55 protein-coding genes (2 of these 55 only partly in view) are annotated in these 56,637 nt (G+C 55.2%); 30 read left to right on the top strand and 25 right to left on the bottom strand.

Annotation, left to right across the window (positions count from 1 at the left end; genetic code table 11):
• The 7 genes from sspA to BMW97_RS13090 form a co-directional block, all read left to right on the top strand.
• Nucleotides 1-235: the final stretch of a stringent starvation protein SspA gene (gene sspA, locus BMW97_RS13120; protein ID WP_025756674.1), read on the top strand. It extends 404 nt beyond the left edge of the window; the window shows 235 of its 639 coding nt (coding positions 405-639); the start codon falls outside the window, past its left edge; it ends in the stop codon at nucleotides 233-235.
• Nucleotides 236-240: 5 nt separating this feature from the next.
• A complete protein-coding gene (sspB, locus tag BMW97_RS13115) occupies nucleotides 241-738 on the top strand; it encodes a ClpXP protease specificity-enhancing factor (RefSeq protein WP_045355426.1) in 498 nt (165 codons plus the stop codon).
• A gap of 447 nt (nucleotides 739-1,185) precedes the next feature.
• Nucleotides 1,186-1,866, top strand: coding sequence for a DUF1120 domain-containing protein (locus BMW97_RS13110; RefSeq protein ID WP_090392894.1), 681 nt, complete (start codon nucleotides 1,186-1,188; stop codon nucleotides 1,864-1,866).
• 120 nt (nucleotides 1,867-1,986) lie between these two features.
• Nucleotides 1,987-2,691 (top strand): fimbria/pilus chaperone family protein, encoded by a 705-nt coding sequence (locus BMW97_RS13105; RefSeq protein ID WP_045910125.1) that lies wholly within the window; start codon nucleotides 1,987-1,989, stop codon nucleotides 2,689-2,691.
• Between the two features lie 15 nt (nucleotides 2,692-2,706).
• A complete protein-coding gene (locus tag BMW97_RS13100; protein ID WP_045910124.1) occupies nucleotides 2,707-5,121 on the top strand; it encodes a fimbrial biogenesis outer membrane usher protein in 2,415 nt (804 codons plus the stop codon).
• A complete protein-coding gene (locus BMW97_RS13095; RefSeq protein ID WP_045910123.1) occupies nucleotides 5,118-5,678 on the top strand; it encodes a DUF1120 domain-containing protein in 561 nt (186 codons plus the stop codon). Before BMW97_RS13100 ends, BMW97_RS13095 begins: the two co-directional genes overlap by 4 nt.
• Nucleotides 5,679-5,863: 185 nt before the next feature.
• A complete protein-coding gene (locus BMW97_RS13090) occupies nucleotides 5,864-6,538 on the top strand; it encodes a DUF1120 domain-containing protein (RefSeq protein ID WP_045910122.1) in 675 nt (224 codons plus the stop codon).
• A 65-nt stretch (nucleotides 6,539-6,603) separates the two neighbouring features.
• On the opposite strand, the gene gltD is transcribed toward BMW97_RS13090, so the two are convergent.
• Both gltD and gltB read right to left on the bottom strand, forming a co-directional pair.
• Complete coding sequence (gltD, locus tag BMW97_RS13085; RefSeq protein WP_014833470.1) at nucleotides 6,604-8,022, bottom strand: glutamate synthase subunit GltD; 1,419 nt, start codon at nucleotides 8,020-8,022, stop codon at nucleotides 6,604-6,606.
• 9 nt (nucleotides 8,023-8,031) lie between these two features.
• Nucleotides 8,032-12,492 carry a glutamate synthase large subunit gene (gene gltB / locus BMW97_RS13080; protein ID WP_045910121.1) on the bottom strand — a complete coding sequence of 1,487 codons (4,461 nt, stop codon included), beginning with the start codon at nucleotides 12,490-12,492 and terminating at the stop codon, nucleotides 8,032-8,034.
• Nucleotides 12,493-13,179: 687 nt separating this feature from the next.
• On the opposite strand from gltB, the gene BMW97_RS13070 reads away from it, so the two are divergent.
• Complete coding sequence (locus tag BMW97_RS13070) at nucleotides 13,180-14,121, top strand: tRNA modification radical SAM protein MnmL/YtqA (protein WP_100249760.1); 942 nt, start codon at nucleotides 13,180-13,182, stop codon at nucleotides 14,119-14,121.
• Here the strand turns inward: BMW97_RS13070 and BMW97_RS13065 are convergent.
• Nucleotides 14,101-15,603: a helicase HerA-like C-terminal domain-containing protein gene (locus BMW97_RS13065; RefSeq protein WP_045910119.1), complete on the bottom strand. Its 1,503-nt coding sequence runs from the start codon at nucleotides 15,601-15,603 to the stop codon at nucleotides 14,101-14,103. The two genes, BMW97_RS13070 and BMW97_RS13065, sit on opposite strands and share 21 nt — an antisense overlap.
• 137 nt (nucleotides 15,604-15,740) lie before the next feature.
• On the opposite strand from BMW97_RS13065, the gene BMW97_RS13060 reads away from it, so the two are divergent.
• Nucleotides 15,741-17,381, top strand: a complete 1,641-nt coding sequence (locus tag BMW97_RS13060) for a dihydroxyacetone kinase subunit DhaK (protein WP_045910118.1) — start codon at nucleotides 15,741-15,743, stop codon at nucleotides 17,379-17,381.
• Nucleotides 17,382-17,424: 43 nt separating this feature from the next.
• Here BMW97_RS13060 and BMW97_RS13055 read toward each other — a convergent pair whose 3' ends face one another.
• The 5 genes from BMW97_RS13055 to pepA form a co-directional block, all read right to left on the bottom strand.
• Nucleotides 17,425-18,444 carry an NADPH-dependent aldehyde reductase Ahr gene (locus BMW97_RS13055; protein ID WP_045910117.1) on the bottom strand — a complete coding sequence of 340 codons (1,020 nt, stop codon included), beginning with the start codon at nucleotides 18,442-18,444 and terminating at the stop codon, nucleotides 17,425-17,427.
• Between the two features lie 83 nt (nucleotides 18,445-18,527).
• Nucleotides 18,528-19,031, bottom strand: a complete 504-nt coding sequence (locus BMW97_RS13050; RefSeq protein ID WP_008502817.1) for a GNAT family N-acetyltransferase — start codon at nucleotides 19,029-19,031, stop codon at nucleotides 18,528-18,530.
• A 123-nt stretch (nucleotides 19,032-19,154) separates the two neighbouring features.
• A complete protein-coding gene (locus tag BMW97_RS13045; protein WP_045910116.1) occupies nucleotides 19,155-22,010 on the bottom strand; it encodes a valine--tRNA ligase in 2,856 nt (951 codons plus the stop codon).
• A complete protein-coding gene (holC, locus tag BMW97_RS13040; protein ID WP_025912557.1) occupies nucleotides 22,010-22,453 on the bottom strand; it encodes a DNA polymerase III subunit chi in 444 nt (147 codons plus the stop codon). The genes BMW97_RS13045 and holC overlap by 1 nt, the downstream gene beginning before the upstream one ends.
• A gap of 119 nt (nucleotides 22,454-22,572) precedes the next feature.
• Entirely contained in the window at nucleotides 22,573-24,084 is a 1,512-nt protein-coding gene (gene pepA, locus BMW97_RS13035; protein WP_024906344.1) for a leucyl aminopeptidase, read from the bottom strand.
• 266 nt (nucleotides 24,085-24,350) lie between these two features.
• Between pepA and lptF the strand changes: the two genes are divergently transcribed.
• From lptF to mtgA, 5 genes are all read left to right on the top strand, one after another.
• Nucleotides 24,351-25,451, top strand: coding sequence for an LPS export ABC transporter permease LptF (gene lptF / locus BMW97_RS13025; RefSeq protein WP_045910115.1), 1,101 nt, complete (start codon nucleotides 24,351-24,353; stop codon nucleotides 25,449-25,451).
• Nucleotides 25,451-26,533: an LPS export ABC transporter permease LptG gene (lptG, locus tag BMW97_RS13020; RefSeq protein ID WP_045910114.1), complete on the top strand. Its 1,083-nt coding sequence runs from the start codon at nucleotides 25,451-25,453 to the stop codon at nucleotides 26,531-26,533. The genes lptF and lptG overlap by 1 nt, the downstream gene beginning before the upstream one ends.
• Nucleotides 26,534-26,668: 135 nt before the next feature.
• On the top strand, nucleotides 26,669-29,002 hold the full coding sequence (gene arcB / locus BMW97_RS13015) for an aerobic respiration two-component sensor histidine kinase ArcB (RefSeq protein ID WP_045910113.1): 2,334 nt from the start codon (nucleotides 26,669-26,671) through the stop codon (nucleotides 29,000-29,002).
• A 232-nt stretch (nucleotides 29,003-29,234) separates the two neighbouring features.
• A complete protein-coding gene (gene elbB / locus BMW97_RS13010) occupies nucleotides 29,235-29,888 on the top strand; it encodes an isoprenoid biosynthesis glyoxalase ElbB (protein WP_045910112.1) in 654 nt (217 codons plus the stop codon).
• Entirely contained in the window at nucleotides 29,885-30,610 is a 726-nt protein-coding gene (gene mtgA / locus BMW97_RS13005; RefSeq protein ID WP_063622540.1) for a monofunctional biosynthetic peptidoglycan transglycosylase, read from the top strand. The genes elbB and mtgA overlap by 4 nt, the downstream gene beginning before the upstream one ends.
• 41 nt (nucleotides 30,611-30,651) lie before the next feature.
• Here mtgA and npr read toward each other — a convergent pair whose 3' ends face one another.
• The 11 genes from npr to BMW97_RS12950 all read right to left on the bottom strand — a co-directional run bounded on the left by npr (nucleotide 30,652) and on the right by BMW97_RS12950 (nucleotide 38,571).
• Nucleotides 30,652-30,924 carry a PTS phosphocarrier protein NPr gene (npr, locus tag BMW97_RS13000; RefSeq protein ID WP_003861872.1) on the bottom strand — a complete coding sequence of 91 codons (273 nt, stop codon included), beginning with the start codon at nucleotides 30,922-30,924 and terminating at the stop codon, nucleotides 30,652-30,654.
• Complete coding sequence (gene rapZ / locus BMW97_RS12995) at nucleotides 30,921-31,775, bottom strand: RNase adapter RapZ (RefSeq protein WP_045910110.1); 855 nt, start codon at nucleotides 31,773-31,775, stop codon at nucleotides 30,921-30,923. Before rapZ ends, npr begins: the two co-directional genes overlap by 4 nt.
• A 45-nt stretch (nucleotides 31,776-31,820) precedes the next feature.
• Nucleotides 31,821-32,312: a PTS IIA-like nitrogen regulatory protein PtsN gene (gene ptsN / locus BMW97_RS12990; protein WP_008501443.1), complete on the bottom strand. Its 492-nt coding sequence runs from the start codon at nucleotides 32,310-32,312 to the stop codon at nucleotides 31,821-31,823.
• A gap of 82 nt (nucleotides 32,313-32,394) precedes the next feature.
• The gene (gene hpf / locus BMW97_RS12985) at nucleotides 32,395-32,682 is read right to left on the bottom strand and encodes a ribosome hibernation promoting factor (protein ID WP_013098943.1); all 288 of its coding nucleotides are present in this window, start codon (nucleotides 32,680-32,682) and stop codon (nucleotides 32,395-32,397) included.
• A 22-nt stretch (nucleotides 32,683-32,704) separates the two neighbouring features.
• Entirely contained in the window at nucleotides 32,705-34,138 is a 1,434-nt protein-coding gene (gene rpoN / locus BMW97_RS12980; RefSeq protein WP_045910109.1) for an RNA polymerase factor sigma-54, read from the bottom strand.
• Nucleotides 34,139-34,185: 47 nt separating this feature from the next.
• Nucleotides 34,186-34,911, bottom strand: coding sequence for an LPS export ABC transporter ATP-binding protein (gene lptB / locus BMW97_RS12975; RefSeq protein ID WP_008501446.1), 726 nt, complete (start codon nucleotides 34,909-34,911; stop codon nucleotides 34,186-34,188).
• 6 nt (nucleotides 34,912-34,917) lie between these two features.
• On the bottom strand, nucleotides 34,918-35,472 hold the full coding sequence (lptA, locus tag BMW97_RS12970; protein ID WP_020883526.1) for a lipopolysaccharide ABC transporter substrate-binding protein LptA: 555 nt from the start codon (nucleotides 35,470-35,472) through the stop codon (nucleotides 34,918-34,920).
• Nucleotides 35,441-36,016 carry an LPS export ABC transporter periplasmic protein LptC gene (gene lptC / locus BMW97_RS12965; RefSeq protein ID WP_024906353.1) on the bottom strand — a complete coding sequence of 192 codons (576 nt, stop codon included), beginning with the start codon at nucleotides 36,014-36,016 and terminating at the stop codon, nucleotides 35,441-35,443. The genes lptA and lptC overlap by 32 nt, the downstream gene beginning before the upstream one ends.
• Nucleotides 36,013-36,579, bottom strand: a complete 567-nt coding sequence (kdsC, locus tag BMW97_RS12960) for a 3-deoxy-manno-octulosonate-8-phosphatase KdsC (RefSeq protein ID WP_008501449.1) — start codon at nucleotides 36,577-36,579, stop codon at nucleotides 36,013-36,015. The genes lptC and kdsC overlap by 4 nt, the downstream gene beginning before the upstream one ends.
• Nucleotides 36,580-36,593: 14 nt before the next feature.
• A complete protein-coding gene (gene kdsD / locus BMW97_RS12955) occupies nucleotides 36,594-37,580 on the bottom strand; it encodes an arabinose-5-phosphate isomerase KdsD (RefSeq protein ID WP_008501450.1) in 987 nt (328 codons plus the stop codon).
• A gap of 13 nt (nucleotides 37,581-37,593) precedes the next feature.
• Nucleotides 37,594-38,571 (bottom strand): calcium/sodium antiporter, encoded by a 978-nt coding sequence (locus BMW97_RS12950; protein WP_090392892.1) that lies wholly within the window; start codon nucleotides 38,569-38,571, stop codon nucleotides 37,594-37,596.
• Between the two features lie 227 nt (nucleotides 38,572-38,798).
• On the opposite strand from BMW97_RS12950, the gene mlaF reads away from it, so the two are divergent.
• From mlaF to murA, 7 genes are all read left to right on the top strand, one after another.
• The gene (mlaF, locus tag BMW97_RS12945) at nucleotides 38,799-39,611 is read left to right on the top strand and encodes a phospholipid ABC transporter ATP-binding protein MlaF (protein ID WP_090392890.1); all 813 of its coding nucleotides are present in this window, start codon (nucleotides 38,799-38,801) and stop codon (nucleotides 39,609-39,611) included.
• Nucleotides 39,612-39,618: 7 nt separating this feature from the next.
• Nucleotides 39,619-40,401 carry a lipid asymmetry maintenance ABC transporter permease subunit MlaE gene (mlaE, locus tag BMW97_RS12940; protein ID WP_010436044.1) on the top strand — a complete coding sequence of 261 codons (783 nt, stop codon included), beginning with the start codon at nucleotides 39,619-39,621 and terminating at the stop codon, nucleotides 40,399-40,401.
• A gap of 4 nt (nucleotides 40,402-40,405) precedes the next feature.
• The gene (mlaD, locus tag BMW97_RS12935) at nucleotides 40,406-40,954 is read left to right on the top strand and encodes an outer membrane lipid asymmetry maintenance protein MlaD (protein WP_008501455.1); all 549 of its coding nucleotides are present in this window, start codon (nucleotides 40,406-40,408) and stop codon (nucleotides 40,952-40,954) included.
• 18 nt (nucleotides 40,955-40,972) lie between these two features.
• The gene (gene mlaC / locus BMW97_RS12930; RefSeq protein ID WP_045910107.1) at nucleotides 40,973-41,608 is read left to right on the top strand and encodes a phospholipid-binding protein MlaC; all 636 of its coding nucleotides are present in this window, start codon (nucleotides 40,973-40,975) and stop codon (nucleotides 41,606-41,608) included.
• Nucleotides 41,608-41,901: a lipid asymmetry maintenance protein MlaB gene (gene mlaB, locus BMW97_RS12925; protein ID WP_045910106.1), complete on the top strand. Its 294-nt coding sequence runs from the start codon at nucleotides 41,608-41,610 to the stop codon at nucleotides 41,899-41,901. Before mlaC ends, mlaB begins: the two co-directional genes overlap by 1 nt.
• A gap of 126 nt (nucleotides 41,902-42,027) precedes the next feature.
• A complete protein-coding gene (ibaG, locus tag BMW97_RS12920) occupies nucleotides 42,028-42,282 on the top strand; it encodes a BolA family iron metabolism protein IbaG (protein ID WP_008501458.1) in 255 nt (84 codons plus the stop codon).
• A 50-nt stretch (nucleotides 42,283-42,332) separates the two neighbouring features.
• A complete protein-coding gene (gene murA / locus BMW97_RS12915) occupies nucleotides 42,333-43,592 on the top strand; it encodes a UDP-N-acetylglucosamine 1-carboxyvinyltransferase (RefSeq protein WP_045910105.1) in 1,260 nt (419 codons plus the stop codon).
• A gap of 61 nt (nucleotides 43,593-43,653) precedes the next feature.
• Here murA and sfsB read toward each other — a convergent pair whose 3' ends face one another.
• Both sfsB and ispB read right to left on the bottom strand, forming a co-directional pair.
• Nucleotides 43,654-43,941, bottom strand: a complete 288-nt coding sequence (gene sfsB, locus BMW97_RS12910) for a DNA-binding transcriptional regulator SfsB (protein ID WP_045910104.1) — start codon at nucleotides 43,939-43,941, stop codon at nucleotides 43,654-43,656.
• A 229-nt stretch (nucleotides 43,942-44,170) separates the two neighbouring features.
• On the bottom strand, nucleotides 44,171-45,142 hold the full coding sequence (gene ispB, locus BMW97_RS12905) for an octaprenyl diphosphate synthase (protein WP_045910103.1): 972 nt from the start codon (nucleotides 45,140-45,142) through the stop codon (nucleotides 44,171-44,173).
• Between the two features lie 257 nt (nucleotides 45,143-45,399).
• Here ispB and rplU point away from each other — a divergent pair, with 257 nt between their 5' ends.
• The 4 genes from rplU to cgtA all read left to right on the top strand — a co-directional run bounded on the left by rplU (nucleotide 45,400) and on the right by cgtA (nucleotide 48,241).
• Complete coding sequence (gene rplU / locus BMW97_RS12900) at nucleotides 45,400-45,711, top strand: 50S ribosomal protein L21 (RefSeq protein ID WP_003025032.1); 312 nt, start codon at nucleotides 45,400-45,402, stop codon at nucleotides 45,709-45,711.
• A gap of 19 nt (nucleotides 45,712-45,730) precedes the next feature.
• The gene (gene rpmA, locus BMW97_RS12895) at nucleotides 45,731-45,988 is read left to right on the top strand and encodes a 50S ribosomal protein L27 (RefSeq protein ID WP_004385076.1); all 258 of its coding nucleotides are present in this window, start codon (nucleotides 45,731-45,733) and stop codon (nucleotides 45,986-45,988) included.
• Between the two features lie 96 nt (nucleotides 45,989-46,084).
• A complete protein-coding gene (locus BMW97_RS12890; protein WP_014833443.1) occupies nucleotides 46,085-47,050 on the top strand; it encodes a DMT family transporter in 966 nt (321 codons plus the stop codon).
• 15 nt (nucleotides 47,051-47,065) lie between these two features.
• Nucleotides 47,066-48,241, top strand: coding sequence for an Obg family GTPase CgtA (gene cgtA, locus BMW97_RS12885; protein ID WP_021242261.1), 1,176 nt, complete (start codon nucleotides 47,066-47,068; stop codon nucleotides 48,239-48,241).
• Nucleotides 48,242-48,274: 33 nt separating this feature from the next.
• Here cgtA and pmrB read toward each other — a convergent pair whose 3' ends face one another.
• Genes pmrB through dacB form a run of 3 tightly spaced genes read right to left on the bottom strand, consistent with a single transcriptional unit; the run spans nucleotide 48,275 to nucleotide 51,413 of the window.
• Entirely contained in the window at nucleotides 48,275-49,318 is a 1,044-nt protein-coding gene (gene pmrB, locus BMW97_RS12880; protein ID WP_045910102.1) for a two-component system sensor histidine kinase PmrB, read from the bottom strand.
• A complete protein-coding gene (gene pmrA / locus BMW97_RS12875) occupies nucleotides 49,315-49,977 on the bottom strand; it encodes a two-component system response regulator PmrA (protein WP_024906362.1) in 663 nt (220 codons plus the stop codon). Before pmrA ends, pmrB begins: the two co-directional genes overlap by 4 nt.
• 2 nt (nucleotides 49,978-49,979) lie before the next feature.
• Entirely contained in the window at nucleotides 49,980-51,413 is a 1,434-nt protein-coding gene (dacB, locus tag BMW97_RS12870) for a serine-type D-Ala-D-Ala carboxypeptidase (protein ID WP_045910101.1), read from the bottom strand.
• A 230-nt stretch (nucleotides 51,414-51,643) separates the two neighbouring features.
• On the opposite strand from dacB, the gene greA reads away from it, so the two are divergent.
• Entirely contained in the window at nucleotides 51,644-52,120 is a 477-nt protein-coding gene (gene greA, locus BMW97_RS12865) for a transcription elongation factor GreA (RefSeq protein WP_014171793.1), read from the top strand.
• Between the two features lie 151 nt (nucleotides 52,121-52,271).
• Here greA and yhbY read toward each other — a convergent pair whose 3' ends face one another.
• Nucleotides 52,272-52,565, bottom strand: coding sequence for a ribosome assembly RNA-binding protein YhbY (yhbY, locus tag BMW97_RS12860; RefSeq protein WP_003861814.1), 294 nt, complete (start codon nucleotides 52,563-52,565; stop codon nucleotides 52,272-52,274).
• 127 nt (nucleotides 52,566-52,692) lie between these two features.
• On the opposite strand from yhbY, the gene rlmE reads away from it, so the two are divergent.
• From rlmE to glmM, 4 genes are all read left to right on the top strand, one after another.
• Entirely contained in the window at nucleotides 52,693-53,319 is a 627-nt protein-coding gene (rlmE, locus tag BMW97_RS12855; protein WP_003861812.1) for a 23S rRNA (uridine(2552)-2'-O)-methyltransferase RlmE, read from the top strand.
• 102 nt (nucleotides 53,320-53,421) lie between these two features.
• A complete protein-coding gene (gene ftsH, locus BMW97_RS12850) occupies nucleotides 53,422-55,356 on the top strand; it encodes an ATP-dependent zinc metalloprotease FtsH (protein ID WP_032622921.1) in 1,935 nt (644 codons plus the stop codon).
• A 98-nt stretch (nucleotides 55,357-55,454) separates the two neighbouring features.
• Nucleotides 55,455-56,303 (top strand): dihydropteroate synthase, encoded by an 849-nt coding sequence (gene folP / locus BMW97_RS12845; RefSeq protein WP_045910100.1) that lies wholly within the window; start codon nucleotides 55,455-55,457, stop codon nucleotides 56,301-56,303.
• On the top strand, nucleotides 56,296-56,637 hold the start of the coding sequence (gene glmM / locus BMW97_RS12840; RefSeq protein WP_045910099.1) for a phosphoglucosamine mutase. Its footprint extends 996 nt past the window's final position; 342 of the gene's 1,338 nt are visible here — the first part of the coding sequence; it begins with the start codon at nucleotides 56,296-56,298; its stop codon lies beyond the right edge, outside the window. The genes folP and glmM overlap by 8 nt, the downstream gene beginning before the upstream one ends.

Raw genomic sequence — 56,637 nt, 5'->3', positions numbered from 1 at the left:
GCTGCTGGCAATCGCCCCGGTGTTTGGTCAGAAGCCGTTCTTCCTGAGCGATGAGTTCAGCCTGGTAGACTGCTACCTGGCACCGCTGCTGTGGCGTCTGCCAACCCTGGGCGTAGAGTTCAGCGGTCCTGGCGCGAAAGAGCTGAAAGGCTACATGACTCGCGTATTCGAACGCGACTCTTTCCTGGCATCTTTAACTGAACCGGAACGTGAAATGCGTCTCGGCCGAGGCTAATGACTGTGGAAATGTCACAACTTACCCCACGCCGTCCGTATCTGCTGCGCGCCTTCTATGAATGGCTGCTGGATAACCAGCTCACGCCGCACCTGGTTGTGGATGTGACGTTGCCGGGCGTGCTGGTTCCAATGGAATACGCACGTGACGGACAGATCGTACTGAACATCGCCCCGCGCGCGGTGGGTAACCTGGAACTGGCGAACGATGAAGTGCGCTTCAACGCGCGTTTCGGCGGCGTACCGCGTCAGGTTTCCGTGCCGTTGGCCGCTGTGCTGGCTATCTACGCCCGTGAAAACGGGGCGGGTACTATGTTTGAGCCGGAAGCGGCGTATGATGAAGAGGTTGCCAGCCTGAATGATGACAATGCATCTGATGAGCGCGAAAGCGACACGGTGATGTCACTTATCGATGGCGACAAACCCGATCATCACGACGACAATGACCCTGATGACGATCCGCCTCCGCGCGGTGGTCGCCCGGCGCTACGCGTCGTCAAATAAATCCCTTTGTCGTCCGTTTATAAAAGCCAGTGATTCACTGGCTTTTTTCTTTATATCCATCAACCGCTGCAACATTTTTAAATAAGCATTGTTTATATCTCTTATTTCTTTATTGTCTGGTTAATAATTAACTAGATTTATAAATGGTGTGAATCAATGAGGTGTAAAGTAATATCAAAGCGCTGAGAAAAGTAAAGTTAAAATCAGAGTAGTATTCTTTTTTTGATGTTAATCTCTTTTTTAAATGGGTAATTCCTTAATAAATTAAGGAAAAGATCAGTTTTTCGTTATCCTTAATAGAATCGTTAATTTTGCTAAATTGCATGTATTTATAAAAACAATACTATGTGCACATGCTGACAAGCATGACGACAATCAGTAACTGGTAAAGGTATTTATCATTACTGGATTAAATATTGCAATTACTCATATGTTAAGGATTAACAAGTGAAAAAAGTTTTACTCGCGACTGCGCTTTCTCTGTGTGTGACATCAGCATTTGCTGCAGACCCTTCAGCGGTACTGAAGGTTAAAGGTACGCTGACGAATGCAGCATGTACACCCGTTCTGAGCAACGGTGGTACTGTTGACTACGGTACAATTAACCTGGGCGATCTGAGTGCGACTGCAACCAACCAGTTGGGCCAGAAAAATATCGACCTGACCATTAACTGCACCGCGGCAACAAAAGTGTCCTGGAATATGGTTGACGACCGCGTGGATTCTAACGCGAACCTGACTGTAGCAAACGGTCAGTTTGGTGGTGGCTCTCAAGGTAGCGGCACTGGCCAAACTTACGGTGTGGGCAAAACCGAAGGTGGCGTTAACATCGGTACTTACGCTATGTTTGTTAAAGCAGACAGCGTAACGGCTGATGGTGCTGCGGCAGATCCAATCTATCAGCAGAACGCAACGGGTAACTGGACCAAAACCACCAATGGTTCTACTCAGGGCAGCCATATTCGTGACTTCACCGTCGCGTCTACGGGTACTCTGGACCCGCTGGCTTTCCAGACCGCGACCTTCCCACTGGTGACCTCACTGGCTGTTCAGAACACCGCAACTCTGGCGATTACCGATGATACTCAGCTTGACGGTCAGTTGACCATCAGCCTGCGTTATCTGTAAGACTTTATTGAGTAAAAGTAATTTTAAAATAATCCAGAGAGTGAATGTTCTGCATTTACTCTCTTTTTAACAGCGCGATAAACATGGAATGTTCTGTTGGGCTATCAAGGAGATAATATTATGCAATGCGTAAAATCGAATATATTTAAAACACTTTTCACCCTCGCTTTATTTTCTACCCATTTTGCAGTACATGCAGAAGGTATGGTGCCGGAAACCAGCCTGCTGATTATTGATGAAGCCACGCACAGCGGTACCATCAACGTAAAAAATACAGATTCACATCCATCCCTTTTATATACAAACGTGGTTGACCTGCCGGATGATCAGGGGCTTAAGCTGATCGTCACGCAGCCTGTAGTTCGCCTTGAACCCGGTCAAACGCAGCAGCTTCGTTTTATTTTGCAAAGCAAGCAACCGCTGGACGTTGAGCATTTCAAACGCGTAACGTTTGACGGCATTCCGCCAAAAAATGACGATAAAAAAATTAAAATTGGTATTAACATCCGCCAGGATATTCCAGTGCTAATACGCCCGGCTACGCTGGGGGTTGTGACGGACGCATGGAAATACCTCAAATGGTCAACCGTCGGGTCGTCTGTAAAAGTCACCAATCCAAGTAAGTACGTTGTCCGTCTGGCACAAAAAGTCGTATTACAGCCTTCAGGCGCAAACGCCACGCTTTCCAAAACTTACCTTCTGCCTGGTGAGACGATGACGGCTGCGTTGAATAAAACTACCAGTGGTGACAGCCACGTTAAATTTTTCCCGGCCAGCCGCTATGGCGTTGAAGTGCCGAGCTTTACCTCTGAATTAAATAAATAAAATAGGGATAAAACGGTGAATAAAAAAAGCCGTATTGCACTTTGTGTCCGCGCAGTTCTCTGCGGCACCTTGCCTCTGATGATGTTTGACTCCGCTTCCGTACTTGCAAGGGAAGTGACGTTTGATACGGGAGTAATGAAAACGCTGGGGTTAACGAGCGATTTGAACCATTACTTCGCTGAAGCACCGCGTTTTCTGCCCGGAACCCATTCCGTGAACGTCAAAGTGAATGGTGAAGATCGCGGCATGGCCGCCGTCCGTTTCGATAAGGACGGCGTGCTGTGTTTTGATAACGATCTGCTTGATTTCGCCGGTCTTATGCCGGTTCCGCTGAAGGCAGGCGAGGCGTGCCATGACATCCGTGACGATTACCCGAAAGCGGTGATCAACGCGTTGCCAAACCAGGAAGCCGTTGAGTTATACCTGCCGCCTGAAGCGGTAAACAGCCTGTCGTCGGATATCCGAAACTTCCAGCACGGCGGTGCCGCCGGGATGCTCAACTATTCGCTGTTCAGTACCCGTAACGAATATGGCGGTAGCGACAATTCCCGCTACTCGCAGGCCAATCTGGAAGCGGGTTTCAACGCTTTTGACTGGTCGCTTCGCAGTAATTACATCCTGACGGATGACAATGGCAAGAAAAATGCCGACAGCATTTACACCTATGCGGAGCATGTTTTTGTCCCGCAGAAGTTAACCATGCAGGTCGGTGAAATTAACGCCCTGTCTAATGTGTTGAGCGGCATACCCATTACCGGCATCCAGCTTATGCCGACCAACGGGCTGACAAGAGACGGTAGCGGCGTCAGCGTGTCCGGCATTGCCCGTTCTTCCCAGGCTCGCGTGGAGATTCGCCAGAATAATCAGCTGATTTTCAGTACGCTCGTGCCCGCGGGGCCATTTACGCTGGATGACGTCCCGATTGCGCGTAACAACGTCGATTTGGACGTTTCCGTCGTGGAGTCTGACGGCTCAACGAATCACTTTATTGTTCCTGCAGCCGCCGTGAAGCAGCGCAACCTTTCACGCCCGCAGGGGCTTACCGTGTCAGCGGGTCAGGTGCGCAGCATCGACAGCGACTACAGCGATCCGCTGGTGATGAACGTGTCCGACGGCTGGCGCATTTTCCCGTGGATGAACCTTCTGGCCTCCGGTACTGCCGCTCAGGATTACCAGGCGGCTGGCGGTCGCACCGATTTTCTGATCAACGACCTCTGGTCTGTCTCCACGACGGTTGCGGCAAGCCAGGAATCGTTTGGTGACAGCAACAGTGGCCTTAAAACCGAGCTGGGAAGCGACCTTACGCTTTCCTCCCATGTCTCGCTTTCCACCAGCGCGACGCACTACAGCGGCGGCTATCGTGAGATGGCAGAAGCAATGGACGACGATTACCAGGGATACGATAACGCCTATTCCGGCAGCGTACATTTTTCATCCGATCTGGCAGGCGTTTTCTCAGCAGGCTTCAACTACAACCAGAGCAGCGGGGACTATGAAGATTCCCGCTATCTGCTGCTGTCGTGGGGTAAGACGTTCAAATATGCCAGCGTGACTGCCAACTGGCAAAGCGCCGTGGGCAACGTCGATGACGATCAGGACGATGAAATGCTGTACATCAACGTCAGCATTCCATTGAGTCCAGGGCAATCTGTGAGCACCTACATGCGCAAGCAGGGCGACAATACCACTTACGGTGTCGCCAACAGCGGCTCACTGGGCGACAACACGCACTACTATATCGCCGCGGATCGTGACCAGTCCTCCAGTGATAATAGCTTCAACGGTAACATCAACACCAACCTGCACTATACCCAGCTGAGCGTGGGTGGCGGCACCAGCGGTGATAATCAGCGTAACTATAACGCCACCCTGGCGGGCGGCATCGCTATGCACAAAAATGGCGTGACGTTCTCGCCGTATGCGATTCGCGATACCTTTGCCATTGCCAGACTGAGCGAGAAGAAAAGCGGGGTAGAAATCGCCACGCCACAGGGTACGGTCTGGACCGATGCCTGGGGGCAGGCGGTCGTACCTTCGCTTAACGAGTGGCGCAATTCGCGTATTGAAGTGGATGCCAACAAGCTGCCGCAGAATATGACGCTGGCAAACGGCACCCGATATATCGCCGCAGGTCACGCTTCAGTCAGCGAGCTTGACTTCAGGGTGCTAAACAGCCGTCGTGTGATGCTGCGTATGAAGCAAGCCGATGGTCAGCCGCTGAAAAAAGGGCTGACGGTCGTGGATGAGAAGGGCAACTACATTGTTACGGTCGTTGATGATGGTCATGTCTTTATCAACGATGCGGATCAGCTATCGGCGCTCTACGCCATGGATGCCAACAACAATCGTCTGTGCAAACTCGATTTCGCTCTTCCAGAGAAACGCGATGAAGATGCCTTCTATGAAGAAGTAAACGGAGTATGCCGATGAATTATCAACAAACAGTTGGATTAACCGCGCTGGGGATACTTTTCTTCGCGGCGACTGCACATGCGGAAGATTGCCAAATAACGCTCTCGCAGCCGGTGGTGGATTACCACGAAATGCGTCGAGATAATATCGATAAAACCCAGCAGAACTGGCACAAAATGGCGGACCGTACCCTCAACGTTAACGTTTACTGTCCGCAGCCGCAGCAAATGGCGGTGTTGCTGCAGGGGACGGCAGGCGATAAAGGGCGCTTCACATTCGGCCAGTCTGGCGGGATGGCGGTGAAAATCGATGAGATGACCGTTGACGGTAAAAATTATACCGTCGGTAAAACGGTCGACCAGCTCAATTTTACTCCGCAAAGCGGCACGCCTTCGCCGTTTTGTGTGCGTAATAATGAAGCGGTTATTGCGGTTGATAATAATCAGGTGCCTTCAGGCCAGCAGATGAATTTCCGGGTGACGCTATCACCCGTGCTGGATGACAATGCGTTTAGCCGCATCACCGATCAAACCGCACTGGAAAGTGATTTAACCTGGACCCTGCTGACGAAGTAGCGGTTCGGGTAATAAATAAAAATCATGAAGAGAAAATAAGCTTCATTATTTTTATCGTCGATGAAATGAATATTTTTATCCTTTCTGATAAGTGAATGCGTTGTGAGGAAAGATATATATTCATTTAACGGCACGAATGCCGTAATTGGTTTGTTATAAATAGATTAAACGTTAAGGATTAACGAATGAAAAAAGTATGGCTTGCAACTGTTCTGTCTCTTTGTGTCTCTTCTGCATTTGCAGCTGACCCGAGCGCCGTTTTGAAGTTAAAAGGTACGTTAACTAACTCGTCCTGTACCCCAACGCTGAGCGGTGGTGGCACCATTGACTACGGCACCGTCAATCTGGGCTCGCTGAGCGCCACCGCAGTTAACCAACTGGGACAAAAAGACTTCTCCCTGACGATTAACTGCCAGGCGCCTATCAAAGTGGGCTTTAGCGTGAATGATGACCGTAGCGGCACGGCGGCGAATGTGGTCGTTAAAAACGGTACCGTAGCCGGTGTTGACGTCCTCCAGCCGGTAAACCTGTTTGGCGTAAATACCACGGCAGGCAACGTGAAGATTGGTAACTACAGCATGTTTGTTAAAACCGACAGCGTAACGGCAGATGGTAATGCAGTCGGAGTGACATACAGCTCAGATAATGGAACGTCCTGGTCTAACGTAGGTTCGCTGATGCAGAACAACGCCAGTGAAATTGTAACTGTTGCAACCACCGGAGAAACGGCACCACTGGCCTTTACTCAGGCCGTTGTACCAATGGCTATTTCGCTTGCGATTCAGGACACCACGACGCTGGCAATTACCGATGATACCAGCATTGATGGGCAGGCAACTTTTACGCTGAAATATCTGTAATTTATATTTTAATTACGCTTTATTTAACAAAGGGAATAAACCGGAAGGTTTATTCCCTTTTTTTCTTACACTTCCAGGTAATTCAGTATACCGTCAGCCGCCTTGCGGCCTTCGGCAATCGCCGTCACCACCAGGTCGGAACCGCGAACGATATCGCCACCGGCGAAGATTTTCGGGTTGCTGGTCTGGAACGCGTTATCGCTACCTTCTGGCGCAATAATACGGCCTTGTGAATCCAGCTCAACGCTATGCTTCGCCAGCCATTCCATGCTGTGAGGACGGAAACCGAACGCCATCACCACGGCGTCGGCCGGGATCACGTGTTCAGAACCGGCCACGATCTCGGCGCGACGACGGCCTTTCGCATCCGGTGCGCCCATCTCGGTACGCGCCATCTTCACGCCGCTCACTTTACCGTTGGCATTCACTTCAATACCCAGAGGCTGGATGTTGAACTGGAACTCCACGCCCTCTTCACGCGCGTTTTTCACTTCGCGCTTAGAGCCCGGCATGTTCTCTTCGTCACGACGGTAGGCACAGATCACGTGTGCCGCATTCTGACGAATCGAGGTACGCACGCAGTCCATCGCGGTATCACCGCCGCCCAGCACCACCACGCGTTTGCCTTCCATGCTGACGAAAGGCTCATCGGCGGTTTCGCCGTAGCCCATGATCTGCTTGGTGTTGGCAATCAGGAACGGCAGCGCGTCGTACACGCCCGGCGCGTCTTCGTTCTCCAGACCGCCGCGCATGGACTGATAGGTGCCCACGCCCAGGAACACGGCGTCGTAATCCTTCAGCAGGTCGTCGAGCTGCACGTCGCGGCCCACTTCCACGTTCAGTTTGAACTCAATGCCCATGCCGGTGAAGATTTCGCGGCGACGGGTCATGACCTCTTTTTCCAGCTTGAAGGCCGGGATACCGAAGGTCAGCAGGCCGCCGATCTCCGGATGACGGTCAAAGACCACCGCCTTCACGCCGTTGCGGGTCAGCACGTCCGCACAGGCCAGGCCCGCCGGGCCCGCGCCGATGATCGCCACGCGCTTGTCGGTTTGCTTCACGCCGGTCATGTCCGGACGCCAGCCCATCTCAAACGCTTTATCGTTGATGTAGCGCTCGATGTTGCCGATGGTCACCGCGCCGAACTCGTCGTTCAGCGTACAGGAACCTTCGCACAGACGGTCCTGAGGACACACGCGGCCGCACACTTCCGGCAGGGTGTTGGTCTGGTGAGAGAGCTCGGCGGCTTCAAAAATACGTCCTTCGTTGGCCAGCTTCAGCCAGTTCGGGATGTAGTTGTGTACCGGACATTTCCATTCGCAGTAAGGGTTACCGCAGGACAGGCAGCGGTCTGCCTGTGCTTTGGCCTGGCCTTCTGAAAACGGCTCGTAGATTTCAACAAATTCAATTTTACGGATCTTCAGCGGTTTCTTTGGCGGATCAACACGCTGCAGGTCGATAAACTGGTATACGTTCTGGCTCATCTGAATTCCTTACTGCGCCTGCACGCGCAGCTCTGCTGCGCTACGACTACGGTGACCCAACAGGGCTTTAACATCGCTGGACTTCGGCTTAACCAGCGCGAATTTCGCAGAGAACGCTGGCCAGTTCGCCAGGATCTCTTCGCCGCGCGAAGAACCGGTATGCTGCACGTGTTCGGTAATCAAACCGCGCAGGTGTTCTTCGTGGATAGCCAGCGTGTCAACGTCCAGCACTTCCACCAGCTCCGGGTTCACGCGTTTGCGGAACTCACCGTCTTCATCCAGGACGTAGGCAAAACCACCCGTCATGCCTGCGCCGAAGTTCACGCCGGTTTTACCCAGAACGCAAACAATCCCGCCCGTCATGTACTCACAACCGTTATCGCCAATGCCTTCCACCACGGTGATGGCACCGGAGTTACGCACCGCAAAACGCTCGCCCGCACGACCTGCTGCGAACAGACGACCGCCGGTCGCGCCGTACAGGCAGGTGTTACCGATAATGCTGGCTTCATGGCTGCGGAAGGCTGAGCCGACCGGAGGACGCACCGCCAGCAGACCACCCGCCATGCCTTTGCCGACGTAGTCGTTGGCATCGCCAGTCAGATACAGCTCAACGCCGCCTGCGTTCCACACGCCGAAGCTCTGACCCGCGGTACCGCTGAAGTGCGCGGTAATCGGATCGGCCGCCAGCCCCTGGTCACCGTGCGTCTGCGCGATGTAACCGGAGAGGGAGGCACCCACGGAACGGTCGGTGTTGCGGATATCAAACCAGAACGTTTTGCTCTGCTTGTCGTCCACATACGGCTTCGCCTGCTGCAGCAACTGCGCGTTCAGCACGCCGTTATCGAACGGCGGGTTGTTCTCGGTGCAGTAGACCGCTTTGCCAGGATGCGGCTGCGCGGTTTCCAGTAGCTTGCTCAACTCCAGCTTCTGCTGCTTGGCGGTGAAGCCTTCCAGCTCTTTCAGCAGATCGGTGCGGCCAATCAGGTCTACCAGACGCTTCACGCCCAGCTGCGCCATCAGCTCGCGGGTTTCGCGGGCGATGAACTCAAAGTAGTTGGTCACTTTGAACGGCAGGCCGTGATAGTGGTTCTTACGCAGCTTCTCGTCCTGGGTTGCAACGCCGGTTGCGCAGTTGTTCAGGTGGCAAATACGCAGGTATTTACAGCCCAGCGCGACCATTGGACCGGTACCGAAACCGAAGCTTTCCGCACCGAGGATCGCCGCCTTGATGATGTCGAGGCCGGTTTTCAGACCGCCATCCACCTGCAGACGGATCTTATGACGCAGACCGTTAGCCACCAGCGCCTGCTGGGTTTCCACCAGGCCAAGCTCCCACGGACAGCCCGCATATTTCACGGAGGAGAGCGGGCTTGCACCGGTACCGCCGTCATAACCGGCGATGGTGATAAGGTCCGCATAGGCCTTCGCCACGCCGGTCGCGATGGTGCCGACGCCCGGTTCGGAAACCAGCTTCACGGAGATCATCGCCTTCGGGTTGACCTGCTTCAGGTCGAAAATCAGCTGCGCCAGGTCCTCGATAGAGTAGATATCGTGGTGCGGCGGCGGGGAGATCAGCGTCACGCCCGGTACCGAGTAGCGCAGTTTGGCGATGTACGGCGTGACTTTATCACCCGGTAACTGACCGCCTTCGCCTGGTTTCGCACCCTGAGCGACCTTAATCTGAATCACGTCGGCGTTGACCAGGTACGCTGGCGTCACGCCAAAGCGGCCGGATGCCACCTGCTTGATACGGGATACCTTGTTGGTGCCGTAACGGGCCGGATCTTCACCGCCTTCGCCGGAGTTAGAGTTACCGCCGATGCTGTTCATGGCTTCCGCCAGCGCTTCGTGGGCTTCCGGGCTCAGGGCGCCGATGGACATCGCCGCGGTATCGAAGCGTTTAAACAGTTCGGATGCCGGCTCAACGTCGTCAATGCTGACCGCTTCATCACCCGGATTCAGGGCAATGAGGTCGCGCAGCGTTGCCGCCGGACGGTTGTTCACCAGCTCAGCATACTGCTGATAATCACGGTATTCGCCGCTCTGAACCGCCTGCTGCAGCGTGCGCACCACGTCCGGGTTGTAGGCGTGGTATTCGCCGCCGTGAACGTATTTCAGCAGACCGCCCTGATCCAGCGGCTTACGTGCCAGCCAGGCGCGTTTGGACAGGTTCACCAGATCCTGCTGGAAGTCAGCAAAACCGGCGCCGCCGATGCGGCTGACCACGCCCTGGAAGCAGAGGTTGGCGACCTCGTTATGCAGGCCGACCGCTTCAAACAGCTTCGAGCAGCGGTAGGAGGCAATGGTCGAGATGCCCATTTTGGACATGATCTTGTACAGACCTTTGTTGATGCCGTTACGGTAGTTCAGCATCACCGCGCGGTAATCTTTGTCGATCGCGCGGGTATCCACCAGACGGGCCAGCGTTTCGTAGGCCAGGTACGGATAGATCGCCGTCGCGCCAAAGCCCAGCAGCACGGCAAAGTGGTGCGGATCGCGCGCGCTTGCGGTTTCAACAATGATGTTGGCGTCGCAGCGCAGGCTCTTATCGACCAGACGCGTCTGGATAGCGCCCACTGCCATCGGGGCCGGTACCGGCAGACGGTTTTTCGCGATGTTGCGGTCGGACAATACCAGCAGCACGGTACCGTTACGCACCATCTGTTCGGCTTTGTCACACAGCGCATTCACCGTCTCTTCGAGGCTCGCCTCGTTCACGTCGAAGGTAATGTCGAGCGTGTCGGCGCGGTAGTGCTCCTCTTTCATAGTGGTGAGCTGTTTGAAATCGGAGTACAGCAGGATCGGCGATTTAAAGGTCAGACGGTGCGCCTGGCCTTCGGCCTCGCAGAAGACGTTCATCTCGCGACCGATGCTGGTGGCCAGCGACATCACGTGTGCTTCACGCAGTGGATCGATTGGCGGGTTAGTCACCTGCGCGAACTGCTGACGGAAGTAGTCATAGATGATGCGCGGCTGGCTGGAGAGCACGGCAAACGGGGTATCGTCACCCATCGAGCCGACCGCTTCCTGGCCGTTTTCACCGAGCACGCGGATGACGGAGTCCAGCTCTTCCGCGCTGTAGTTAAATTGTTTCTGGTAGCTGGCGAGGGTGTCATCGTCCAGCTCGCGGCTGCCCACTTCTTCGTCCGACAGATCTTCAAACGGCACCAGACGACGCACGTTTTTCTCCATCCACTCTTTGTACGGGTGGCGGCTCTTCAGATCGTTGTCGGTTTCGGCGGAGTGCAGGATGCGCCCACCGCGGGTGTCGATCACCATCAGCTCGCCCGGACCAACGCGGCCTTTCTCGACCACTTCGTCTGGCTGGTAATCCCAGATGCCGACTTCAGAGGCACAGGTGATGAGCTTGTCTTTGGTGATGACGTAGCGCGCCGGACGCAGGCCGTTACGGTCCAGGTTACAGGCGGCAAAACGACCGTCGGACATGACGATGCCCGCCGGACCGTCCCACGGCTCCATGTGCATGGAGTTAAAGTCGAAAAACGCGCGCAGCTCAGGATCCATATCCGGGTTGTTCTGCCAGGCCGGTGGCACGAGCAGACGCATAGCACGCACGATATCCATCCCGCCCGCCAGCAGCAGTTCCAGCATGTTATCCATCGAGCTGGAGTCCGAGCCGGTTTCGTTCACGAACGGCGCGGCATCGTGCAGATCGGGGATCAGCGGTGTCTGGAATTTATAGGTACGGGCGCGGGCCCACTGGCGGTTACCGGTGATGGTGTTGATCTCGCCGTTGTGCGCCAGGTAGCGGAACGGCTGAGCCAGCGGCCAGCGTGGTACGGTGTTGGTGGAGAAGCGCTGGTGGAACAGGCAAATGGCCGATTCCAGACGCAGGTCCGCCAGGTCCAGGTAGAAGCGCGGCAGGTCAGCCGGCATACACAGACCTTTATAGATGTTCACCAGGTTAGAGAGGCTACAGACGTAGAACTCTTTATCGTCCTGGAGACGTTTTTCAATGCGGCGGCGGGCAATAAACAGACGGCGTTCCATATCACGCGGACGCCAGCCCGCAGGCGCGTTGACGAAAATCTGTTCAATACGAGGCAGCGAGGAGAGGGCGATTTCACCGAGCACCCCTTCGTTGGTTGGCACATCGCGCCAGCCGACAATCGACAGGGTTTCACGCTGAAGTTCTTCTTCGACGATGCGGCGTGAGGCGGCAGCCTTTTCAGGATCCTGATTCAGGAACAGCATGCCGACAGCGTAGTTTTTGGCTAAACGCCAGCCGCGCTCTTCCGCCACGATACGGAAGAAACGATCCGGTTTTTGCAGCAGCAGGCCGCAACCGTCGCCGGTTTTACCATCGGCAAGGATGGCGCCACGGTGCTGCATACGGGCCAGTGCGTGAATAGCAGTACGCACTACCTTGTGGCTAGGTTCGCCTTCTATGTGGGCGATCAGGCCGAAACCACAGTTATCCTTCTCAAGGGATTTATCGTACAACATATCAGTGAACCTCCCCAGGCTCGTCGGGCTTCCCACTGAACTTTACCGTGGCGCACAGGCACAGAAAGAGCATGGCGACGGGGTTTGCGTTTCATACGCGGACCTCGCATTCGCCCTCTTTTTCATCCTTTCGCGCAGGTAAACAAGTTTGAGGACTTGCTTCAGAGGGAATCTCAATTACTGCATAAATATGATGAGCAGGCCGCTCATCCAGAAAGCTTCCAGCGGATTTCCAACTTATCGGGAATTGGTACACAGGTCAAATGGCAATCTTATTTATACAAAAATGTGCTAAAGAGAGATTATCTGATTGTATTTAAAGGTTATTTAACTAGTTTTACATTGATTGAATGCCCTGAAAGAGCGCAGCGGAGTGTGATCTGACTCACTATATGAAAGCGGTATTATCAATGTAGCGTGCTGAATAGCGGTTTTATAGCAGAACAATAATCTGGCATTGTCTGCAAACCCGCATAAACACACTGTTTTTCAGTGTTGGCGCTATAAATGAAAAAAACAATCAGAACATAAGGAAAAGTAATCACGTGCGGCGTGAATGAAATTGCAGTAATCCTGAGTATTTATTCATATAGATAAAGGCCGTCCAGGGCGATTGATCCAGGTCATCGCCGACAGAGGCTAAAAATGGCAGGCTTGTCCCCTTTCTCCGGGACGGTCTATCAGATTATGCAGTTACAGAAATTAGTCAATATGTTTGGTGGGGATCTTTTGCAGCGGTACGGGCAAAAGGTTCATAAGCTGACGCTGCACGGCGGGTTTAGCTGCCCGAATCGCGACGGCACCATCGGGCGAGGCGGCTGCACCTTCTGTAACGTCGCGTCGTTTGCCGATGAAGCGCAGCAGCACCATTCTATCGCTGAGCAGCTTGCCCACCAGGCCAGCCTGGTGAACCGCGCGAAGCAGTATCTGGCCTATTTTCAGGCTTATACCAGCACGTGGGCGGAGGTGCAGGTATTGCGTTCGATGTATCAGCAGGCCGTCAGCCAGGCCAGTATCGTTGGGCTGTGCGTGGGAACGCGCCCGGACTGCGTACCGGACGCGGTGCTGGACCTGCTCAGCGAGTACAAAGAACAAGGCTACGAGATCTGGCTGGAGCTTGGCTTGCAAACGGCACATGACAAAACGCTGCACCGTATTAACCGTGGGCATGATTTTGCCTGCTACCAACGCACCACGCGGCTGGCCCGCGAGCGCGGGCTGAAGGTCTGTTCGCACCTGATTGTTGGGTTACCCGGCGAAGGTCAACAGCATGGCCTTGAAACGCTGGAAAGGGTCGTTGAAACCGGCGTGGACGGCATCAAGCTGCATCCGCTGCACATCGTGAAAGGCAGCATTATGGCGAAAGCCTGGGAGGCCGGGCGGTTAAGCGGTATCGAGCTTGAGGACTATACGGTGACGGCGGGGGAGATGATTCGCCACACGCCGCCGGATATTGTCTACCACCGCATCTCGGCCAGCGCCCGCCGCCCAACGCTTCTGGCACCGCTGTGGTGTGAGAACCGCTGGACGGGGATGGTGGAAATAGACCGCTACCTGCAGGAGAACGGCGTTCAGGGATCGGCGCTGGGCCGCCCGTGGGTTCCCCGTTTACCTGCGACGGCCGCCTAACAAACTCCCCAGCATGCCGCGCACGATCTGATTGGTGACCTGTCGGGCTGCGCTTTTCGCCATGGTCTGCACTACGCCGTCGCGTTTGCCACCGCGCGGCCCGGTGCTGCCGAACAGGATGTCTTTGAGTCCACCGAGAATGCCGTCATCCACGGCGACTGATTGCCCTTTAGCGGCAGGTGCATCCTGCGATTCCGTTGTCGCCTGGACCCCTTTTTGCAGCATCTCGAACGCGGACTCGCGATCCACCTCGTCTTCGTATTTCCCGTAAACCGGAGAGTGGTTAATCAGGCCGTTGCGCTCATCGTCGGTCACCGGCCCCATGCGCGAGCAAGGTGCAATGACCATGGCGCGTTCCACCACGGACGGGCTGCCCTTCGCATCAAGGAACGAGATCAGCGCTTCACCGGTGCCTAACGCCTGAATCGCCGCTTCGGTATCAAAGGCAGGGTTGGCGCGCATGGTTTGCGCGGCGGCTTTCACCGCTTTCTGATCTTTCGGCGTAAAGGCACGCAGGGCATGCTGCACGCGGTTGCCGAGCTGCCCGAGCACGTTGTCGGGGATATCCGACGGGTTTTGCGAGACAAACCAGACGCCGACGCCTTTGGAGCGGATCAGGCGGATAACCTGTTCGATCTTATCCAGCAGTACCTGAGGTGCATCGTTAAACAGCAGATGCGCTTCGTCAAAGAAGAACACCAGCTTCGGTTTTTCCAGATCGCCTGCTTCAGGTAATTGTTCATAGAGTTCGGAGAGCATCCACAGCAGGCTGGCGGCGTAAAGTTTCGGCATCTGGTAGAGCTTCTCTGAGCTCAGGATGTTGATAATGCCTTTGCCACTGCTGTCGGTGCGCATCCAGTCTTTGATATCCAGCATGGGTTCACCAAAGAAATGTTCAGCGCCCTGTTGCTCAAGCGTCAGTAGCCCGCGCTGAATAGCGCCCACCGAGGCGCTGCTGATGTTGCCGTACTGGTTCTGGAAGGATTTGGCGTTATCGCCGATGTACTGCGTAATGGCGCGCAGATCTTTGAAATCAAGCAGCAGTAGCCCCTGGTCATCGGCAATGCGGAAGATAATATTCAGCACGCCGGACTGCACGTCGTTGAGGTTAAGCAGACGGGACAGCAGCAGCGGGCCAAGATCGGAGACGGTGGCGCGTACCGGGTGGCCTTTTTCACCGAAGATGTCCCACACCACCACCGGGTTACCGTGGGGCGTCCAGTCCGTGATGCCAATATTCTTCAGCCGTTCGAGCAGTTTTTCAGAGGCCGTCCCTTCCTGAGCCACACCGGTTAAATCGCCTTTTACATCAGCCATAAAGACCGGTACGCCAATCTCCGAAAGCGACTCCGCCAGCTTTTGCAGGGTGACGGTTTTCCCCGTCCCGGTCGCGCCGGTGATCAGACCGTGGCGGTTCGCCATCGCGGGCAGTAAATAGAGCTCTTTTTCCAGCGTCCGGGCAATTAACAATGGTGTACTCATGATGCGCTTCCTCTCTTAGTCCTGGGTGGAGTATAGGCAACCTGATAGCAATTTGGTTGAGTAAATTCCTGACTTTGCGGCGCATTATCCAGCGCGGACTATGCTTTTGCATACGGTTCACAAAATAGTGGGAAACTATGTCCAGATTCTTCTTTAACGATCGCAAACAGCTGGTCAACGATGCCATTGAAGGCATACTGCTTTCTGCGCCACATGCCAATCTCGTCAAGCTTGATATCGATCCGGCCATCAGGATCGTCGCACGCGGCGACTGGGACAAAAGCCGCGTGGCGGTGATCTCAGGCGGCGGCTCAGGCCACGAACCCGCACACGCCGGGTTTGTCGGCAAAGGGATGCTGACGGCGGCAGTGTGCGGCGATCTGTTTGCCTCGCCGAGCGTGGATGCGGTGCTGAATGCCATTGTCGCGGTCACGGGCGATCGCGGCTGTCTGCTGATCGTCAAAAACTACACCGGCGACCGCCTGAACTTTGGCCTGGCGGCCGAAAAGGCCAAGCGCTACGGCCTGAAGGTGGAGATGGTGATTGTGGCAGACGATATCGCGCTGCCGGATAACAAGCAGCCGCGCGGTATTGCCGGTACGGCACTGGTGCACAAGATTGCGGGCTATGCGGCGGAGCAGGGGAAATCGCTGAGTGAGGTGCGGGATATTGCGCAACAGGCCTGCGATAACCTCTGGAGCCTGGGCGTGGCGATGCAAACCTGCAACCTGCCGGGCAGCGACGATGAAGAGGGGCGCATTAAACAAGGCCATGTCGAGCTGGGCCTGGGCATTCACGGCGAGCCCGGGGCTTCCGTGGTGGATACGCAAAACAGCAAAGCCATTATCGAAACCCTGGTGACGCCGTTAAGCGCGCAGGCGGGTGAGGGGCGTTTTGCGGTGCTGATTAACAATCTTGGCGGCGTATCGGCGCTGGAGATGGCGCTGCTGACCAAAGAGCTGGCGCATTCGGCGCTGAAAGAGAGTATCGCGTACCTGATTGGCCCTGCGCCGCTGGTCAGCGCGCTGGATATGAAAGGCTTTTCTCTGACGCTGCTGAAGCTCAACGATTTCTTCGAAAAGGCGATTCACGCCGACGTCGAGACGCTGGGCTGGCAGAAGCCCGTCGCGTTTGCGCCACTGCGTACCGTGGCGCATAGCGCCATTCATGACCGTGTGGAGTATACCCCCTCTGACAATCCGCAGGTGCGTGCGTTTGTCTCCTCCGTGTCGACAACGCTGATCCAGCTGGAAAACCGCCTGAACGCGCTGGATGCCAGGGTGGGGGATGGCGATACCGGCTCAACCTTTGCGCAAGGGGCGCGGGATATTGCGCAGCGCCTGGAGGAGAACACGCTCCCGCTTAATGACGTGTCTGAGCTGCTGCTGCTGGTTGGCGAGCGGCTTGCTACGGTGATGGGCGGGTCGAGCGGGGTGCTGATGTCGATCTTCTTCACCGCGGCCGGGCAAAAGCTTCACGATGGTCAGACGCTCCCGGAGGCCTTGCTCAGTGGACTTGCGCAGATGAAGCAGTACGGCGGAGCGGATCTTGGCGATCGCACGCTGATCGATGCGCTGCAACCGGCGCTGGAGGCGTTACAGAAAGGCAATATTCAGGCGGCAGCGCAGGCCGCGCAGCAGGGCGCAGAAGCAACGTCGAAAATGGCGAAAGCCGGCGCGGGACGCTCGTCGTATGTCAATAAAGAGAACCTGGATGGGGTGATGGATCCGGGAGCGGTCGCGGTAGCGGAAGTATTTAACGTATTGGCGCAGCAGTGAAAGTAGGCCGGGTAAGGCGAAGCCATTACCCGGCACTGTCACATCAGAAATCTGCTTTCAACACCACGCGGTAACGGGCTTTGCCGTCGCGCACGTGCTGGATCGCTTCGTTGATTTTCGACATCGGATACAGTTCGGTGGTCGGCGCCACTTTGGTGCGTCCGGCGAATTTCATCAGTTTGCGCAGCTCGTACGGCGTACCGGTTGCAGAACCTGATATGCTGCGATCCCCGCCGATCAGGGTAAACGCCGGAACCGGCAGCGGCTTCATCACCGCACCCACGGTGTGGAAGTTACCGCCGTAGGCCAACGCTTCAAAGTACGGCTGCCAGTCGAGATCGACGTTAACGGTGTTGATGATCAGGTCAAACTGGCCCGCCAGCGCGTTCAGCGCTTGCGGATCGCGGCTGTTCACCACTTTATCCGCCCCCATAGCCAGCACTTCTTTCTCTTTCGCCGGGTTCGAGCTGAACGCCGTGACTTCACAGCCCATCGCGTGCAGCAGCTTAATGGCAATATGCCCCAGCCCGCCGATACCGATGACGCCGACGCGGCTGGTGGCGGTGATATGGTGCATCAGCAGCGGTTTGAAGACGGTGATACCACCACACAGCAGCGGGCCGGCGGATTCGATATCAATGCTTTCCGGCAGCGGGATAACCCATTGCCAGTCGGCGCGCAGTTTATCGGCAAAACCGCCTTTGTTCAGAATGGTGGGAACGGCGCCTTCGAGGCAGTTGATCTGATTGCCGCTGATACAGGCATCGCAGTGACCACAGCTGCGCGCTGTCCAGCCAATGCCTACGCGCTGGCCCACTTTCAGCCCTTTGTCCTGCGCGGCGCTACCGAGCGCCACGACGCGGCCAATGACTTCGTGTCCGGCAACCAGCGGATAGCTGGAGAAGCCCCATTCGTTATCGATCATCGAGAGATCCGAGTGGCAGATCCCGCAGTAATCAACCTGTACTTCGACGTCTTCTGCTTTTAGTTCGCCCGCATCGTACTCGTACAGCTCAAGTTCTGCACCCGCCTGCAGTGCGGCGTAGCTTTTTATCTTCGACATCGTGTTTCCCCCGTTGTGGTGTGAACTGAGAGTGTAGAGCATTCAGTTTACAGCCGCTTAACAGAAGAGGGCAGGAACGAAAGTTACAGACTTTTCAGCATCCTGACTTCGCAATCAACGTGGCCGGTACAGCCCAGCGGCGCATCGATATGCTCAAAGCCCAGATGTTCATACAGGCCGATGGCCTCTTTGAGGAAGGCGGTCGTTTCCAGGTAGCAGCGGGTAAAGCCCTGCTTGCGCGCGTGGTCCAGCGCCATCAGCGCCAGCTTTTTGGCCAGTCCTTGTCCGCGTGCCGTTGGCAGGAAATACATTTTTTGCAGTTCGCAGATATCCGGCTCGCTGCAGCTGAGGGGCGCCACGCCGCCGCCGCCGACTACCTGGCCGTTCTGCTCGATGACCCAGTAGGCATGACCAGGCTGGCTGTAGAGCTGGAAAAGCGCGTCCAGATTCGGGTCGGCAACCGTGTAGCCCTTGTCAGCCGTCAGGCCATATTCGGCAGAAACGGTGCGAATAACGGCGGCGATAGCCGGGTTATCCTGCTCAGCGATCCGGCGCATCGTCGTCGCGACGGGGGTAATCACGCTCATAGCATTACTCATTACAAAAATTGACACATAACTGCTGTTAATAGCACCGCAGAAAGGGGAGTGCAAGCGAGGAGTTTTCAGGAAGGTTACCCCTTACGCCCTGAAGCGTAAGGGGTAAAAGCATTACAGGGCAGCGATAACCGCCTGCTGCTCAATCAGCTTGGTCTTCGCATCGGCGAAGGCAACCAGACGCTCACGCTCTTTCGCGATGACCGCTTCCGGCGCGCGGGCAACAAAGCCTTCGTTCGCCAGTTTGCTTTCGATTTTGCCAATTTCCACGTCGACCTTCGCCACTTCTTTCGCCAGACGCGCCAGCTCGGCGTCTTTGTCGATCAGACCTGCCATCGGGATCAGCAGCTCGGCACCGTCGATGATTTTGGTCACGGAAACCGGACCTTTATCATCCGCAGGCAGCACGGTGATGCTTTCCAGACGCGCCATGGTTTTCAGGAAGGTGTTGTTCTCGGTGACGCGACGAACGGCCGCTTCGCTGCACCCGCGCAGCAGCAGCTCCAGCGGTTTGCCCGGGGCGATGTTCATTTCAGCACGAATGTTACGTACCGCCACGATCGCCTGCTTCAGCCACTCGGTATCCGCAGACGCCGCTTCATCGACTTTCGCCGCATCGAATGCCGGGAACGGCTGCAGCATGATGGTGTCGGCGTTGATGCCTGCAATCACCTTCACGCGCTGCCAGATGGTCTCGGTGATGAATGGAATAACCGGGTGCGCCAGGCGCAGCAGGCCTTCCAGAACGGTAATCAGCGTGTTGCGCGTACCGCGCAGCTCTGCCTCAGTGCCGCCGTTCATGACCGGCTTCGCCAGCTCCAGATACCAGTCACAGAACTGGTTCCAGGTGAATTCATACAGAATGCCCGCCGCGATGTCGAAGCGGTAGCTGTCCAGCGCCTCGCGGAACGCTTTCACCGTCTGGTTGAATTCCGCCAGGATCCAGCGGTCAGCCAGGGAGAGGGTCATCTCGCCGCCGTTGAAGCCGCAATCCTGATCTTCGGTGTTCATCAGCACGAAGCGGCTGGCGTTCCACAGCTTGTTACAGAAGTTACGGTAACCTTCCAGACGCTTCATGTCCCAGTTGATGTCACGACCGGTCGAGGCCAGCGCCGCCAGGGTGAAACGCAGGGCGTCGGTACCGTGAGCCTCAATCCCGTTCGGGAACTGCTTCTCGGTGCGCTTGCGGATTTTCTCCGCCAGCTGCGGCTGCATCATGTTGCCGGTGCGTTTTTCCAGCAGCTCTTCCAGAGAGATACCATCAACCATATCCAGCGGGTCGATGACGTTACCCTTGGATTTGGACATCTTCTGGCCTTCGTCGTCGCGGATCAGACCGGTCATGTAGACGGTGTGGAACGGAACCTGCGGCTTGCCGTCTTCGTCTTTGATGAAGTGCATGGTCATCATGATCATGCGGGCAATCCAGAAGAAGATAATGTCGAAGCCGGACACCATCACGCTGGTTGGGTGGAACTGACGCAGCGCGTCGGTGTTTTCTGGCCAGCCGAGGGTGGAGAAGGTCCACAGCGCGGAGGAGAACCAGGTATCCAGCACGTCTTCGTCCTGACGCAGGGCAACGTCTGCGCTCAGGTTGTTTTCCTGACGCACTTCATCTTCGCTGCGACCAACGTAAACGTTGCCGTCGTTGTCGTACCATGCCGGGATACGGTGACCCCACCACAGCTGACGGGAGATACACCAGTCCTGAATATCGCGCATCCAGGAGAAGTACATGTTTTCGTACTGCTTCGGTACGAACTGAATGCTGCCGTTTTCAACCGCTTCCACAGCCGGTTTCGCCAGCACGTCGGCACGTACGTACCACTGGTCGGTCAGCATTGGCTCGATAACCACGCCACCACGGTCGCCGTACGGCACGGTCAGGTCGTGAGGCTTGATCTCTTCCAGCAGGCCCAGTGCGTCAACGGCAGCCACAATCGCTTTACGCGCGGCAAAGCGTTCCAGCTTCTGGAACTCGGCCGGGATGTCGCTGGAATAAACGTCGGATTCGTTGCCTTTGGTGTCGTACACTTCTGCGCTTTCGCGGATATCGCCGTCGAAGGTCAGAATGTTGATCATCGGCAGGGCGTGACGACGACCCACTTCATAGTCGTTGAAGTCGTGCGCCGGGGTGATTTTCACGCAGCCGGTGCCTTTTTCCATGTCGGCGTGTTCGTCGCCCACAATCGGAATACGGCGGTTTACCAGCGGCAGCACCACGAATTTGCCAATCAGATCTTTATAACGCGGATCTTCCGGGTTAACGGCCACGCCGGTATCGCCCAGCAGGGTTTCCGGACGGGTGGTCGCGACCACCAGGTAATCTTTACCGTCTGCGGTTTTTGCGCCGTCGGCCAGCGGATAGCGGATATGCCACATGGAGCCCTTGGACTCGCGGTTTTCCACTTCCAGGTCAGAAATTGCGGTGCGCAGTTTCGGATCCCAGTTGACCAGGCGTTTGCCACGGTAAATCAGGTCTTCTTTGTACAGACGGACGAAGACTTCTTTCACGGCGTTGGAGAGGCCTTCATCCATGGTGAAGCGCTCGCGCTCCCAGTCCACGGAGTTGCCGAGGCGGCGCATCTGACGGGTAATCGTGCCGCCGGATTCCGCTTTCCACTGCCAAATTTTGTCGATGAACGCGTCGCGACCGTAGTCGTGGCGGGTTTTCCCTTCTTCAGCGGCAATTTTACGCTCAACCACCATCTGGGTCGCGATACCCGCGTGGTCAGTCCCCGCCTGCCACAGGGTGTTTTTACCCTGCATGCGCTGGTAGCGGATCATGGTGTCCATGATGGTCTGCTGGAAAGCATGACCCATATGCAAACTGCCGGTGACGTTCGGCGGCGGGATCATGATGCAGAAGGACTCTTTGCTTTCGTCGCCGTTAGGCTTGAAATAGCCCTGCTGTTCCCAGTGCTCGTAAAGCGGCTGTTCGATATCGCGTGGGTTATATGTCTTTTCCATTATTTCCAGGTTGCCGTATTCAGGTTAAAACCAGCCAGGCGGTACGCTTTATAGCGTTCGCGCGCCAGTTGTTTCAAAGATTCTTCGTAAGGGACAAAGTCTACCACTTCTGTGAAAGCGGTGGCAAAATCTGCAAAATCTATCCGCAGGCTAATCAGAATGTCGCGCGCGCTGCTGTTGCGCTTTTGCGGCCAGGCAATTTCAACCGGTGCTCCGCCGCGTGGCCCTTCGCCTGACAGGTTATGCGGAACAAAACTCTCCGGCGGGCGAGCCCACAGCGCTTCATCGAGACGAATGGCCTGCTGCTCATCTTCACAGGCGATCAACACGCGTTTGCCTGCGCGCCAACGTTCTGCGGCAATTTCACACACCAGCTGTTCGACGGCGCTGAGGCCCTCCTGATGGGTGTCGTTGTCCAGAAGGTAGAACGTTGCATTCTTCATATATGGGGCTTCTTAGTTTTGGATTCAAATGCAAAGCCGGGTGGCGCTTCGCTTACCCGGCCTACGGTTGAATGACGTTGTAGGCCGGGTAAGGCGAAGCCGCCACCCGGCATTTTATATCATTCGTCGCCGTTAAAACCCGCACGATTGAGCAGGAACTGCGACAGCAGCGCTACCGGACGACCGGTTGCGCCTTTGGCCTTGCCGGAGCGCCATGCGGTACCCGCGATATCCAGGTGCGCCCAGTTGTACTTACGGGTGAAGCGCGCCAGGAAGCAGCCCGCGGTGATCGCCCCGCCAGGACGTCCGCCGATGTTCGCCATATCCGCGAAGTTAGACTCCAGCTGCTCCTGATATTCGTCACCCAGCGGCAGACGCCATGCGCGGTCACCTGCCTGCTCCGAGGCGCCAATCAGCTCGTGCGCCAGTGGATTGTGGTTCGACATCAGGCCGGTAATGTGGTGGCCCAGCGCAATCACACAGGCGCCGGTGAGCGTGGCGACGTCAATGACCGCTTCAGGTTCGAAGCGCTCAACGTAGGTCAGCACATCGCAGAGTACCAGACGGCCTTCGGCGTCGGTGTTCAGTACTTCAACGGTCTGGCCGGACATGGTGGTCAGGACGTCACCCGGACGATAAGCGCGACCGCCAGGCATGTTTTCGCAGCCCGCCAGAACGCCGATCACGTTGATGGGCAACTGAAGTTCCGCGACCATGCGCATGACGCCGTAAACCGCCGCCGCGCCGCACATGTCATACTTCATCTCGTCCATGCCTTCGGCAGGCTTGATGGAGATACCGCCGGAATCGAAGGTCAGGCCCTTACCGACCAGCACGACAGGGCGCGCGTCTTCGGCCGGGTTGCCCTTGTACTCGATGACGGACATCAGGGATTCGTTCTGCGAGCCGTTACCGACTGCCAGGTAGGAGTGCATTCCCAGCTCTTTCATCTGCTGTTCGCCGATGACGCGGGTAATGACGTTTTTGCTGTAGGCGTCGGCCAACTGACGTGCCTGAGAGGCCAGGTAGGCCGCGTTACAGATGTTGGGTGGCATGTTGCCGAGATCTTTAGCCGCTTTAATGCCGGCAGCAATCGCCAGACCGTGCTGGATCGCGCGTTCGCCGCTGGTCAGTTCGCGGCGGGTTGGCACGTTGAAGACCATTTTACGCAGCGGACGACGCGGCTCGCTTTTATTGGTCTTCAGCTGATCGAAGCTGTACAGGCTCTCTTTTGCCGTTTCGACCGCCTGACGCACTTTCCAGTAGGTGTTACGCCCTTTAACGTGCAGCTCGGTCAGGAAGCAGACGGCTTCCATTGAACCGGTATCATTCAGCGTATTGATTGTTTTCTGAATCACCTGCTTATACTGACGTTCATCCAGCTCGCGTTCTTTGCCGCAGCCAATCAGCAGAATGCGCTCTGAGAGTACGTTCGGAACATGGTGCAGTAACAGCGTCTGCCCAGGTTTGCCTTCCAGTTCGCCACGGCGCAGCAGGGCGCTAATATAGCCGTCACTGATTTTATCGAGTTGCTCGGCGATCGGGGAGAGTCGGCGTGGTTCAAAGACGCCCACAACGATGCAGGCACTCCGCTGTTTCTCCGGGCTACCGCTTTTTACACTGAACTCCATGCACTACGCTCCTGAATCTTAAAGACAACGGCGGCTGCTACGGATAGAATTGAAACCTTTCGTAACTCATGTCCGCTGTTGTGGTGACTTCGTGTTAATCTTACGTTACTACGGTTTCGACACGTCAGAAAAAGTCCTGAAGCGTGAATCCGCCGGATGTTTTAATCTTAGCGATGATTTCGACGACTCAAGAGAATAAATGACGTTTAAGCCATGAAACAAGCGATTTTCCAGCAAAGAGACGGGTTTTTACGGGCGTATTTAAAGTGATAATCATAAGATATCTGGTGCGGGAGACGCTCAAAAGCCAACTGGCGATCCTCTTCATCCTGCTACTGATTTTTTTCTGTCAGAAGCTGGTTAAGATCCTCGGTGCGGCCGTTGACGGCGAAATTCCAACAAATCTGGTGCTTTCCCTGCTTGGTTTAGGGATCCCGGAAATGGCGCAGCTTATTCTGCCGCTAAGTCTTTTCCTTGGCCTGCTCATGACGCTTGGGAAACTCTATACCGAGAGTGAAATCACGGTGATGCATGCCTGTGGCCTGAGCAAAGCGGTCCTGGTGAAAGCCGCCATGATACTGGCGCTGTTCACGGGTATCGTTGCGGCGGTGAATGTGATGTGGGCGGGCCCCATGTCTTCCCGCCATCAGGATGAAGTGCTGGCCGAAGCGAAAGCCAACCCCGGCATGGCGGCGTTAGCCCAGGGGCAGTTCCAGCAGGCAACCGACGGAAACTCCGTGCTGTTTATTGAGAGCGTTGACGGCAGTAAATTCAACGATGTCTTCCTGGCGCAGCTGCGTCCTAAAGGTAACGCACGTCCTTCCGTGGTGGTGGCAGATTCCGGTCAGCTGGCTCAGCGCAAAGATGGTTCTCAGGTCGTGACGCTGAACAAAGGCACCCGTTTCGAAGGCACCGCGATGCTGCGTGACTTCCGAATTACGGATTTCCAGAACTATCAGGCCATTATCGGCCATCAGACGGTGTCGCTCGATCCAACCGATACCGAGCAAATGGACATGCGTACCCTCTGGAATACCGATACCAACCGAGCGCGCGCTGAGTTCCACTGGCGTATTACGCTCGTCTTCACCGTGTTTATGATGGCGCTGATTGTCGTTCCGCTGAGCGTGGTGAACCCGCGTCAGGGACGCGTGCTCTCTATGCTGCCGGCGATGCTGCTTTACCTGATCTATTTCCTGCTGCAAACCTCGATTCGCTCCAACGGCGCGAAGGGCAAGCTGGATCCCATGGTCTGGACATGGTTCGTCAACAGCCTGTACATCTTACTGGCGCTGGGGTTAAACCTGTGGGATACGGTGCCTGTGCGCCGCATACGTGCCCGATTCTCGCGTAAAGGAGCCATCTAATGCAGGCGTTTGGCGTTCTTGATCGCTATATCGGTAAAACCATTTTTACCACCATCATGATGACGTTGTTCATGCTGGTGTCGCTCTCCGGCATTATCAAATTTGTCGATCAGCTGAAAAAAGCCGGGCAGGGGAGCTATGACGCGCTGGGCGCGGGGATGTATACCCTGCTCAGCGTGCCGAAAGATGTGCAGATCTTCTTCCCGATGGCGGCCCTGCTGGGGGCGCTGCTGGGGCTGGGTATGCTGGCGCAGCGCAGCGAGCTGGTCGTTATGCAGGCCTCGGGTTTTACCCGCATGCAGGTCGCGCTGTCGGTGATGAAAACCGCCATCCCACTGGTGCTGTTGACCATGGCGATTGGCGAGTGGGTCGCGCCGCAGGGCGAACAGATGGCGCGTAACTATCGTGCTCAGGCGATGTACGGCGGCTCACTGCTCTCGACTCAGCAAGGTTTATGGGCGAAAGACGGTAAAAACTTCGTCTACATCGAACGGGTGAAGGGGAATGATGAACTGGGCGGAGTGAGCATCTACGCTTTCGATGACCAGCGCCGTCTGCAGTCCGTTCGCCACGCCTCTTCGGCGAAGTTTGACGCCGAACATAAGCAGTGGCGGTTGTCCCAGGTTGATGAATCTAACCTGACCGATCCGAAACAGATTACGGGTTCTCAGACGGTAACCGGTACGTGGAAAACCAACCTGACGCCCGATAAGCTCGGCGTCGTGGCGCTGGATCCTGACGCGCTCTCCATCAGCGGTTTGCACAACTATGTGAAATACCTGAAGTCGAGCGGACAGGATGCGGGACGCTATCAGCTCAACATGTGGAGTAAAATCTTCCAGCCGATGTCCGTGGCGGTAATGATGCTGATGGCGCTGTCGTTTATCTTCGGCCCGTTGCGCAGCGTGCCGATGGGGGTTCGCGTCGTGACCGGCATCAGCTTCGGCTTTGTGTTCTACGTGCTCGATCAGATCTTCGGTCCGCTGACGCTGGTTTATGGCATTCCGCCGATTATCGGTGCGCTGCTGCCAAGCGCCAGCTTCCTCCTGATCAGTCTCTGGCTGCTGTTGAAACGCTCCTGATTGACCTTACCTCGCTTCCGGTTGCCCGGGAGCGAGGCTAATCTCCTGTTTCACCCCGCACTTTTTCTCACAACCTTCAACGTCCCGCCGCGAATTTGAGTATTATTGAGCGATAACGTCGTGAAGGGATCCTCTATGAAGCAAATTCGAATGCTTGCCCAGTATTACGTCGACCTGATGATGAAGCTTGGGCTGGTGCGTTTTTCCATGCTGCTTGCGCTGGCGCTGGTCGTTCTGGCCATTGTCGTGCAAATGGCGGTTACCATGGTTCTGCATGGTCAGGTCGAGAGTATCGACGTCATCCGCTCCATCTTCTTTGGCTTGCTCATTACGCCCTGGGCGGTCTATTTCCTTTCCGTAGTGGTTGAACAGCTGGAAGAGTCCCGTCAGCGTCTGTCTAAGCTGGTGGATAAACTGGAAGAGATGCGCGAGCGCGACCTGAAGCTCAACGTCCAGCTCAAAGACAACATTGCGCAGCTGAATCAGGAGATTTCAGATCGTGAGAAGGCGGAGGCCGAGCGTCAGGCCACCCTGGAGCAGCTGAAAATTGAAATGAAAGAGCGCGAGGTCACGCAGATCCAGCTTGAGCAGCAATCCTCCTTCCTGCGGTCGTTCCTGGATGCGTCGCCGGATCTGGTGTTCTACCGTAATGAAGATAAAGAATTTTCCGGCTGTAACCGGGCGATGGAGTTGCTTACCGGGAAAAGCGAGAAGCAGCTGATTCACCTGAAGCCGCAGGACGTTTACTCTGAAGAGGCGGCGGCCAAGGTCATGGAGACCGACGAAAAAGTCTTCCGTCATAACGTCTCGTTGACCTATGAACAGTGGCTGGATTACCCGGACGGACGCAAAGCCTGCTTTGAGATCCGTAAGGTGCCCTACTATGACCGCGTGGGCAAACGCCACGGCCTGATGGGCTTTGGCCGCGACATTACCGAGCGTAAGCGCTACCAGGATGCCCTGGAGCGCGCCAGCCGCGACAAGACCACTTTTATCTCCACCATCAGCCACGAGCTGCGTACGCCGCTCAACGGCATTGTCGGGCTGAGTCGTATTCTGCTGGATACCGACCTGACCGCAGAGCAGGAAAAATACCTCAAGACTATCCATGTCTCAGCGGTCACGCTGGGTAATATCTTCAATGATATTATTGATATGGATAAGATGGAGCGCCGTAAAGTTCAGCTTGATAACCAGCCGGTTGATTTCACCAGCTTCCTTGCCGATCTGGAAAACCTGTCCGGCCTGCAGGCGCAGCAGAAGGGCCTGAGCTTTGTTATGGAGCCCACCCTGCCGCTGCCGCATAAAGTGGTGACTGACGGCACGCGACTGCGCCAGATCCTGTGGAACCTGATCAGCAACGCGGTGAAATTCACCCAGAAGGGGCAGGTGGCGGTGCGTATCCGTTATGACGAAGGCGACATGCTTCACTTCGAGGTAGAGGACTCCGGAATTGGTATTCCGCAGGAGGAGCAGGACAAGATCTTTGCCATGTACTACCAGGTGAAAGACAGCAACGGCGGGAAACCGGCGACCGGAACAGGCATTGGCCTGGCGGTCTCTAAACGTCTGGCGAAGAGCATGGGCGGTGATATCACCGTAGCCAGCCAGCCGGGCAAAGGGTCAACCTTCACGCTGACGGTCCATGCGCCAGCGGTGGCGGAAGAGGTAGAAGATACCTTTGAAAATGACGATATGCCGCTGCCTGCCCTGCACGTCCTGCTGGTGGAAGACATTGAGCTGAACGTGATCGTGGCGCGCTCGGTGCTGGAAAAACTGGGCAACAGCGTGGATGTCGCGATGACCGGCAAAGCCGCGCTGGAGATGTTTAAACCCGGCGAATACGATCTTGTTCTGCTGGATATTCAATTACCGGATATGACCGGGCTGGATATCTCGCGCGAGCTGACGCGTCAGTACGCGGCCGACGAACTGCCGCCGCTGGTTGCCCTGACGGCGAACGTGCTGAAAGATAAAAAAGAGTATCTCGATGCCGGTATGGATGATGTACTCAGCAAGCCGCTGGCGGTGCCTGCTCTGACCGCTATGATCAAAAAGTTCTGGGATACCCATGATGAAGAGGAGAGCACCATGACGTCTGTTGATAGCGCAAAAGCCCAAACGATACTCGATACCGCGATGCTGGAGCAGTATATCGATCTGGTGGGGCCGAAACTGATTACCGACGGTCTGGCCGTGTTCGAAAAAATGATGCCGGGCTATCTGAGCGTGCTGGAATCCAACCTGACGGCCCGTGACCAGAAGGGGATCGTGGAAGAAGGACATAAAATCAAAGGTGCAGCCGGCTCTGTTGGTTTACGCCACCTGCAGCAGCTGGGGCAACAGATTCAGTCGCCTGATTTACCTGCATGGGAAGATAACGTGGGTGATTGGGTTGAAGAGATGAAGCAAGAGTGGCAAAACGATGTGGCGGTGCTTAAAGCCTGGGTTGACACCAGAAAAAAATGACCCCGGATTAACCGGGGTGCGCGAATACTGCGCCAACACCAGGGAAATCGTGGCTGCGCCTGTTTTTAAACGTTATTTTCGAAAGGGCGCTGCCTGAAAAATTTAGGCCGCACGCAGATAAGATAGCAAATCTTAAATGGTTTGTTACATGAATCAGTGAAATGTGTGAAGCATAGCGTTTTAATCAAAATTATTAATGTGCTTCAGCAAGTTGCAGAAAAGGATTGTCATGATGAAAAAGATTGGTGTCGTGCTCAGCGGATGTGGTGTTTACGATGGTTCTGAGATACACGAAGCCGTCATTACGCTGCTGGCCCTGGCTAAGCAGGGAGCAGAGGTGATTTGTTTTGCGCCAGACAAAAATCAGGCGGATGTGATTAACCATCTGACCGGTGAACCAATGGCGGAAACCCGTAACGTGCTGATTGAAGCCGCACGTATTGCGCGAGGTGACATCCATCCTCTTATTCAGGCAGACGCCGCAGAGCTTGATGCGCTCATTGTGCCGGGTGGATTTGGCGCGGCCAAAAATCTCAGTACCTTTGCCGCGCAGGGCGCGGAGTGTCAGATCGATCCTCATCTCAAAGCGCTGTCGCAGGCCATGCATGCGGCAGGGAAACCGCTGGGCTTTATCTGTATCGCACCGGTGATGTTGCCTAAGATTTTTGATTTCCCGCTGCGCCTGACCATCGGGACGGATATTGATACCGCGGAGATCGTCGAGGAAATGGGGGGCGAACACGTTCCGTGCCCGGTGGATGACATTGTGGTTGATGAAGATAATAAAATTGTCACCACGCCGGCCTATATGCTGGCGCAGAATATTGCAGAAGCGGCCACGGGAATCGAAAAGCTGGTCGCCCGCGTGCTGGTGCTGGCTGAATGAGTCGTCAATCCGGCGCAGGTGCGTGGGTAAAACGTACTTTATTGCGCATCGTTCTGGTGCTGGCGGTGTTTTGGGGCGGTGGACTCGCCCTGTTCAGCATTATGCCGGTTCCGTTCTCCGCCGTGATGGTTGAGCGTCAGCTCGGTGCGTGGCTCAGCGGTGATTTCGGCTATGTTGCCCATTCTGACTGGGTAAGCATGGACGAGATCTCGCCGTTCATGGGGCTGGCGGTCATCGCAGCGGAGGACCAGAAATTCCCGGAGCACTGGGGATTCGATGTGGCCGCGATTGAGAAGGCGCTGGCGCATAACGAACGTCATGAAAACCGCGTGCGCGGCGCGTCAACGTTGTCGCAGCAGACGGCCAAAAATCTGTTTCTGTGGGACGGCCGTAGCTGGGTGCGAAAGGGGCTGGAAGCGGGATTAACCCTGGGAATGGAAACGGTCTGGAGCAAAAAGCGCATTCTGACCGTGTATCTCAACGTTGCCGAGTTTGGCGACGGGGTATTTGGTGTCGAAGCTGCATCACAACGCTATTTTAATAAACCCGCCAGCAAGCTGAGCATGTCGGAGGCGGCGCTGCTCGCGGCTGTTCTGCCTAATCCCATCCGTTTTAAAGCCAGTGCCCCATCAGGGTACGTGCGAAGCCGTCAGGCGTGGATTATGCGCCAGATGCGTCAGTTGGGAGGAGAAGGGTTTATGGAGAGCAACAAACTTATGTAGGGCGGGTAAGCGCAGCGCCACCCGCCTGAAGGGGAGAGACCTTAATCTTCGTCGAACCCCGCGTTAAACAGCGCAATCACCGCCGCCAGCGCTTCCTCTTCCTGAGGGCCGGTGGCTTCGACTTCAATCTGACGCCCTTTGGCGGAATCCAGCATCAGCAGCGCGATCACGCTGTTCGCTTCCGCTTCGGTACCTTCGTCATTCCGCAGCAGAACTTCTGCATCGAAACCCTGCATCAGCTCAAACAGCTTCATCGCCGGGCGCGCATGCATGCCCAGCTTATTGGTGATCTCAACGGTCTGTTTTACGGTCATGTTTTACGTTTTTCCAGCGTGCGATGACGGGACTGAACGTTCTTCCCGCGCGAGCGGAAATAGTCGGCCAGCTGTTCGGCGATATAAACCGAACGATGTTTACCGCCGGTACAGCCAATCGCTACCGTCAGATAGCTACGATTGTTTGTCTCCAGCATAGGTAACCATAGCTCAAGGTAGCTTCGCGTCTGGTAGATAAAATTGTGAACTTCTGTGTGCCTGTCGAGGAAGGCCGCAACGGGTTTATCCAGACCGGTCATGGGACGCAGTTTCGGATCCCAGTGCGGGTTCGGCAGGAAGCGCACGTCGAAAACATAATCCGCATCGATCGGGATACCGTGCTTGAAGCCAAAGGATTCGAACACCATCGTCAGTTCGCGCTCGCGTTTACCCAACAACCGGGTACGCAGCATTTCTGCCAGCTCGTGAACGGACATCTCAGAGGTGTCGACAATCAGGTCGGCACGAGAACGCAGCGGCTCCAGCAGATCGCTCTCTTCATCGATAGCACTCTCCAGAGAGAGGTTCTTACTGGAAAGCGGGTGCAAACGACGGGTATCGCTGTAGCGGCGGATCAGGGTATTACGGTCTGCATCAAGGAACAGCAGCTGCGGCGAGAATGCGTCGGGCAGGTTACTCATGGCCTGTTCGAAGATCTCTGGCGATTCCGGCATGTTACGAACGTCGATACTGACGGCGGCCGAGGTTTGCCTCTCCGCCAGCGTACGGGCCAGTTCGGGCAACAACACGACCGGCAGGTTATCGACGCAGTAAAAACCCATGTCTTCCAGCGCGCGCAGAGCAACGGATTTCCCCGACCCTGAACGGCCACTGACAATCATCAGCACCATGTTCCGTTTCTCCTCAGGACAACAGATGTGAAGGCCATCTCCTGGTTATGCATCATCCTGATTGCCTTCTGCTTCAGTGATAATTTGATAGAGCTCTTCATCACTTTGAGCCGAGCGCAGTCGACGGCAAATGGTTTTGTCAGCCAGACGCTTGGCGACCAGCGACAGCGTATGCAGATGGGTTTTCGTCTGGTCAGCAGGCACCAGCAGCGCGAAGAGGAGATCGACGGGCTGGTTATCAATGGCATCGAAGGCGATCGGTGTTTCAAGCTGCACAAACACACCGACGGCACGCAGGGTATCCTCTTCCAGTTTGCCATGCGGGATCGCGATGCCGTTGCCGATACCGGTACTGCCCATCTTTTCACGGGTCAGAATCGCTTCGAACACCACCTGCGGCGGCAGGCCCAGCTGTTTTGCGGCCAGTTCACTGATGATCTCCAGCGCACGTTTTTTGCTCTGGCAGTGAACCGCACTGCGGGTACATTCCTGGTTAAGGACATTGCTCAGTTGAAGAGCGGAATCGTTGTTCATCATAATTTCACCTAAGCGCTAACTGTACAAATGGCCTGTTGTGTTTCACAACAGGCCGTCCTGCACCCGTTAACTGCCCGGACAATTAGTGTTGTTTCAGTTTATCTTTATGTTTATTGAGCTGTCGCGCAAGCTTATCAATCAAGCCGTCGATAGCAGCGTACATGTCTTGCCCTTCCGCACTGGCATGCAGTTCACCCCCGTTAACATGCAGGGTGGCATCCGAGATATGAGTCACTTTCTCCACTTTCAACACAATATAGACCTGATTGATCCTTTCGAAATACTGCTCGAGTTTTGCAAACTTCGTGTTCACAAAGTCGCGTAAAGCCTCAGTAATTTCGACGTTTTGTCCAGTGATGTTGAGCTGCATAGTGTCTTCCTTATCGGTTGTGTCAGACCAGCTGTTTACGCTGGTTGGACGGCGGAATGGATAAAGACTCTCGATACTTCGCAACAGTACGACGTGCCACCATAATACCCTGATCGGACAGCATGGTGGTTAACTTACTGTCGCTTAGCGGCTTCGCGGGGTTCTCCGCGGCGATCAACTTCTTCACCAGGGCGCGAATGGCCGTGGACGACGCTTCGCCGCCGCCCTCGGTATTCACGTGGCTGGAGAAGAAATACTTAAGCTCAAAAATACCGCGTGGACTGTGCAGATACTTCTGCGTGGTGACACGGGAAATGGTTGATTCATGCATCTCGACGGCCTGGGCGATATCCGCCAGCACCATCGGTTTCATATACTCTTCACCCTGCTCAAAGAACGCCTGCTGCTGTTCCACAATGCAGCGGCTGACGCGTAGCAGCGTATCATTTCGGCTCTCCAGACTTTTGATCAGCCATCGCGCTTCCTGCAAATTGCTACGAATATATTGATTGTCGGAGTCGTTACGCACGCTGGTGCACATGGAGGCATACTGCTGGTTGATTTGCAGGCGAGGGATACTGTCAGAGTTCAGTTCAACGACCCAGCGGCCGTTATTTTTTCTGACCAGCACATCCGGGATCACGTACTCGGGTTCGCTGGTCTGGATCGACTGACCGGGGCGCGGATCGAGCGACTGGATCAGATTCACCGCTTCTTTCAGCACCTCTTCTTTCAGGCGCGTGACGCGCATCAGGGTGCGGAAATCGTGGTTCGCCAGCAGATCAAGATGATCGCTGATGATTACGCGCGCCTCGTCGAGCCATGGCGTCTCTTTGCTGAACTGAGAAAGCTGGATCAGCAGGCAGTCGCGCAGATCTTTTGCGGCTACGCCTACCGGATCGAAACGCTGGATGCGCTTCAGAACGGCTTCAACTTCCTCAAGCTCAATCTCGTCGTCGCCCATGCTTTCCAGAATATCGTCCAGCGTGACGGTCAAATAGCCGGTGTCGTCAACGGCATCGACAATTGACGTGGCAATCGCGCGGTCGGTATCGGAGAAGGGGGTGAGTTCCACCTGCCACATCAGGTAATCCTGCAGCGACTGGGTGGTTTCTCCCTGATAGACCGGTAGCTCATCGTCCTGGTAGTCTGCACGCGTACCGGAAGGGGTGCCGGCGGTGTAGATTTCATCCCAGCTGGCATCCAGCGGAAGCTCGTCGGGCATCTCTTTTTGTTCGAGTGCATCCGCGGTATCGAGCGCTTCTGTATCCTGCGATTGCTGGGTATCTACCTCGTCATGAAGATCGGTTTGTTCCAGCAGGGGGTTGCTGTCCAGCGCCTGCTGGAGCTCCTGCTGAAGTTCTAACGTGGACAGTTGCAACAGGCGAATTGCCTGCTGTAGCTGCGGCGTCATCGCCAGTTGTTGGCTGAGCCTTAATTGCAAACCTTGCTTCATGTTCAGAGCATTTTTCTCCGGTTCGGCGTTACGTTACCTCTACCCTATCAGAGTCTGAAGTCTTCCCCAAGATAGACGCGCTTAACATGATCGTCTTCGAGGATCTGCTGCGGCGTACCGTGGGCGATCAGATTGCCCTGGCTCACAATATAGGCGCGTTCACACACGGCCAGCGTTTCACGCACGTTGTGGTCGGTGATCAGTACGCCAAGCCCGCTGTCGCGCAGGTGTTCAATGATACGTTTGATGTCGATAACGGAGATCGGGTCAACGCCCGCAAACGGTTCATCCAGCAGGATAAATTTCGGGTTTGCAGCCAGCGCACGCGCAATCTCAACACGACGGCGTTCGCCCCCGGAGAGTGCCTGACCGAGGCTGTCGCGCAGATGCTCGATGTGGAACTCTTCCATCAGCTCGTTGGCACGATCCTGACGCTGTTCGTTGGTCAGATCGTTACGAATTTGCAGGACCGCCATCAGGTTGTCGTAAACGCTGAGACGACGGAAAATGGAGGCTTCTTGCGGTAGATAGCCGATCCCGCGACGCGCGCGCGCGTGGAGCGGCAGAAGGCTGATGTCTTCATCGTCAATGATAATGTTGCCGGCATCGCGCGGCACAATACCCACGACCATGTAGAAGGTTGTCGTTTTACCCGCACCGTTCGGGCCTAGCAGCCCCACGATTTCGCCGGAGTTAACGGTCAGACTGACATCTTCTACGACACGGCGGCCCTTATAGGCCTTCGCGAGATTTTTTGCAGTTAATGTTGCCATAACGAATTAGTTACTCTTCTTCTGTGCCGGGGCCTGGCCCTTGCCTTTATCCTGCAGCTGCGAGGGAACCAGAACGGTGGTGACGCGTTTGCCTTTCTCGCTGGAGGCCTGCATTTTTTGCTCTTTAACCAGATAGGTAATCTGGTCGCCGGTAATGTTGCTGTCCAGCTGTTCCAGATAGGCATTGCCGGTCAGGATGACCAGGTCCTTCGCCAGCTCATAGTGCATGTGCGTGGCGCGGCCTTTCACCGGCTTGCCGTTGTCCTGCATCTGGTAGAAGGTCGCCGGATTACCATAGCCATCGATAATCTCTTTGCCCTGCTCGCCACCCGGACGGGTCACGACCACTTTATCAGCGTTGATTTTGATGGTGCCCTGGGTCATGACGACGTTACCCGTGAAGGTGACGACGTTACCCTGCATATCGAGAGACTGGGTGTCGGACTCGATATGGATCGGCTGGTCGGTATCGCCCGTTACAGCAAGCGCGGGGAGACTGGTCGCCAGCATCGCGCTGGCGATAATTACTTTAAGGCTGAGTTTGTTTGTTTTGAATTTCATAGGAGGTTCTAACCTTTTCAATCAGCTCGGCGTTCTTGCTGCGTAAGTTCCCGCGCATTCTCAAACCGCTGGAATTAAATGTTGTGCCATACAGTGTGACCAGATCCTGCGACGTCACGTCCTGGGTTACCAGGTTGATCTGGGCATTATCCGTCGTAATTTTTCGCAGTTGCGAGTCGGCGGTCAGGGCGTTGACTTCAACGTGACCATACAGATAAAGCATACGGTCATTTGTCAGTTTTGCCCGATCTGACTTAATTGACCACGTCGGCACTTTGTCCTTATCAAAGGTGGTCATGACAGGCTGGGTAAACCACGAAATACCGTCATCTGAAAAATATTCAACATGCTGGGCAATCAGGCGATAGTTCAGCGCGCCTTCCGGGCTGTAGACCACGGTGTCGCTGTGATCGCTTTTATAGGTTGGATCGTTATTGTTGATCACTTCCGTTTGCGTATCGTCGCGATCGGCAAGGTTCACGCCAATCAATACCAGTGCGACAAGCGAAAGCAAAATGATAATCCAACGTCTGGTTTTACTCATATCGATTGCCCTTTGGCCTCATCAAGCTTGCCCTGCGCCAGCAGAAGCAGATCGCAGACTTCACGGACAGCGCCGCGGCCACCGTTGATGTGGGTAACGTAGTCGGCACGCGGAATCAGCAGCGGATGCGCATCGGCAACGGCGATGCTCAGCCCAACTTCAGCCATCACGGGCCAGTCAATCAGGTCGTCCCCGACGTAAGCCACGTTTTCCGGCGCGATAGCCAGTTTACCCAGTAAATCATTGAACGCCGCCATCTTATCGGATTGACCCTGATACAGATGGGTAATACCTAAGGTTTCACAGCGGTCTTCTACCAGTTTAGCGTTTCGCCCGGTGATGATCGCCACCTCAATTCCCGAGGTGAGCGCACAGCGGATACCGTAGCCATCGCGAACGTTAAACGCCTTCAGCTCTTCACCATTATTGCCCATGTAAATCAGGCCGTCGGAGAGGACCCCATCCACATCCAGGATCAGCAGACGAATGTTTTCCGCCTTTGCCATCATCTGTGTACTGACCGGCCCATAACAGGTTGCAAGGGATGCACCCGCATTACTCATTGTCTTATCCTTCATTACACTACGCCTGCGCGCAGCAGATCATGCATATGTACCACACCCAGCAACTGGTCGCCATCGGCAACCATAACGGAGGTGATATGGCGGGACTGCATCAGGTTCAGCACGTCCACGGCCAGCGTACCCGGACGGACGCGGATGCCGCCGGGCGTCATCACATCGGCAATACCGAGCGTGCGGACATCGACACCCATATCGAACACGCGACGCAGGTCGCCATCGGTGAAGATCCCCTGAATTTTCATCAGATCGTCGCACACGACCGTCATCCCCAGATTCTTGCGGGTGATTTCCAGCAGCGCATCACGCAGGGAGGCTTCTTTACTGACGTGAGGGATCTCATCCCCGGTGTGCATAATATCGTTTACCCGCAGCAGGAGCTTGCGCCCGAGCGCGCCGCCCGGGTGGGACAGCGCGAAATCTTCCGGCGTAAAGCCACGGGCTTCAAGCAGCGCCACGGCAAGCGCATCGCCCATAACCAGTGCCGCGGTGGTGCTGGAGGTCGGCGCCAGGCCGAGTGGACAGGCCTCCTTGGGAACCTTCACGCACAGGTGAATATCGGCGGCGCGCGCCATGCTGCTTTCCGGACGGCTGGTCATGCAAATCAGCGGCACCTGCAGTCGCTTCAGTACCGGGATCAGCGCCAGGATTTCATTGGACTCACCGGAGTTGGAGAGCGCGATGACGATATCCTGCGGCGTGACCATACCCAGGTCCCCGTGCGCGGCTTCCCCCGGGTGGACAAAGAAGGACGAGGTGCCGGTACTGGCAAAGGTTGCCGCCATTTTGCGTCCAATGTGGCCGGACTTGCCCATCCCCATCACCACGACTTTGCCGGCACAGTAGAATATCTTCTCACATGCCAGACTAAAATCCTGATTTATGTACTGATCTAACTGCGCCAGACCTTCACGTTCAATCTCCAGAACGTCTTTACCTGCTTTCTGAAAGTCAAAACCCGGCTGCAATTCTATTTGCGACATAATGCGTTTCCGTTTACCCAGAGAGAAGAGGCGAGAGCCAGTACAGCATCGCCATCCATACGATAAATCCACCCGTCAGCAGCGCGCCTGCGCCTTTACCGATCTGTCGTTGCCGCCGCCAGCAGAGCAGGGCAAAAATCACGCTGACCAGCAACATCACGCCGTAATCACGTGAGAACGCCAGGGGATTAAAGGGCCCTGGCGAAATCAGGGCTGGCAGGCCCATCACAATGGCGATATTAAAAATGTTAGAGCCGATGATATTACCAATGGCAATGTCATCCTCACCTTTACGGGCCCCCGCAATGGCGGTGGCCAGCTCCGGCAGGCTGGTGCCGATGGCAATCACCGTCAGGCCAATGGTCAGCTCGCTGATGGCAAAATAGTTCGCCAGCACCGTCGCGTTATCCACGACCATGCGCGTTGCCATCGGCATGATGATCAGCGCGACGCCCAGCCAGAGCAGGGCAACAGGCAGCGTGCCTTCTCGTGGAAGCTCGGCGACCTGCTCACGCGTGAGGCTATCCTGACCCTGCTTTTCAGCCTGACGGGCGATTTTAACACTATACAGCAGCCAAATAACGGCCAGCGCCAGCAAGAAAATGCCGTCGCTGTAGCTCAGTACGCCATCGTAAAATACGCACCCTGCCAGCAGGCTTACGAGTAACATTAGCGGCAATTCACGGCGCAGAACATCAGAATGCACGCGAAATGGATGGAACAGCGCGGCCAGGCCCAAAATCAATAAAATATTGACGATGTTAGAGCCAATCGCGGTGCCGACTGCCAGGTCTACCTGGCCATGCAGCGATGCCGAGACAGAGACGATGATTTCAGGAAGTGACGTTCCTACGCTGACCACGGTCATCCCGATGACGACAGGCGGTACGCCACTCAGGCGACACAGGATAGATGCAGCAAACACTAAACGGTCAGCACTGTAGACCACCAACAGTAAACCAATTATTAACAGTGCTGTTGCTAAAAGCATCAAAAGTCCTTTCTTCAGGTATACTCGTCGGTCCATTGCTCGGGAATGGCTGGACTGCATACAGTCTGAGGCGTAACGAATTCCTAATTTTGACTTTATGCGCCGGAAAAGTAAAACAAATGCCAGCTTTCGCTAACCTCTACGGTTATTATTCTGTAAAAATGCTGAGTTTAGGGCTGATTCAGGCTACATGCCTTAACGTGAGCAGGATAAGAAAGGAACCATAAATGAGCCAAACTATGGCGAATTTAGTCGATGTCCGCGGGGTGAGTTTTTCTCGCGCCAACAGATTGATATTTGATGATATTTCGTTGACCGTGCCGCGTGGCAAGATCACTGCCATCATGGGGCCGTCCGGGATCGGTAAAACGACCCTGCTTCGCCTTATTGGCGGGCAGATCCCACCGGATAGCGGTGAGATCCTCTTTGATGGCGAAAACATCCCGGAGATGTCACGCTCGCGCCTGTATACTGTTCGCAAACGCATGAGCATGCTCTTTCAGTCGGGGGCCTTGTTCACCGACATGAACGTCTTTGATAACGTGGCCTATCCGCTGCGCGAGCATACCAGCCTGCCGCCTGCGCTGCTGAAAAGCACGGTGATGATGAAGCTTGAAGCCGTCGGGCTGCGGGGCGCCGCGAAACTGATGCCTTCGGAGCTGTCCGGCGGGATGGCGCGTCGTGCCGCGCTGGCGCGCGCCATCGCACTAGAACCTGATTTAATCATGTTCGACGAACCGTTTGTCGGGCAGGATCCTATCACGATGGGCGTGCTGGTGAAGCTCATCTCTGAACTGAATAGCGCGCTTGGCGTCACCTGCGTTGTAGTGTCTCACGATGTACCTGAAGTGCTGAGCATTGCCGATTACGCCTACATCGTAGCGGACAAAAAGATCGTCGCACACGGTAGCGCCCAGGCGCTGCAGGAAAATTGCGATCCACGCGTGCGGCAGTTCCTTGACGGTATTGCCGATGGCCCTGTGCCGTTCCGCTACCCGGCGGGCGACTATCGTGACGATTTACTGGGAATAGGGAGTTAAGCCACTCATGCTGTTAAATGCGTTGGCCGCTCTCGGACACCGTGGCATAAAAACCATCAGGACGTTCGGGCGTGCCGGATTGATGTTATTCAACGCGCTGGTCGGCAAGCCGGAATTCCGTAAGCACGCGCCGCTATTGGTGCGGCAGCTTTATAATGTCGGCGTGCTGTCGATGCTCATCATCATTGTCTCCGGTCTGTTTATCGGGATGGTGCTGGGTCTGCAGGGCTACCTGGTGCTGACAACCTACAGTGCGGAAACCAGCCTCGGGATGCTGGTGGCGCTCTCGCTGCTGCGTGAACTGGGGCCCGTTGTGGCGGCGCTGTTGTTCGCAGGGCGCGCGGGGTCAGCCTTAACCGCTGAAATTGGCCTGATGCGCGCGACTGAGCAGCTCTCCAGCATGGAGATGATGGCGGTCGATCCGCTGCGTCGCGTGATCTCGCCGCGTTTCTGGGCGGGGGTCATCTCTTTACCGCTGCTGACGATACTGTTTGTCGCCGTGGGTATCTGGGGCGGTTCGCTGGTTGGCGTGCACTGGAAAGGCATTGACGCCGGTTTCTTCTGGTCTGCCATGCAGGACGCCATTGACCTGCGAATGGATCTGGTTAACTGCCTGATTAAGAGCGTGGTATTTGCCATTACGGTTACCTGGATTGCATTGTTTAATGGTTACGATGCGATTCCGACGTCGGCGGGCATTAGCCGCGCTACTACACGTACAGTCGTTCATTCGTCGCTGGCCGTACTGGGTCTGGATTTTGTGCTCACCGCACTGATGTTTGGGAATTGAGTTCATGCAAACGAGAAAAAATGAAATTTGGGTCGGTGTATTCCTGCTGCTGGCGCTGCTGGCCGCGCTGTTTATCTGCCTGAGAGCGGCAGATATCACGTCTGTACGCACCGAGCCGACGTACCGCATCTATGCCACCTTCGATAACATCGGCGGGCTGAAGGCGCGTTCACCGGTCCGTATTGGCGGCGTGGTGATCGGCCGCGTATCTGACATTACGCTGGATGAGAAGACCTATCTGCCGCGCGTCGCGATGGATATCGAAGAGCGTTACAACCACATTCCGGACACCAGCTCCCTGTCTATCCGGACTTCCGGTCTGCTGGGCGAACAATATCTGGCGCTTAACGTCGGTTTTGAAGACCCCGAGCTGGGAACGACTATCCTTAAGGACGGGAGCGTGATCCAGGACACCAAGTCCGCCATGGTGCTGGAAGATATGATTGGTCAGTTCCTTTACAACAGTAAAGGGGATGATAAAAAGTCTGACAATGCCCCTGCGCAGAGTGAAGACCATACCAATGCCGCGCCGACCCCAGGTGCTGCGAATTAATATCAGGAGAAGTCATTCATGTTTAAACGACTGTTAATGGTTGCCATGCTGGTCATCGCCCCTCTCACCGCGGTGCACGCGGCGGATCAGAGTAACCCGTACAAACTGATGGACGAGGCCGCGAAGAAAACCTTCGATCGTCTTAAAAACGAGCAGCCTAAGATTCGTGCTAATCCTGATTACCTGCGTGACGTGGTTGACCAGGAGCTGCTGCCGTATGTGCAGATCAAATATGCGGGAGCGCTGGTGCTGGGCCGCTATTACAAAGACGCGACCCCGGCGCAGCGTGAGGCCTATTTTGCCGCTTTCCGTGAATACCTGAAGCAGGCTTATGGTCAGGCGCTGGCGATGTACCACGGTCAGACCTATCAGATCGCCCCTGAGCAGCCGCTGGGTGATGCGACCATCGTCCCTATTCGCGTAACGATCAACGATCCTAACGGCCGTCCGCCGGTGCGTCTGGATTTCCAGTGGCGTAAAAACAGCCAGACCGGCCACTGGCAGGCGTATGACATGATCGCCGAAGGCGTAAGCATGATCACCACCAAACAGAACGAGTGGAGTGACCTGCTGCGCACCAAGGGAATTGATGGCCTGACCGCGCAGCTGCAGTCCATTGCTCGTCAGAAAATCACGCTGGACGAGAAGAAGTAATGTCACAGCAACTCAGCTGGTCGCGTGAAGGCGAGACATTAAAGCTGTCCGGTGAGCTGGATCAGGATCTGCTGAACCCCTTATGGGATAAACGCCATGAGGCCATGCAGGGCGTGACGTTCATTGACTTAACTGACGTCACGCGGGTGGATACGGCAGGCGTTGCGCTGCTTGCCCATCTGGTTGCAGTAGGGAAAAAGCAAGGGGCGAGCGTCACGCTTCGGGGCGCGAGCGAGAATGTCGTGACCCTTGCGCAGCTCTACAATCTCCCTCAGGAAGTATTGCCTCGTTAATATTTTCAGTGCGTTACTTCCGAAAGCCCTGACAGTTTCATCGTCGGGGCTTTTTGCTTGTTTAAGACGACGCCACTTTGCTCTAAGATGTTGGGCTTGTTTTCACTATCAGATGATTAAGAACCCATGGAAAATCATGAAATCCAGACAGTGCTGATGAATGCACTCTCCCTTCAGGAAGCCCACGTCACTGGCGATGGCAGTCACTTCCAGGTTATTGCTGTGGGTGAGATGTTCGACGGTATGAGCCGTGTGAAGAAACAGCAGGCTGTGTACGCGCCGCTGATGGAATATATTGCGGATAACCGCATCCACGCCCTGTCGATTAAAGCGTTCACCCCGCAAGAGTGGGCACGCGATCGCAAACTAAACGGTTTTTGAGCTGAGGGCGACAGGCCCGCAGCACGGTTGAATTTATAAGAGAGCACATAATGGATAAATTTCGTGTACAGGGGCCAACGCGTCTCCAGGGCGAAGTCACAATTTCTGGCGCGAAAAACGCCGCGCTGCCCATCCTCTTTGCTGCGCTGCTCGCGGAAGAGCCGGTAGAGATTCAGAACGTACCGAAGCTGAAAGATATCGACACCACCATGAAGCTGCTCACCCAGTTGGGCACGAAAGTCGAGCGTAACGGTTCCGTCTGGATCGATGCCAGCAAGGTGAACAACTTCTCTGCGCCTTACGATCTGGTGAAAACCATGCGTGCTTCCATCTGGGCGCTTGGCCCGCTGGTGGCGCGTTTCGGTCAGGGTCAGGTTTCGCTGCCGGGTGGCTGCGCCATCGGTGCGCGTCCGGTTGACCTGCACATCTTTGGTCTGGAAAAACTGGGCGCAGAGATCAAGCTGGAAGAAGGCTACGTTAAAGCGTCCGTCAATGGTCGTCTGAAAGGCGCGCACATTGTTATGGACAAAGTGAGCGTAGGCGCAACGGTAACCATTATGTCTGCGGCAACGCTGGCAGAAGGGACCACTATCATCGAAAACGCCGCGCGCGAACCGGAAATTGTGGATACCGCCAACTTCCTCGTGGCGCTGGGTGCGAAGATCTCCGGTCAGGGTACCGACCGTATCACCATCGAAGGCGTTGAACGTCTGGGCGGGGGTGTCTATCGCGTACTGCCGGACCGTATCGAAACTGGTACCTTCCTGGTCGCTGCCGCGATCTCTGGCGGGAAGATTGTTTGTCGCAACGCACAGCCTGATACGCTGGATGCGGTGCTGGCGAAACTGCGTGATGCCGGAGCGGATATCGAAATCGGTGAAGACTGGATCAGCCTCGATATGCATGGACAGCGTCCAAAAGCGGTCAATGTGCGTACGGCGCCACACCCGGCGTTCCCAACGGACATGCAGGCGCAGTTCACCTTGTTGAACCTGGTCGCCGAAGGGACTGGCTTCATCACTGAAACCATTTTCGAGAACCGCTTTATGCACGTACCGGAGCTGATCCGCATGGGTGCACGTGCTGAGATCGAAAGTAATACCGTGATTTGCCATGGCGTTGAGACACTGTCCGGCGCTCAGGTGATGGCAACCGATCTGCGTGCGTCTGCCAGCCTGGTGTTGGCGGGTTGTATCGCGGAAGGTACAACGATCGTGGATCGTATTTATCACATCGATCGTGGCTATGAGCGTATCGAAGATAAACTGCGCGCGCTGGGTGCCAATATCGAGCGTGTGAAGGGCGAGTAATCGTTCCGGCAGCCCCCTGCCAGACATGACCGGGGGGTTGCTGTTCCTGTCAAAAAACGCGTTATTCCTGCGTTTCTTTTTTTACTTTTCTCTGGCGAATCATGCGCGATCTGTCGATAAATTCATGGGTAACGGGATCGTGGTAGCGCGAAGGCCAAATCACCCACGGATGCGTATCCAGCGCCGTCGCGATAATTAATTCTCCTTTTGGCCAGGGGCGGGTGAGGGCGTTTGCCAGAGTTGAAGAACTCAGTCCATGGCGGCGGGACTCTGCTGCCAGTGAAGTGCCTCTTTTGCGCAGTGCGGCAATAATATCAGCCGTGTGCCAGTCGATAAATTTCGTATCCATAACGCCGTCCTTAAGTTCGGATTCACCTACGCCGTTTCTTCTGAAACGACGGGTTTACTATACCCATTTCGAACTCTTGTTCTAAAAAGTTCGCGTTACTTGAAGGAATATTCAGAATAAGACACGGCTTTATTCATGCGGTCTCTAAACCGATGAATTTACGTGAATGCGGAATTTACGGGTGTGTACTGGAATCTCCCCGCCAGGAACGCGGGGAGAGAAAGCAAGATTAACGGTCGCGCTGAACGGCGATGTGGGCAAGGCCAATCAGTGCCTCGCGCCATGGGCTGTCGGGAATGACCTGGAGTGCTTCGATGGCTTTGTCGGCTTCTTCTTCCGCACGCTGACGCGTCCATTCCAGCGAGCCGCAGATCGCCATGGTTTCCAGCACAGGTTCCAGAAGATGGCGGCCATTTCCCTGCTCAATCGCTTCACGGATCATTTTCGCCTGTTCGGCCGTTCCGTTACGCATGGCGTGGAGCAGCGGCAGGGTCGGTTTGCCTTCGTTCAGGTCATCGCCAACGTTTTTGCCGAGCGTATCGCCGTCCGCACTGTAGTCCAGCAGATCGTCAATCAGCTGGAAGGCTGTGCCCAGATAGCGGCCATAGTCCTGCAGGCCTTTTTCCTGTGCTTCGGTACAGCCAGCCAAAATGCCGGAACACTGGGCCGCCGCTTCAAACAGACGCGCGGTTTTGCTGTAGATGACGCGCATGTAGTTTTCTTCGGTGATGTCCGGGTCGTTGACGTTCATCAGCTGCAGCACTTCGCCTTCAGCGATGACGTTAACGGCTTCAGACATTACTTCCAGCACTTTCAGGGAACCCAGGCTGGTCATCATCTGGAAGGCGCGGGTATAGATAAAATCCCCCACCAGGACGCTGGCGGCGTTCCCGAACGCGGCGTTAGCCGTGGCTTTGCCACGACGCATATCCGATTCATCCACCACATCGTCGTGCAGAAGCGTCGCCGTGTGGATAAATTCGATGAGCGCTGCGATAGTGATGTGAGCATTTCCCTGATAACCAACGGCTCTGGCAGCCAGAATGGCAATCATCGGACGAATGCGTTTACCGCCGCCGCTGACAATGTAATAGCCCAACTGATTGATCAGCTGAACGTCAGAGTTGAGTTGCTCCAGGATTGCTGCATTCACACCCGCCATATCTTGCGCGGTTAACTCGTTGATTTTTTCTAAATTCATCGCAAAAGCCGGGCTTTTTATCCTGTTGATCCCATCTTCAATGGGGTAACGAAGGGTTTCGGTTTATCAATAGTAGTGCTGATTGTACTGAAAAAACGGCTCAGATAAACGTTACCGTACGTGTTGTGTTTTTTTTCTTCATGTATTGACGGTAGCACTTGTCAAAGGCTCGCGTTTTGCGTAATATTCGCGCCCTATTGTGAATATTTATAGCGCACTCTGATTCATACGAGGACGTGCGCGGAAGCGGAGTTTATATGTACGCGGTTTTCCAAAGTGGTGGTAAACAACACCGAGTAAGCGAAGGTCAGACCGTTCGCCTGGAAAAGCTGGACATCGCAACTGGCGAATCTGTTGAGTTCGCAGAAGTTCTGATGATCGCAAACGGTGAAGAAGTCAAAATCGGCGTTCCTTTCGTTGATGGCGGCGTTATCAAAGCTGAAGTTGTTGCACACGGTCGTGGCGAGAAAGTTAAAATCGTTAAGTTTCGTCGTCGTAAGCACTACCGTAAGCAGCAGGGCCACCGTCAGTGGTTCACTGATGTGAAAATTACTGGCATCAGCGCCTAAGACCTGAGGAGAGATTTAAATGGCACATAAAAAGGCTGGCGGCTCCACACGTAACGGTCGCGATTCAGAAGCTAAACGCCTGGGCGTTAAGCGTTTCGGTGGCGAATCCGTTCTGGCGGGTAGCATCATCGTTCGTCAACGTGGCACCAAATTCCACGCTGGCAACAACGTAGGTTGCGGTCGTGACCACACTCTGTTTGCTAAAGCAGACGGTAAAGTGAAATTTGAAGTTAAAGGCCCGAACAACCGTAAATACATCAGCATCGTTGCTGAGTAAGGTTTTCTCGGTCCGGTAACGGATTAAAGCCCCGCACCCTGTTGCGGGGCTTTTTACATTGGAAACCCGGTAATTTTTTCTGTAGGGAAAACGGGCATGAAGCAGCAGGCCGGCATAGGAATTCTTTTGGCGCTCACAACCGCAATGTGCTGGGGTGCGCTGCCAATTGCAATGAAGCAGGTACTGGAAGTGATGGAGCCGCCTACGGTGGTCTTTTATCGCTTTCTGATGGCAAGCATCGGCCTTGGGGCGATTCTGGCCGTCAAAGGTAAGCTTCCACCCTTGCGGCTCTTCCGTAAACCGCGCTGGCTGGTGCTGCTGGCTATCGCGACGGGCGGTCTGTTTGGTAACTTCATCCTGTTCAGCTCTTCCCTGCAATATCTCAGCCCCACGGCGTCGCAGGTGATTGGTCAGCTTTCGCCGGTGGGCATGATGGTCGCCAGCGTCTTTATCCTCAAGGAGAAGATGCGCGGTACGCAGATTATCGGGGCGAGCATGCTGTTGTGCGGTCTGGTGATGTTCTTCAACACCAGTCTGATCGAGATTTTTACCCGCCTGACGGATTACACATGGGGTGTCATTTTCGGTGTGGGGGCAGCAACGGTCTGGGTGAGCTATGGCGTCGCGCAAAAGGTGTTATTGCGTCGGCTTGCCTCACAGCAGATCCTCTTTTTGCTGTACACTTTGTGTACAATAGCATTGCTGCCATTAGCGAAGCCGGGCGTAATTACCCAGCTTAGCGACTGGCAACTGGCGTGCCTCATTTTTTGTGGGCTGAACACGCTGGTCGGTTATGGCGCGCTGGCCGAAGCGATGGCGCGCTGGCAGGCAGCACAGGTGAGCGCGTTGATCACGCTTACCCCGCTGTTTACGCTGTTATTTTCAGATTTGTTATCAATGGCCTGGCCCGATGTCTTCGTCAGACCGATGCTCAACCTGTTGGGTTATCTCGGTGCGTTTGTCGTGGTTGCGGGCGCGATGTATTCCGCCATTGGTCATCGTCTCTGGGGACGTTGGCGCAAAAATGAAGCGGTTGTAGTAGTCCCCCGCTCAGGCGAATGAGTTACGGAGAGTAAAATGAAGTTTGTTGATGAAGCGACGATCCTGGTCGTGGCTGGTGATGGCGGCAACGGTTGCGTGAGCTTCCGCCGTGAAAAGTATATCCCTCGTGGCGGTCCTGATGGCGGCGACGGTGGGGATGGTGGTGACGTGTGGCTGGAGGCGGATGAGAACCTCAACACGCTGATCGACTACCGTTTCGAAAAATCCTTCCGCGCTGAACGTGGTCAGAACGGCCAGAGCCGTGACTGTACCGGGAAACGCGGTAAAGACGTCACCATTAAAGTGCCGGTCGGTACGCGTGTGATTGACCAGGGGACGGGTGAAACCATGGGTGACATGACCAAACACGGTCAGCGCCTGATGGTGGCGAAAGGCGGCTGGCACGGTCTGGGTAACAGCCGTTTCAAATCTTCCGTTAACCGTACGCCGCGTCAGAAAACGATGGGTACGCCGGGCGATAAGCGCGACCTGCAGCTGGAGCTGATGCTTCTGGCTGACGTGGGTATGCTGGGTATGCCAAACGCGGGTAAATCGACGTTTATTCGCGCCGTCTCTGCAGCCAAGCCAAAAGTGGCGGACTATCCGTTTACCACGCTGGTACCAAGCCTGGGCGTTGTCCGTATGGATAACGAGAAGAGCTTTGTGGTTGCCGATATTCCGGGTCTGATTGAAGGCGCCGCGGAAGGGGCGGGTCTGGGTATTCGCTTCCTGAAACACCTTGAGCGCTGCCGCGTGCTGCTGCACCTTATCGATATCGATCCTATCGACGGTTCCGATCCGGTTGAAAACGCCCGCATTATCGTTGGCGAGCTGGAAAAATACAGCGAAAAACTGGCGAACAAACCACGCTGGCTGGTCTTCAACAAGATCGACCTGATGGACAAAGCCGAAGCGGAAGCAAAAGCGAAAGCCATTGCTGAAGCGATGGGTTGGGAAGATAAGTACTACCTGATCTCTGCGGCAAGCCAGGTTGGCGTGAAAGATCTGTGCTGGGATGTGATGACCTTCATCATTGAGAACCCAATTGTTCAGGCGGAAGAAGTCAAACAGCCTGAAAAAGTCGAATTCATGTGGGATGACTACCACCGCCAGCAGCTCGAAGAGCTGGAAGCGGAAGAAGACGATGAAGACTGGGACGATGACTGGGATGAAGACGACGAAGAAGGCGTCGAGTTCATCTACAAGCACTAATTGCTGCTCAAAGCCCCCGTTATGGGGGCTTTTTTATTCCAGCGTTGCGGGCAGCCAACAGCTGGCGATTAAACCGCCTTCAGCGCCATTCTCAAGCGTCAGCCTGCCGTGGTGGAGCTGGAGGATGCGCTGTACGATGCTCAGGCCCAGACCGCTGCCTCCGTAGCGCTGGTCAAGACGGCGGAATGGCTCGGTAATGGACTGCCGGTGCGCTTCATCAATCCCCGGGCCCTGATCGATAACGCTGATCTGCGTCCCGCCGTCGACCTCGGTTAATGTCACTGTAATCGTTGTCCCTGTCGGGCTGTAGCGCCCGGCATTCTCCAGCAGGTTGCGCAGCATCAGGCGCAGGAGAACGGCGTCTCCCTGAACCGTGAGCGCGCTTTTAGCGGGCCAAATCACCGTATGCTCTTTGGCTTCATGCCCAAGGCCGAGAGGTTCGATGATATTTTCCGTCCAGCTCACGGTTTCGTAGTGGCCGCTCGCCATTGCCTGTCCGGCACGGGCCAGCATCAGCAGCTGTTCGACGGTATGCATGAGCTGATCGATACGGCTAACCAGCGTGGCGGCCTGAGGCGCACCTGACTGCGACATCAGCTCCAGATGGAGCCGGATACCGGCCAGAGGCGTTCTCAGTTCGTGTGCGGCGTCTGCGGTGAAGAGACGCTCCTGTTGAATGGTGCTATCCAGCCGGGCCAGCAGCTGGTTCAGGGAGGTCGTCACCGCGCCAATTTCTTCCATGTCGGAATACATAGGAAGCGGGGTTAAGTTATCGGCTGAGCGGTTAGCGAGGCTGTCGCGGAGCTTATTCAGCGGCCGGGTTATCCAGGTGACGGCCCAGAAGGAGAAGAACAGGGTAAAACCGACCATCACCAGGGAAGGGACCAGCAGCGAGGCAATCGCTTCGCGGATCTCTTTCTCAACGTGATTATTGCGCGCTTTCGCTGACAGCGTTTCGTTGACCAGAAAACCAATCTGTTCACGGCTTTCATGCCACAGCCAGATGACGCTTATCAGCTGGAAAAATAACAGAATGACCGCCAGCAGCACCATCAAACGCCGACGCATGCTGTTCATTTCTGGCTCTCCAGACGGTAGCCGACGCCGCGAACGGTTTTGATCCTGTCTTTGCCGAGCTTACGCCGCAGGTTATGAATATGGACCTCAAGGGTATTTGACCCGGGATCGTCCTGCCAGGAGTAGATATCCTGCTGGAGCGTTTCTCGGTGTACCGTTTGCCCGCTGCGCATGATCAGACGCGTAAGCAAGGCGAACTCTTTTGGCGTCACCTCTACGGCCTGATCCTGACGCAGCACCTGCTGGGTTTGCAAATTCAGCGTAATATCGCCGTCGGTCAGTAAGTTATCACTATGGCCCTGATAGCGGCGAATCAACGCTCGCACCCGAGCCTGCAGCTCCGCGAGCGCAAAAGGCTTCACCAGGTAATCGTCTGCGCCTGCATCGAGGCCGGTGATACGGTCTTCAATGGCATCACGTGCCGTCAGGATCAATACCGGGTTGGCGATGCCGCGACGTCGCCACTGGCTGAGCAGCGTGGCGCCGTCTTTATCCGGCAAGCCCAAATCGAGGATCACCAGGCTGTATTCGCCGCTCTGGATCAGGGCATCCGCCTCTGCTGCGGTGCCTGCACAGTCGAGAGCATACCCTTCATTGGCCAGCCCCAGCGCCAGCCCTTCCTGCAATAACAGATCGTCTTCAACTATAAGTAGTTTCATCGCTAGTTATTCTGGTAGATGTCCTTATAAAGCCTGCTTTCGAAGCGAACCAGTGGAATACGACGATTGCGCTGGTCGGTCGGTTCGACGGCATAGCCGGAAAGATACTGCACGAATGCCATGCGCTGTCCGCTGGCGGTAGTGATGAAGCCTGCAAGGTTATAAACCCCCTGCAGTGAGCCTGTTTTCGCGGAGACTTTGCCATCCACGCCCGCGGCGTGAAGCCCTGCGCGGTACTGCAGTGAACCGTCATGCCCGGCCAGCGGCAGCATTGAAATAAAGTTTAGCTCAGTGTCATGTTGTGCAATGTACTGAAGCACCTGCATCATCGTGGCCGGAGAGATCAAATTATGGCGCGATAGTCCGGAGCCATCGACGGCGATGGTATTACCCAGTTCGATCCCCGCCTGCTGGCGCAGGATCTGCCGAACCGCGTCTGAACCCGCGCGCCAGGTTCCCGGCACGCCGAAACGGGCGTGACCAATCATGCGGAACACCGTATCGGCAATCATGTTGTCCGACTTTTTCAGCATTATTCGCAGTAAATCGTGCAACGGCGCAGACTGTTTGCTGGCGATGACCGTGCCGGGCTGGTTGACCTGCGTCTGACGAAGCAGGGTGCCGGAATAGGTTATTCCCGCTTGTTTCAGCTCATCTTTCAGAATGGCGCCTGCATAGCTTGCGCCATCCTGTATCGCAAAGGCCAGCGGCAGCGGATCGGCGCGCTGCGTCAGGCAGCCGGTCAGCGTGAAGCGGTTAAGATCGCCTGGCACCACATCCAGTTCGCAGTACTGGGCATCAGGAGAGCCCTTGGCCAGCGTGCGAACCTGGCTAAACATGGTGACCGGGTAGTAGGACGCTATGCGGATAAACGCTAAATCATCCGGCTTTGGCGCACTGTAAAGCGAAACCGAGAAACAGTTGCGGTCAACAATCGCGGCGGCGGGCGGGGCGCTAAAGCACTGCGTCATGTCGTTCCACGGCCAGCCCGGGGCTTTATCGTGGCTGGCAAAGATGGAGGTATCGATCAGCACATTGCCGTCAATTTTCTGCACGCCGGTTTTTTTCAGCACCGCAACCATATTGCGGATATCCTGGCGTTTAAAGGTCGGATCGCCGCCAAAACGGGCGATAAGATCGCCTTTTAGTTCGCCACCCTCGACGTTACCTTTGGTTTCAAGGGTGGTAGTAAAACGGAAGTCAGGCCCGAGCTGGAGCAGGGCGGCGAGGGCGGTGATCACCTTTTGGGTACTGGCAGGCAGCGCCATCTGTTGACTGTGATAGTCAATCTCGGGAGCCTGTGCGCCAACCTTCTGCACCATCAGGGCGAGGTTCGCGCCTGCGGGAAGCTGATTAATGTACTCATCAACATTCGCGGCCTGAGCGGTGAACGTTATACTGGTAGTCAATCCGATGATAAAACTGGAAAATCGCATAATCTCGCGCTAACAACCCGAAAACAAACCGTCATACTACGGTGCATGGCACTGCAAAGTAAACGATGACCCATAGTGAACTTCGCGGTAAAATGCGTATCAAATTGAAAAATTGCTGCTGACCTGGGGCATCGCTCCCGGGTCGGTTTTCTTTTTGCTTCTTGCCCGCTTAAAGGGGGGCAGGAGCAGGGAACACTGCTCCCAACAGGAATGTTTAAGAGGTATAACAAATGCAAGCTATTCCGATGACCTTACGTGGTGCCGAAAAACTGCGCGAAGAGCTGGATTTCCTGAAATCCGTGCGTCGTCCTGAAATCATCGCCGCTATCGCGGATGCGCGCGAGCATGGCGACCTGAAAGAGAATGCTGAATACCACGCCGCGCGTGAGCAGCAGGGCTTCTGTGAAGGGCGTATTAAAGATATCGAAGCAAAACTGTCCAATGCACAGGTTATCGATATCACTAAGATGCCGAATAATGGCCGTGTGATCTTTGGTTCTACCGTTACCGTGCTGAACCTGGACAACGACGAAGAGCAGACCTATCGCATCGTGGGTGATGATGAAGCTGACTTCAAACAGAACCTGATTTCGGTGAACTCGCCGATTGCTCGCGGCCTGATTGGCAAAGAGCAGGACGATGTTGTCACCATCCGCACCCCTGGCGGTGAAGTAGAATACGAAATTATTAAGGTTGAATACCTGTAATTCGCTTCTCTACTAAGATGTTGATACATTGTAAAGAAAAGAAAAAGGCCGCGTAGCGGCCTTTTATCAACTCAAGGAGCATGGCATTTTGCTCGCCTGCTGACAGAAATCCCTCGTTTCACACAGAAAATGTGTTTAACTCAGGATATCCTTAACGTGGCAGCGAGATTTTACGCTCTTTAGACGGGCGGTAGAGCACCAGCGTTTTACCGATGACCTGTACATTACAGGCGCCGGTTTCGCGCACGATGGCTTCCACGATCAGGTTTTTAGTGTCTCTGTCTTCAGAGGCGATTTTCACCTTGATCAGCTCGTGGTGTTCCAGCGCTTGTTCAATCTCGGCAAGCACCCCTTCGGTCAAACCATTGTTGCCAAGCATCACTACAGGCTTGAGCGGATGTGCCAGACCTTTAAGGTGCTGTTTTTGTTTAGTACTCAGATTCATCGTATATTTTTGCTTACGTTGGGATTGAAAACGGTTCATTCTACCGCCATCTCCCTTATATCGCCAAATAGCTGCGTAGAAATTTACGTCACAGGCAAGCAACGATGAACCAGGACGGAAATGTTAAATGACAGGTAAAAAGCGTTCTGCCAGCTCCAGCCGCTGGCTCCAGGAACACTTTAGCGATAAATATGTTCAACAGGCACAGAAAAAGGGGTTGCGTTCCCGTGCCTGGTTTAAACTTGATGAAATACAGCAAAGTGACAAACTTTTTAAGCCGGGGATGACGGTTGTTGACCTCGGTGCGGCACCTGGCGGATGGTCTCAGTATGCGGTAACGCAGATCGGCGGAACGGGCCGAATCATCGCGTGCGATCTTTTACCAATGGATCCCATCGTCGGTGTCGACTTCCTTCAGGGCGACTTTCGTGATGAATTAGTGCTGAAAGCGTTACTTGATCGTGTAGGTGACAGTAAGGTCCAGGTTGTCATGTCAGATATGGCACCAAATATGTGCGGAACACCGGCGGTGGATATCCCCCGCGCCATGTATCTGGTGGAGCTAGCGTTAGAAATGTGTCGTGATGTACTAGCGCCTGGTGGTAGTTTTGTTGTGAAGGTGTTTCAGGGCGAAGGTTTCGAGGAGTATCTTAAGGAAATTCGCTCCCTGTTTGCGAAGGTCAAAGTTCGTAAGCCGGACTCTTCCCGGGCCCGTTCCCGTGAAGTGTATATTGTAGCGACCGGGCGAAAATGATAACCGGGAGATTTCAGACGAAAGTTTGAATGAAACTGGATATAGAGTATCCTGACGCTGTTTTTAACACAGTTGTAATATGAGGTTAATCCCTTGAGTGACATGGCGAAAAACCTAATACTCTGGCTGGTCATTGCCGTTGTGCTGATGTCAGTATTCCAGAGCTTTGGGCCCAGCGAGTCGAATGGCCGCAAGGTGGATTATTCTACCTTCCTGCAGGAGGTCAATCAGGACCAGGTTCGCGAAGCGCGTATCAACGGACGTGAGATCAACGTTACCAAGAAAGATAGTAACCGTTACACGACTTACATCCCGGTGAACGATCCTAAGCTGCTTGATAACCTTCTGACTAAAAACGTCAAGGTGGTAGGTGAACCGCCAGAAGAACAAAGCCTGCTGGCTACTATCTTCATTTCCTGGTTCCCGATGCTGCTTCTTATCGGCGTCTGGATCTTCTTTATGCGCCAGATGCAGGGCGGCGGTGGCAAAGGTGCCATGTCGTTCGGTAAGAGCAAGGCGCGTATGTTGACGGAAGATCAGATCAAGACCACTTTTGCGGACGTTGCCGGGTGTGACGAAGCGAAAGAAGAGGTCGGTGAACTGGTTGAATACCTGCGTGAACCGAGCCGTTTCCAGAAACTGGGCGGTAAAATCCCGAAAGGCGTGCTGATGGTTGGCCCTCCGGGTACCGGTAAAACCCTGCTGGCGAAAGCCATCGCGGGTGAAGCGAAGGTGCCGTTCTTTACTATTTCAGGTTCTGACTTCGTCGAAATGTTCGTGGGTGTTGGTGCATCTCGTGTGCGTGACATGTTCGAGCAGGCCAAGAAGGCAGCACCGTGCATTATCTTCATCGATGAAATCGACGCCGTAGGCCGCCAGCGTGGCGCAGGCCTGGGTGGTGGTCACGATGAACGTGAACAGACGCTGAACCAGATGCTGGTTGAGATGGACGGCTTCGAAGGTAACGAAGGTATCATCGTTATCGCGGCGACTAACCGTCCGGACGTTCTTGACCCGGCGCTGCTGCGCCCAGGCCGTTTCGACCGTCAGGTTGTTGTCGGTCTGCCGGATGTTCGCGGTCGTGAACAGATTCTGAAAGTTCACATGCGTCGCGTACCGCTGGCACCCGACATCGACGCGGCAATCATTGCGCGCGGTACTCCGGGCTTCTCCGGTGCGGATCTCGCTAACCTGGTCAACGAAGCTGCACTGTTTGCCGCTCGCGGTAACAAGCGCGTCGTGTCGATGGTGGAGTTCGAGAAAGCGAAAGACAAGATCATGATGGGTGCGGAACGTCGTTCCATGGTGATGACGGAAGCGCAGAAAGAGTCCACGGCTTACCACGAAGCCGGTCACGCGATTATTGGTCGTCTGGTGCCGGAACACGATCCGGTGCATAAAGTGACGATTATTCCGCGCGGTCGTGCGCTGGGTGTGACCTTCTTCCTGCCTGAAGGCGACGCAATCAGCGCCAGCCGTCAGAAGCTGGAAAGCCAGATCTCAACCCTGTACGGCGGTCGTCTGGCCGAAGAGATTATCTACGGTCCGGAACATGTTTCTACCGGTGCGTCGAACGACATTAAAGTGGCGACAAACCTGGCGCGTAACATGGTGACTCAGTGGGGCTTCTCCGACAAACTCGGTCCGCTGCTCTATGCAGAGGAAGAGGGCGAAGTGTTCCTGGGCCGCTCCGTGGCAAAAGCGAAACATATGTCCGATGAAACGGCTCGTATCATCGACCAGGAAGTGAAAGCGCTGATTGAACGTAACTACGGTCGCGCGCGTCAGATCCTGAATGACAACATGGACATTCTGCATTCCATGAAAGATGCGCTCATGAAATATGAGACCATCGATGCACCGCAGATTGACGACCTGATGGCGCGCCGCGAAGTGCGTCCGCCAGCAGGCTGGGAAGACCCAGGCGCTTCCAATAACTCTGACAACAATGGCACCCCGCGTGCGCCGCGTCCGGTTGATGAACCGCGTACGCCAAACCCGGGCAACACCATGTCAGAACAGTTGGGCGATAAGTAAGTCACTGCTGTTGAAGCGTTTGTCTGTAACTCAAACCCTGGAGCTTGCTCCGGGGTTTTTCATTTCTGTTTAACCATTTAGATATCAGGGATTTCGCCATGAAATTATTCGCTCAGGACTCGCATCTCGATCTTTCACATCCCCATGTGATGGGGATCCTGAATGTTACCCCTGACTCCTTCTCTGACGGTGGCACGCATAACACGCTTATCGAGGCGGTTAAGCACGCGAATTTAATGATCAATGCAGGTGCCACCATCATTGACGTTGGCGGCGAATCGACGCGTCCCGGTGCGGCGGACGTGTCTGTGGAAGAAGAGCTGGCGCGCGTGGTGCCGGTCGTTGAAGCTATCGCGCAGCGGTTTGAAGTGTGGATCTCCGTTGATACCTCCAAACCGGAAGTGATCCGTGAAGTGGCGAGAGTGGGCGCTCACATTATCAATGATATTCGTTCACTTACCGAACCGGGGGCGATTGAGGCGGCTGCGGAAACCGGGCTGCCGGTTTGCCTGATGCATATGCAGGGGCAGCCGAAAACCATGCAGGACGCGCCGAAGTATGACGATGTCTTCGCCGATGTAAACCGCTTCTTTATTGAGCATATCGAACGTTGTGAACGTGCAGGTATCCCAAAAGAGAAATTGCTGCTCGACCCGGGGTTCGGTTTCGGTAAAAATCTCTCTCACAACTATGCGCTGCTTGCGCGCTTATCGGAATTTCATCACTTTGGCCTGCCGCTGCTGGTGGGGATGTCGAGGAAATCGATGATTGGCCAGTTGCTGAATGTAGGCCCGAGCGAACGCCTGAGCGGCAGCCTGGCCTGCGCGGTGATTGCGGCGATGCAGGGTGCGCACATCATTCGTGTCCATGACGTCAAAGAAACAGTAGAAGCCATGCGTGTGGTGGAAGCCACACTGGCAGCGAAGGAAAACAAACGCTATGAGTAATCGTAAATATTTTGGTACCGACGGTATCCGTGGGCGCGTAGGCGATGCTCCCATCACCCCTGATTTTGTCCTGAAGCTCGGCTGGGCTGCCGGTAAGGTTCTGGCGCGTCATGGCTCACGTAAAATTATCATCGGTAAAGACACCCGTATTTCCGGCTATATGCTGGAATCCGCGCTGGAAGCGGGTCTGGCGGCGGCTGGACTGTCCGCCTCTTTTACAGGCCCAATGCCAACGCCTGCGGTCGCGTACCTGACGCGCACCTTCCGTGCGGAAGCGGGGATTGTTATCTCGGCCTCTCACAACCCGTTCTACGATAACGGCATTAAATTCTTC

Origin of the sequence: Enterobacter sp. NFIX58, from assembly GCF_900110475.1 — a bacterium.
GTDB lineage: Bacteria > Pseudomonadota > Gammaproteobacteria > Enterobacterales > Enterobacteriaceae > Enterobacter > Enterobacter quasiroggenkampii.
The sequence above is the reverse complement of the archived record's forward strand: the minus strand, read 5'-3'. Positions and strand labels throughout refer to the sequence as shown.

Excerpts from the sequence above, each read along its gene's own strand:
- BMW97_RS13105 (WP_045910125.1), top strand. The coding sequence starts at position 1,987 with ATGCAATGCGTAAAATCGAATATATTTAAAACACTTTTCACCCTCGCT.
- BMW97_RS13095 (WP_045910123.1), top strand. The coding sequence starts at position 5,118 with ATGAATTATCAACAAACAGTTGGATTAACCGCGCTGGGGATACTTTTC.
- BMW97_RS13090 (WP_045910122.1), top strand. The coding sequence starts at position 5,864 with ATGAAAAAAGTATGGCTTGCAACTGTTCTGTCTCTTTGTGTCTCTTCT.
- gltD (WP_014833470.1), bottom strand. The coding sequence starts at position 8,022 with ATGAGCCAGAACGTATACCAGTTTATCGACCTGCAGCGTGTTGATCCG.
- gltB (WP_045910121.1), bottom strand. The coding sequence starts at position 12,492 with ATGTTGTACGATAAATCCCTTGAGAAGGATAACTGTGGTTTCGGCCTG.
- BMW97_RS13070 (WP_100249760.1), top strand. The coding sequence starts at position 13,180 with ATGCAGTTACAGAAATTAGTCAATATGTTTGGTGGGGATCTTTTGCAG.
- BMW97_RS13065 (WP_045910119.1), bottom strand. The coding sequence starts at position 15,603 with ATGAGTACACCATTGTTAATTGCCCGGACGCTGGAAAAAGAGCTCTAT.
- BMW97_RS13060 (WP_045910118.1), top strand. The coding sequence starts at position 15,741 with ATGTCCAGATTCTTCTTTAACGATCGCAAACAGCTGGTCAACGATGCC.
- BMW97_RS13055 (WP_045910117.1), bottom strand. The coding sequence starts at position 18,444 with ATGTCGAAGATAAAAAGCTACGCCGCACTGCAGGCGGGTGCAGAACTT.
- BMW97_RS13050 (WP_008502817.1), bottom strand. The coding sequence starts at position 19,031 with ATGAGCGTGATTACCCCCGTCGCGACGACGATGCGCCGGATCGCTGAG.
- BMW97_RS13045 (WP_045910116.1), bottom strand. The coding sequence starts at position 22,010 with ATGGAAAAGACATATAACCCACGCGATATCGAACAGCCGCTTTACGAG.
- holC (WP_025912557.1), bottom strand. The coding sequence starts at position 22,453 with ATGAAGAATGCAACGTTCTACCTTCTGGACAACGACACCCATCAGGAG.
- pepA (WP_024906344.1), bottom strand. The coding sequence starts at position 24,084 with ATGGAGTTCAGTGTAAAAAGCGGTAGCCCGGAGAAACAGCGGAGTGCC.
- lptG (WP_045910114.1), top strand. The coding sequence starts at position 25,451 with ATGCAGGCGTTTGGCGTTCTTGATCGCTATATCGGTAAAACCATTTTT.
- arcB (WP_045910113.1), top strand. The coding sequence starts at position 26,669 with ATGAAGCAAATTCGAATGCTTGCCCAGTATTACGTCGACCTGATGATG.
- elbB (WP_045910112.1), top strand. The coding sequence starts at position 29,235 with ATGAAAAAGATTGGTGTCGTGCTCAGCGGATGTGGTGTTTACGATGGT.
- mtgA (WP_063622540.1), top strand. The coding sequence starts at position 29,885 with ATGAGTCGTCAATCCGGCGCAGGTGCGTGGGTAAAACGTACTTTATTG.
- npr (WP_003861872.1), bottom strand. The coding sequence starts at position 30,924 with ATGACCGTAAAACAGACCGTTGAGATCACCAATAAGCTGGGCATGCAT.
- rapZ (WP_045910110.1), bottom strand. The coding sequence starts at position 31,775 with ATGGTGCTGATGATTGTCAGTGGCCGTTCAGGGTCGGGGAAATCCGTT.
- ptsN (WP_008501443.1), bottom strand. The coding sequence starts at position 32,312 with ATGATGAACAACGATTCCGCTCTTCAACTGAGCAATGTCCTTAACCAG.
- hpf (WP_013098943.1), bottom strand. The coding sequence starts at position 32,682 with ATGCAGCTCAACATCACTGGACAAAACGTCGAAATTACTGAGGCTTTA.
- rpoN (WP_045910109.1), bottom strand. The coding sequence starts at position 34,138 with ATGAAGCAAGGTTTGCAATTAAGGCTCAGCCAACAACTGGCGATGACG.
- lptB (WP_008501446.1), bottom strand. The coding sequence starts at position 34,911 with ATGGCAACATTAACTGCAAAAAATCTCGCGAAGGCCTATAAGGGCCGC.
- lptA (WP_020883526.1), bottom strand. The coding sequence starts at position 35,472 with ATGAAATTCAAAACAAACAAACTCAGCCTTAAAGTAATTATCGCCAGC.
- lptC (WP_024906353.1), bottom strand. The coding sequence starts at position 36,016 with ATGAGTAAAACCAGACGTTGGATTATCATTTTGCTTTCGCTTGTCGCA.
- kdsC (WP_008501449.1), bottom strand. The coding sequence starts at position 36,579 with ATGAGTAATGCGGGTGCATCCCTTGCAACCTGTTATGGGCCGGTCAGT.
- kdsD (WP_008501450.1), bottom strand. The coding sequence starts at position 37,580 with ATGTCGCAAATAGAATTGCAGCCGGGTTTTGACTTTCAGAAAGCAGGT.
- BMW97_RS12950 (WP_090392892.1), bottom strand. The coding sequence starts at position 38,571 with ATGCTTTTAGCAACAGCACTGTTAATAATTGGTTTACTGTTGGTGGTC.
- mlaF (WP_090392890.1), top strand. The coding sequence starts at position 38,799 with ATGAGCCAAACTATGGCGAATTTAGTCGATGTCCGCGGGGTGAGTTTT.
- mlaE (WP_010436044.1), top strand. The coding sequence starts at position 39,619 with ATGCTGTTAAATGCGTTGGCCGCTCTCGGACACCGTGGCATAAAAACC.
- mlaD (WP_008501455.1), top strand. The coding sequence starts at position 40,406 with ATGCAAACGAGAAAAAATGAAATTTGGGTCGGTGTATTCCTGCTGCTG.
- mlaC (WP_045910107.1), top strand. The coding sequence starts at position 40,973 with ATGTTTAAACGACTGTTAATGGTTGCCATGCTGGTCATCGCCCCTCTC.
- mlaB (WP_045910106.1), top strand. The coding sequence starts at position 41,608 with ATGTCACAGCAACTCAGCTGGTCGCGTGAAGGCGAGACATTAAAGCTG.
- ibaG (WP_008501458.1), top strand. The coding sequence starts at position 42,028 with ATGGAAAATCATGAAATCCAGACAGTGCTGATGAATGCACTCTCCCTT.
- murA (WP_045910105.1), top strand. The coding sequence starts at position 42,333 with ATGGATAAATTTCGTGTACAGGGGCCAACGCGTCTCCAGGGCGAAGTC.
- sfsB (WP_045910104.1), bottom strand. The coding sequence starts at position 43,941 with ATGGATACGAAATTTATCGACTGGCACACGGCTGATATTATTGCCGCA.
- ispB (WP_045910103.1), bottom strand. The coding sequence starts at position 45,142 with ATGAATTTAGAAAAAATCAACGAGTTAACCGCGCAAGATATGGCGGGT.
- rplU (WP_003025032.1), top strand. The coding sequence starts at position 45,400 with ATGTACGCGGTTTTCCAAAGTGGTGGTAAACAACACCGAGTAAGCGAA.
- rpmA (WP_004385076.1), top strand. The coding sequence starts at position 45,731 with ATGGCACATAAAAAGGCTGGCGGCTCCACACGTAACGGTCGCGATTCA.
- BMW97_RS12890 (WP_014833443.1), top strand. The coding sequence starts at position 46,085 with ATGAAGCAGCAGGCCGGCATAGGAATTCTTTTGGCGCTCACAACCGCA.
- cgtA (WP_021242261.1), top strand. The coding sequence starts at position 47,066 with ATGAAGTTTGTTGATGAAGCGACGATCCTGGTCGTGGCTGGTGATGGC.
- pmrB (WP_045910102.1), bottom strand. The coding sequence starts at position 49,318 with ATGAACAGCATGCGTCGGCGTTTGATGGTGCTGCTGGCGGTCATTCTG.
- pmrA (WP_024906362.1), bottom strand. The coding sequence starts at position 49,977 with ATGAAACTACTTATAGTTGAAGACGATCTGTTATTGCAGGAAGGGCTG.
- dacB (WP_045910101.1), bottom strand. The coding sequence starts at position 51,413 with ATGCGATTTTCCAGTTTTATCATCGGATTGACTACCAGTATAACGTTC.
- greA (WP_014171793.1), top strand. The coding sequence starts at position 51,644 with ATGCAAGCTATTCCGATGACCTTACGTGGTGCCGAAAAACTGCGCGAA.
- yhbY (WP_003861814.1), bottom strand. The coding sequence starts at position 52,565 with ATGAATCTGAGTACTAAACAAAAACAGCACCTTAAAGGTCTGGCACAT.
- rlmE (WP_003861812.1), top strand. The coding sequence starts at position 52,693 with ATGACAGGTAAAAAGCGTTCTGCCAGCTCCAGCCGCTGGCTCCAGGAA.
- ftsH (WP_032622921.1), top strand. The coding sequence starts at position 53,422 with ATGGCGAAAAACCTAATACTCTGGCTGGTCATTGCCGTTGTGCTGATG.
- folP (WP_045910100.1), top strand. The coding sequence starts at position 55,455 with ATGAAATTATTCGCTCAGGACTCGCATCTCGATCTTTCACATCCCCAT.